Source organism: Pseudoalteromonas sp. P1-9 (assembly GCF_001399975.1).
GTDB lineage: Bacteria > Pseudomonadota > Gammaproteobacteria > Enterobacterales > Alteromonadaceae > Pseudoalteromonas.
Window position 1 is genome coordinate 57,672 of the sequence record NZ_LKBD01000006.1, and the last position, 57,671, is coordinate 115,342.

Below are 57,671 nucleotides of genomic sequence, written 5' to 3' on the forward strand. Positions count from 1 at the left end.
CCAAGGTTTTCTGGATTTTTGATGAACCACTGTCCGTCAAAACAGACGAAGCCAATGATGCCATTGCGGATGAGCTTTGTTTCTTATTAGTCATAATTGACTCCTTCATTTCATTTTAAAATCAAGCAACATGCTTGAATATGGTTTTAACAACTTCAACATTTTTTCCATCTTCATGCGGTATTTGAATGCCCCAAGGGTATCTAAAGGCTTGGTGTCGCTCATACTGATAAACTGAAACGCTTGGCAGATTGCGCTTGTCATAAGACTGGCCGAATCTGAAGGCAATACTATTTTGCGAGGCAATCACTAGGTGTATGTGCTCCACTCCCAGACCTAGTAGCTTCTTGCAATATTCCAAGAACTCACCGCTAAGGCGGTCTTGTTTTACTTTCGACCAGTGGTTGTTTCTGTCGAGTGTAGGCAATGATAAATAGTGGACTGGCAGCCCCGTGAAAATGGAGTCGATAGACTGTCTATCGACGGGATAGGAAACTGACACAGCAAGCACAACTGATTTACCGCATTCGGACGGTTGCTCAACTTTAAACTTTTCACCATCATCGTCTTCATCTAAAACACGCCAGTCGCTGACATCCCGGTCCCAGTCATACAGTGTGATTCGGCTTTCATCATCCAGCAGGTAACCTGTATAAAACGTAAAGGGGACAGGAAATACACCACCATAGGCAATAGAGATGTCAGAGGCTGCTGACTGCGCCGTTTTTTCAGCGAGGCTTACCTTTAAATTATTAACCTTGGCTAATGCCAAATCCGGTCTACTGATCACATTCTCGGTAACCCGTTCACGTATATCTTGGACGATTGGATCGACTTGCCAAGCGCATTTATTTTTGATGAATTCAAACAACGGAGAATCTGACGTATCGACCAATCCTCGTTGCTCAATAACGACAGTTTTCTTTTTGTCATTCCGTTTCCTTTCATCCCGGTAACGCTGGTACTCCCACACTGCTCCTAAGGCCGTTACCCAAATTCCGACAACAAAGCCGATGTTAAGAATGATTTGTGTCGTGCTCGATGATTGATAACCAAATACTAGCGTTCTCGCAGCATCTGAGTAGGAGAACGATACGGCCCAACTTCCTACCAAAGTAATAGCCAAAAGGGCAGCTCCGGTCCTGAAAACAATCAATGCAGACGACCGTCTTCTGAACAACCAATCTGCGGCTCTTTCAATAAAGTAACTAATAGATTTTTTCATCTTTCGCTCCCATCGTTCTCTTCATGTTCAACGCCGCCACCATCCCATTTGCCGCTGGCAAGCCAAAACTCGAAGTAAAGCAACCACATCGACGCCCACGGCAAAATAGTGTTTGCCAAGAACATAGTGGACTGCCATTCGCTAATTTTGTTTTTTTGTTTGACGACAGGTAAGTAGAGGCAAAGATGTGTCCCTCTGATACCCGTTTGGTTCTGGTAGATGTGCGGTATCTTCTGGCCTTCAGCCAAGGCAGTGAGATCCGGTGACTTTACAACGCAAATAGGTGGACGACTGAGAGTGTACCTAATGACCACTTGATATTCCCTTGAAACCGGAGTCGGCTGTAGTGTCCCTTCCCACTGCACCGTTTTATCATTGTCTAGAATCTCAACTGTTCCCGGACAATATTGCTTTAAAGCCAAATATTGTTCGCGTATCCCAATTACGGGATTTTCCAAACGCTTTAATAATGCTCTGTCAGTCGCCATAGAAACGGTTTCCTTTCACTGGAACCACAGGGGTGACGACGCGTGAAGCGGCGTTTGCCTTTTCAGTTACAACAGTAGTTATAACACCTGTACCAAGTGCAACACCTAAATTTCCGTTGGTTCTATTTGTATTAACCGTTTCGATGATCCGGTCTTTCGCGGCAGTAACAGGCTGTTCACCGAACGCCCCCGATAAAGCAGTGAACACATTGTCAATACCTTGGTTGTTGGCACTCGCTAAGCGCTCAAAAGTATCAACGGCTGCTCGATGCCAAGCATAAAAGGCGGTACGATATTTTTGTCCCTCTTGCCTTTCAGCACGATTCCATTTCTCAGCGTAGTTTTCAGGTTTCATCGTCGGGTTTGTGATGAGAACTTCATCAAAATTGGTTTCAATGTGGTGCGGCATTAGCTCAATAACGTCTAAGATCAGGTCAAACTCGTTGTCGTACTCCTTCCCGGACTTTACAACCTCGACATAAGCCAGACTGGCGAGCATTGTAATAACCACAGATATAGGGCGGAAATCAGCGTGAGTATTGCCTTCCTGTTGAGACCAAACATCGCGATGACGTTTTAAAACTTGAGTAATTCGATTAAGCGGTTTCTTTTTTGACTGGTCAGGTAATTCCGTTACAGAGCGATTGGTCAAAGCCTCCATGAACACGTGCGCTTTGCGTATCACGGGTAACATGGAACAGACTTTATCAAACCCCTGAGCCATACCCTCAGGATTCGACTCTTTAAAACCAGTATGCTTATCGACAACCCATAAAGGGTGACCCTGCAATCCCGACAAGTCATACGCTTTTGCAGGCGTGATATCTAAGTGATAATCGCCTTTGTAGTTGATCCGAAGCCCTCTAGGCAGATCTTCTACCAAATCTTTATATACATCGTTGTCCACCAGATGCTGCTTGACCACTCTAACGATTTCGTCCCGTGTTGCATAAGTTGCGTGGGGCAAAAACAGGATAAGATCGACATCAAATTCTTCTTGGCCCAAAGGCTTGTTTGTAGTCCGAAGCCGCATAGACCCCTGAGGATATATAAGCGCCCCTTCCAGCAACGGATGTTCACAACTCGCTAAGTAATTTCCAACCGCTTTGTAGGCCGTTTCAATACGCTCTCGTTGGGTTTTAGTCAGGTCGAGGTTATCGAACACTGAGTCTAACATCTCCATCAACATAGACTTCTTCTGCTCACTTAGAGCACGGGCATTACTAAATAGAGAACTCAAAACTTACCTCCACTATAACTTTCCGACCAAAGGCAGGCCCTTTGGTGTTGATGCATCACAAATTAAATGGCTAAGGTAAGCTCCCCCGCCAATTAACATCAGTCCTCTGAGAAACTTTTCAAATGGCTCATCTGGCGACCACTGATACGCTTTTAGAAATCCAGCAGAAAGCAACGTCATCACAGTCATTCCGTGAAAAAACTGCCGATGATTTGGATGTAATGCAGGCTCTAATATATCTGGTAACCTTCCCATAAAGGTTCCCACAGCAGGAGCAACTACAACATTGTGACTGGCTGGATGCTTGTTTTTATCAAGTAATGCAGCAGTTAAGCCTACTCCAGCACCAACCAACATATGCGTCTTCGCGTTCGGCATATTTTTTTATCCTCATTAATTCGTTAATATCTAATTATTCAATTCGGCCTTATTATTTAAGGCCGAGCGTTAGTCAGAAACTGGACATTGTTGAAAAATTACTTTTGCACTATTTAATTTGGTAACATCCAAACACGCAGTTTTGCCCCATGTCTAATAAGGCGGAACTCAGTTTAAAAACTGGACAATGTCCAGAAATTATTTTTTATCCGTCTAAGGGAGTAGCAAATGAAGGACTACGACTACTACACGGTCGAAGAGGTTTTGCAGGCACTGGATTCAAATACTGACGATGTACTTACAAAAGCAGTTATCTGGTCGAAGCGCATCGTAGGAAAATCTGGACTCGCCGTTGAAGCTGAAGAAGTGTTTAACGAAGCATTGTTGCGAATTCTTGAAGATGATCGGCATGTTCCAAAAGATATCCCCCTTACAGTTACCATTTGTAATGTGATTCGGAGTATCTGCAACGGAATGGCTGAACGGAACCAAGAAAAGATTTTCAAACACGCCGAGTCAATCGATGAGTATGAAGAGGCAGGCAATGTTCAAAATATCGAGGGTGACGGCACTGCTGACCCACGATGGACTGTTTTGATAAATAACTTCAGTCAGGATGATGTTGCCATGCGTTTTTTGGCTGCCACGCAAGAAGGCCAAAATAAATCAGAAATCGTAGAGTCAGTTTTTGCTGGTGATGAAACAGCCTATAACACAACACGTAGGCGCATCGTAAGAAACGGACAAAAATACCTTAAGGAGGCAGGATGATGGCTAACAAAGAGATGAACAATTTGCTCGATGACATCATGATCGAGAAAATTGCCACTACATCCGTTAGTGAGCTTATGGCTGAATACAATATAACGGCTGATGAAATCCAAACCACTCAATCTCGATTTCTAGACAGTGTGAAGAAGCACAAACAACAACTAAAAAAGAATAGGTTGAAAGATGCCAGAGCACAATTAGAAGCGGAAAAGGAAAAGCACGATGCTGTGGACGTTGCAGCGTTTTTAGCAAAGAAAGGGAAAGACGCAAAAGCAATCTTGATTGATTTACTTCTACAGCAAAAGTTACCAGAAAACCTCACTGTCGCACATAGAGAAGGTAAAGAATTTACGGATGAAGATGCGAATCAAATAATCGCAAACCTAATAGCTATGGGAGTGATCGACGTTGACGATAAAGGTGATTAAGGATTTTGTCGAATCGTTATATATCGACGAATTCGCTATATCAGATGCAAGAGAAATAGACATAGAAGCAATAGCCTTTGAACAGCAAGCTATTGTTCTAGAAAAGCCCCTCAACGGCTGTGAAGCAATGATTATTGGTGCAGGTGATAGAGCGACAATTACTGTCAACTCTGAAAGCGACACACCAAGAAAACGGTTTTCTGTCGGTCATGAGCTGGGCCATTGGTTTAAAGATCGCGGGAAAGTAGGCAACTTGTGTACCCACAAAGATATGGAGAATCCCAGTGGAGCGTCACGTAGCCGAGAAAATGTGGCCAATAGCTATGCTTCTGAGCTATTGGTTCCTTCCTACTTGTTAAAGGAGCATCTGACAGGGAGTCGTTTCGATCTAGATTTGATGAGTTCAGTCAAAACCACCTTCGATACTAGTTTCATGATGACCTTGCGCCGGGTGGTCAAAAGTGACCACCACATGGGATTTTTTGTCATTTATCGCAAAGACGGCAGCAGGTATCTTTTTGATAAAAACAATCAATTGCCCGGATGCTTTTATCCAAGAGATAGAGTGCCTGAGGGTTCAAAAATTTATGATCTGATTGTCAACGGTGTCAGTTCTGGCCCCGGAGAAGTAGATGGCAGTGTATGGTGCCGCGAAGGTTGGGCAGATGATGCGACGGTTTACGAACATGCCTTTCATTACCATGACGACCAGTTTTTGAGTTTGGTATGGTGGGAAGATGAAGAGCCGATTTGGCAATGTATAAACAATAAAGAAAAATATGAATAACACTGTGGGACCCAACACTTTCAGTCCGACAAGTGTGGTTCTGCTTTCCCAATTTCAATCATATAAATTGTAGTTGTAACCCCCAAAAAAGTAGTCAGCAGGTGGTTACTTTTCACTTAGAGCGCCTAAATCTAACATTTTTGAATCAAAGCGAGAATGATATTAAATAAAGCGACATAGAAATAAACACATGTGCATCGGGGCATAACCCTGAAATTGTTACTCATGTGGTAGTGGAAATAAAGAAGAAAACGACTGAAATTACAGTTCGTGAAAGGAGCCTGCCAACTCAGTTTGCCAGCAAAACAGAAGCTATAAAAATTGGAGCTTAAACTTATAGCGTCAAACAAACGCTGATTTTAAGTTTGGTAGAGAGATCATAGTGAAGAAAAACAAAGCCCCGGCTAGCGAGGCTTTGGATTCAAACTTAACCGCCTATGTTGCTCGAAGTTACATGATTAATTAGTGCTTTATAGCCTACTGCCAGTAATGCAATAACACTTACCACAAATGCCCATTGTTGTAGAGAAAGAGAAAAACCAAGTGGTATTTGATACATATCTTCCAAGTGATCATATATTGGCATTGAGTATATATCAGCATAATTAACTGATGAGACTTTATCTTTAATTACACATACACCGTTTAAAGTAGAGTCTATGCAATGTTTTGGTACTTCTGAAAGTTGGCCCAATCTAAAATAAACTGAAGTTAAACCTGTTAGATTTATAGTAGCTGCAATTAATGACACTATCAGGCATTCAATAGCTACTATGGCAGAAAACGATATAGGAATTTTTTTAAAGGAAATTGATGATACCAGTGCAGCAAATACCGTAAGTTGAGCTGTTGCCATCCAAATAGTCGTATCCTTCATTAGCTCCAGTGCTTTTTTAGCATATTCTATTTCTGCCGGATTAGGTGAATTCTCTGTAACTTTCCAGATGCAAAAAAGAACAACGCTTACGAATATTGCAAAAGTTACAATAACGACTTCAAGCTTAGTGCTAGAAACCTTGTCCAGTTCATTTCCATAGGAGACTTTACTTAACAAACCCTTGTTCATTTTTTACCTTTATGTTCTTGCATAACTCACTTTCAATAAAGTACTGTTTTAAATATAAAAATCAAGACTTAAACTTGAGGAAACAAAAAAGCCCCGGCTAGCGAGGCTTTGGATTCAAAATTAAATAAGGCACACAGGATAATACTTAGTTTTTGCAACCATTCTTATCGCAAGTGATTTTTTGGTGTGAATCAACCCAATGACTAGAGTGCTTCTTAGTATCAACGCCACATCCAGTTGTGCCACCTTTTTTACCTTGGTGAACTACCCCTGTAGGGTTATGTCTAACAGCCATGTTGTTCTCCTTTTAAAATACTAATTGAAATGTTTCTATTAAATTTTTTAACTACATTAATAACCTACCACTAAAATCGAACAAATAATATACTAAAAAATGACTTAGCTCTTTGGCTTAAAAAATAGCCAAAAATAAAGCCCCTTGCGGAATTTTAGGTTAGAAATAACACTATCATGTAGCTTTATATAATAGGACTCACTTATTAATGATAGAGAAATCAAGGAAAGTTTAGGAAATAGCCAATTGGTTTTGCTAAGGCTAGCGCTTCTTTATCACCAGAAACATCTAACCGATTAAGCTTCTTATGAGGGCCATACAGATCCCAGTTTCCTTGATGCATACCAACCACAATATTCAAGGGGTGTACTTTCTGTATCGCAGATATCATTTTCAAATGCATGGCTTGAGCACTACCGCCAACAAACATTGTTGGGGCTAAGTGCAAGCCTGTATCATTCAATGTTACGCCACAAGTATGATCCGTATGCCAAGAATGCGCAGTTACAAACATCCCGATAAAGGAAACCATCAATTCAGGGAATGGAGGAAGGGACTTGCACTCATGGGCTGCTATTACATCTTTGCTAGAAACCCGATAAAACGAGCGCTTACCGTTCGCATAATCGTCGTCTTTAACTTTCTCAATAGGAGTATTTTTTTTAACAACTGAAAGATCAGGAGCAAAGGAAATGTATTCATCTAGCTCAGAATAAATTTTTAATTGTTGCCTTATTTCATAGGCTCGATCACCAATCGATGCTATAACATAGGAGAAGTTATTTGGGTTACCGCTTGGCGAAGTAAGATAACGAAATTCACCATCCTTAGTAAGATTTTCAACCGAGATATCAAATTGCATTTGTTCATAATAGTCGAGTAACGCGTGAAAGCACCCAATTTCAAATGAAGCGGAGAGTTCTCTTTGTTTTTTGCTATACACTAACGAATGGGCATCAACAAATTCAGTTACCATCTTTTCAACATCAGACAACCAATTACTACTCGTCTTCATAGAGATCCTTTGCAAGATTGAAAACGATATCGTTGGCTGAATTCAGCCCCATCACGAAGCTATTTATCTCTAATTTCACGATAATGTTGTTAAAACTTTCTACCGTTTTATTAATTTTGCGACTTCTGGAAACGTTGAATTTGATACTTGAGCCGTAACTTATTGGAATATCTGAACCAAGTCCGCATAAAGTTGAGCTTCGAGCGGAACTATCCAATGGACCAAGTACAAGCTGATAAAATGAATTTAGTACAAACACGACCTTAAGCATTTCGTCGTTCCAATTGTTGGAGTATAGCTTGAGCAAGTGCGAGTTATTCTTTGTTTTTATGTATTCTAATTGTCTCTTAAATGCGGAAACTCGTTTATCGATAAGCTGCCGCAAGTCGTACTCAAGATATTCCGAAAGCTGTTTTTGAATTTTCTCGTGTGCCACTCAATGCGTCCTGCTAATTATATTGAATATTGAATTATAAAAATAAGCTCAATTAATATGTTCAACGTAAGATTATTCAACTTCTTCTTTAAGGAATATTTCAGCCCAGTGCTTTTCCCAGCAATCAGTCAATCCAAACATTTTATTTTTTACATGCATGTCTGCTCTACAATCTAGCCAGTTTTGTGATTGAAGTTTTGCTGACCGTAGCGCTCTTGATACATTGTTTGTTTGAGAAACATATTTTATTAATAATTATCTAACAACTATTTGTTATATATCATATTTATAACTAAAAAGTAAAAAGCCCCGGCTAGCGAGGCTTTGGATTCAAATTGCGTAGAACTATTTTTTTAAACTTAAGAGCTTCAAATTGGACAAAAAATACCAAAAGAACCCCAGTAGAAATGCCAACTTAAGTAAAAAAATAAGAGAAAACATAACAGTGTCAGTTTCAAAATATAAATAATCTGAAACTCTCAACTGCATTATTTTTCCTTCTGTCAGTGCAGTAAAAATATCAATCGACAACCACGGAATGAAAAACAATGATAGAACAAACCATAGCCAATTTACTTTCTTTAATGATTTCATATCGCTCCTACTGACTTTCACAACCGCAATCTTGAGAGTTATTATTTGAATTTCTATTAAATAAATCCACCCATGAATCAACACCAGATCCCGCTACAAACGTCAAGGCCACTTCGTTTCTTGCATTGGAATAGTCACCTGCATTTTTAATTTTCTTAGCTCTCGTCTTTCTAGATGTTTTACTGTTAGCTCTCCATGACTTTGCTTTTTTCAATTTGTTATAGGTTACTAAAGACATCCGTCCAGCGTTCAATAACCCAAATGCGACACCAGAGTTTTGCCCATTTGAGTATGATGATGAGCAGTAGTTTACACTATTAATATCTTGCCAATTTCTGAAGTGCTTAGTTGCATTCATAGAAATAGCATCTCCAAAACCAGCATAAAAATTTACTGTACTTTGATCAGGACTCCAGCCGCCTGTAACCCAATAAATACTTCCCCATACATCATCCATACCATAAAGCCCATAAGGGTCATAATACATAATGGGGTTTCCGTACACATAATTATATGTGTTAACACCATCGTATAATCCTAAAGGATCAGACTGGATGTAGCGTCCCAATTCAGGATCGTAATCCCTAAAGTAGTTGTAAAATAGGCCTGTTTCAGAATCTGCATATTGCCCTGGAAAACGAGCGGTAAACGTATCAGGTAAATTATCAAGTGTTACATCAATGCTACCAAACGGAGTGTAGTTAGCTTTCCACATCGTTGTACCTTGTTGGTCCGTGAGCGCAAGTGGAGCATCTAAGTGGTTAGTATGAACATAATAAATTTGGTCTGTAATAAAAGCGATCCGTTGGCCATTTACATAGATGTATTCCACAAGCGTGTTGCCAGAAGCATCTAATTCAGCCAGTAACAAACCCGATAAATCATAATGGTAGTGTCTAATTTGTGAGTCAGTTTGTTTCTTAACTCGCTGACCTAAGTAGTTATAGGTGTAATTATAGTTACTGCCAGCGACGGTCGCTTTCGTTAGCCTTCCTGCATTATTATAGGCGTACGTTGCATTACCATCGGTCAACGTGTTACCTGTCTTATCATAAGTTCTTGCAACTCCATCAACACTCTTCAATACCCCGTTTTCATAAACGTAAGGCGTATCTATATCTGAAACTGTTTTACTCGTCCGGTTTCCGATTGAGTCATAAGAAAATGCTCGCTGGTCGTAGCTTCCGGTTGCTGACGTGAGTCTGCTAGCGGCGTCATAAGCGTAGGTTTGTGAAGTTGTCGGAGCTAGTAATTCATCTATGGTTGAAATGTTGTTAATTGCATCATAAGTGTAATTTGAATCATAAATGCCTGTAACAGCTTTACGCGTCATTTTGTAGGTTGTATCAAACTCTTGTGTAAGCTGTAATGCATTTCCGTAATCAAGCCCAGTAAGAGGCCCAAATGGTAAGTAAGTGATATTAGATGCAAGAGTTTGCGTAACGTCATCTTTGGTTGTTGTAACTGTTGAGATGTTTCCAATTTCATCGTAGCTATAGGTAACTACGCGACCACTAGGATAGGCAATACTCGTTAGGTTACCAGCATTGTTATATGTATAGCTTGTGCTTATTTTTGTACTTGTCCCTGTAGGAGTAAACTCAAGTTTAGTTACTTCTCCATACGCATTATAGTAGTACTCTCGGATACCAGATTGGTCAGTTACTTTGCTTAATCGACCGATTGCAAAACGTACTTCAGTTGCATCATCGTATTCCAAAGTCACATTTTCTGTTGCATCTGGGTAACTAATCAGTGTGACACGGTTTAATGCATCATAGGTGTACGTTGTTTTAACGTTACGCGCATCTTGTTGCCATTTTAGATTGCCAGCTTCATCATAGCCATAAGTCGTTGTGCCTGTATCTGGGCTGATGCGTTTTACTACTTCGCCGAAACCGTTGTATTCAAACTGCGTCGTTCGCCCTAGAGCATCAGTTATTTCTGTAGGCTGGCCTGTTTTAGCATATTTGAAACTCGTACTGTGAGACAGTTGATCAGTGTTAGAGGTTGGCCTATTAAAACTATCATATTTAAATGACATACTACTGTTAGACGGGTCGATAATCTCTGTAATATCATCGTTTAAGTTGTATTTATATTGCCACGGTTGATTAGCCCCCGAAGTCACTTGTTTGACTCTATCCAATGCATCATATGTTTTGGATAGCGAAAATATCGTCTCTCCGTTTCCTTGAATGTAACGTTTTGCAATATTACCCCTACTATCTCTTTCAAAAGAAATTGTATTGTTTTGATTGTCACGGATTGAAATCAGGTGTTCATGTGAATCGTAAGCGTAATTAATGGTTTGATTGCCATTTGAAACGGATAATAAATTACCATCACTGTTATAAGTATATAGATTAGTGCGGTTGCCAGTACTACCTGATGTAATACTTCCGTTTGCGTTATAGTTCAATAGCGTGGTGACACCATTAGGATCGGTTATCTTGGTAGCTAACCCTTGCGAATTATAATCTGTATACGAAGTGGAATGCGAAAGTGGGTTTATAATTTTTGAAATGTGATTGCTGGCATCGTATTCAAATGAGGTGTTGTCGGCAACATCAGTGCGTGGACCATCGATACTACTTATTAAATTACTCTGTGTTGAATAAGCATAAACTTGTTTTCTATTAAGAGCCCCATGAGTAAGCCCGATACTTTGTATTTGTCCATTATCGGTATATTCATAGGTTTGTATTAAACCATTAGGTAATTCTACGCTTTTTAATCTGTGATCAGGGTTTCTATAGGCAGTGTAATATTTGTATGATGTTTTTTGTTCCTGTAGTGTGCCAGCATTTTTAGTTATACTTGAGAGAAGCTTATAACCATCATAGTTATAAACTGTTTTATTTCCGTGACTATCAGTGATACTTGATAATTTATTAAACCATGTATATTCGTAATGTTTTGTTTCTACGCCACTAGTTGAGTCACACGTTCCACCAGAGCTGCTAATTAAACGCTCATTTAAGTACGTTAGTATGGTATTAACTCCACTATCACTGGTTACGGTAACCTTATTATCACCGTACACAATCGTCCCTGAGTCTCCTTTAGTACTTGTAGCAGAAATAGCGCGTCCAAGCGTATCATAAGTCCAAGAAGCGATATGTTCACCATTTTGCTTTTTAAGGTTAGTGAGTGCGTATGGGTACTGCTCATTGTTGTATTCTAAAGTTCGGCTTGTTCCACCGTCGGCATGATAAGATATTAAGTTGTGAAGGTCATCGTACTCTAATTTAATTTCTGTATTATCAGGCAGCATAATACTGCTTAGTACTTGGTCGCTATAAATGAATTTAGCAACACCATGTAAGGAGTGTTCCACCTCAGAAACTTTGCCGTTTGTTCCATATCTAACATAGTGCATCTCGCCACTAGGGTGGAAGACAGTATGCAGTACACCACCTTGGCTAAACTGATATTTTATATTGTTTGCTGTTATGTAGTCCCAGCCTGCATTGGTTTTCTTTAACTGTTCGCCATTTGGCGCTCTTTCATTACCATTTCGAAACGTGACTGTTTTATTATTGCCTTTATATATATCAATAAAATCATCGTCTTTAATGATGAGTTTCAATTGATATTGATGATACCATTGGTAGTTACCAATTTTGGCGTTGTCGTTTATATACGCTAACTTCGTCCAAACTTGATATTTTGGGGTTGTGTATCCGTGAGGTTGATACACTTTAGTCCAGCCCTCCATTTTATTTAGCTTTTCAGCTTGCTTGCGTTTTTCTTGTAATACTTGATGCTTGGTCCTTGCATCATTTTGAGAGCTGTAGGTGAAATCTAAATTCAAAGGAAAACGACCCGGAAAGTTTAAGTTGGATTGTAGAAATTCTATTTTTTCACCGGTGCGCGCATTGATAGGGTTTAGGACTTTTTCAACACATTGAGTATTATCAAAATGATCCATTGCAGGTTTACACTGTCCGTACTCTGGATCAAAGGGTTGCCCTGTAGGGCAATAAGTAGCGCAGTATGTATTAGTTATATAGCCCTCAGAATCACGTTCAATTTCAGGCTCAAATGGGTAGTTACATTGAAGAGGGGCTGCACACATCAGCCCCTCTGGTGTATCAATTTTAACTGTATGGTGTTCAAAAGGTGCAGCGGCGGGGCACGTCATTATAGCATTAACGGTGTAGTTTGTTCGAGCCTTAGAGCCTATCCTGTCGGAGTAACCCCATAGTATACAACCTTGTGGACGCTCTATTTTACATGTTCTCCCCCTAGGGTAAATTACGCCACCAAAACCTGTATTACCGAAACCTGGGCAATCATAGTAATCAGTCTCATCAACATAACTATAATTATCTCTTTCATTTAAGTACTTAATAATACCACTTTGAAAATCTGCGAGCATGCGATCATACAACTCACATTGGTCTAACCCTTTATAGCTATCTTCTTTTTCTAGCATAAATGGTGGTGCCCATAAAGGGAACTTGAGTTCATAAGATTCAGGTGTAATCGGTCGTCTTAAATTTCTTGCGTCGGGAATAGTTTGTGCGTTGAGAGAAAGCACAGCAAATAAAAGTATAGTTAAGGTAGCTGGCTTAAACATAAAATTAACTCCATTTTGTTCCATTGCAAAGTGCTTTAATTCATATTTTTGCATCAATCTAATAAAAGCGATGTTATTTTCTAAAGGATGAAAGAAATGATAAAAAGGGGAGGAGGAACTATGTCCTTTGTCTACATTCCTTGTAAATCCAAATATGATTTCAACAAAATTACCAATTAAAGCATAGTTTTGCAATAAAGAGTTCGTAGCCTATCTTCAATTAATCTTACCCCGACATTAAAACTAGAGCATCACTCACCAGTTGAAAGCTTATGGATTGAAATAATATTTGTACTCCATTACTACATCTGTTCATACTCGGTGAAATATGAACAATATGAAATTTTTACGGGAAGATCATTTGCTGTCTTAAGCGATTATTTTTTAACCCTGATAAACTTATACCCATTTTTGTTTTTCATTGTTATTTTTTCTCTAACTGTAAAAGAGGTTATAAACCCACTAAGTCCTGTTCGCAGGGCGTATAGCACCATGTTCATTTTTCTTGCTGATTATATTCATATCTATTTAACACGAATTACTTTATCCATTGCTGTGGCAGCATTAACTTACTTACTAGAGATTACACTAACTATCTTTTGAATATCATTTGGCCAGTTCTAGGTCATTAAACTGGCCAAATAATGACTGCTCGGATTGTGATTCCGGTTGTCGCGAGTTCAAGTCTCGTCAGTCGCCCCACTTCTTCTTAAAAATTCCTTTTTAAAAATTCAAAAACTTAACATCTAGCTAATTAAAATGCATGTATTTTGCAAGTCACTTTCCTTCGTTTCTAATTAAATCCGTTAATACACCATAAGTTTTTCTCGAGCGTTCACTTTTACAACCTAACGCCAACCTCATTAGCATTATAAAGATTCATACCTTAAGCATAGAACAAGAATATTTGCTCATTGTCTATTAGCTGCTTTTAACAAATTAAAGGTGTTTAGCATACTAGAGCGCACACACATGACGACACTAGAAAACATTATTTTAAGCAATAAAAAACGCGACTTAAGTCGCGTTTTTTAATTTGATTAATTTTGAAAAACTAAGCAGTTGCGGTTTCTAAACCTGGTGCAGCCATAGTAACTGACTCTTCAAATGTTGCCCATTCCCAAGCTGATTCAGTCGCCATCAACTTACGAAGTAGCTTATTATTCAGATCATGGCCTGATTTATACGCAGTTACCTTACCAAGTAAGTTATGACCTGTCATAAACAAATCACCAACACAATCTAAAATCTTGTGTTTTACAAACTCATCAGGGTAGCGTAATCCATCTGGGTTAAGTACTTTAAAGTCATCAAGTACAACTGCATTATCCATGCTGCCGCCAAGTGCTAAATTGTTAGCGTGCATGTATTCAATATCACGCATAAAGCCAAATGTACGCGCTCGGCTAATTTGCTCGATAAAGTTCTTAGCTGTGATGTCTAACCCAATACGTTGGCGACTTTCGTTAATTGCTGGGTGGTTAAACGCAATTTCAAAGTCGATATGAAAACCATCATATGGTTCAATCTCAGCCCACTTATCGCCGTCTTCAACACGCACCGTTTCGGTAATGCGAATAAAACGTTTAGCTGCATTTTGCTCTTCGATGCAAGCCTTTTGGATAAGGTAAATAAACGGTAATGAACTACCATCCATAATTGGCACTTCAGGGCTATCTAATTCAACAATCAGATTGTCCAAGCCTAATGCTGCAATTGCAGCAATTAAATGCTCAGTAGTCGATAAGCGAACGCCATCTTTATTGATTAAGCATGTACATAATTGAGTATCGCCCACGGCCTCAGGTGTTGTTTCAAAATCAACAACAGGATCAAGGTCTACCCGGCGAAATACAATACCCGTATTCGCACTAGCAGGTCGGAGAGTGATAGAAACCTTTTCACCCTTATGTAATCCAACACCTACGGCACTGACTTTTTCAGTTATGGTACGCTGCTTAATCATAGGCTATCCACTTATTCGTTAAAATCGGCCGGCTATCTTACCACAGATAAGACCAGCTTGCCAAATTATGGTTGTTTTTTAAACAATCTTATTAATCAGCTTGATTACGTAAGAAAGTTGGTACGTCAAAATAATCTGCTTTGTCTTGCTTTTTGTCTAATGGCGCGCTTTCTTTGACTTCGTTTTGAACACTTGGTTCAACCGTCTCAGGCGTTTCTACACTGCCCGACTGTGCAAAACTTGGTACAAACACACCTGGTGTTGCAGTTGCGTTGCTCGGAGCGCTTGTTGCTTGCGCTGTATCAGAACCAGACACTTTTTTGATATCCGCACCCACAATACCAAACTGTGGTTTGCGTTCACCGCCAAGGCCAGTCGCAACAACAGTCACACGTAACTCTTCAGACATATCAGGGTCGATAACCGCACCTACAACAACCGTTGCATTTTCTGATGCTAGTGCCTTAACGTGGTTACCAACTGTTTCAAATTCTTCAATCGCAATGTCCATACCCGCGGTAATATTAACAAGAATGCCTTTCGCACCTGTTAAATCAACGTCTTCAAGTAACGGGCTAGAAATTGCTGCTTCTGCAGCTTCTTGTGCACGATCAGGACCTTTCGCTGACGCTGTGCCCATCATTGCGGTTCCCATTGCAGACATAACTGTACGTACGTCGGCGAAATCCACATTGATCAGACCTGAGCGAGTAATTAACTCAGCGATACCTTGTACAGCACCAAATAACACATCATTCGCTTTAGCGAATGCATCTAATAATGTCGTACCTTTGCCTAAAACTTTAAGCAATTTATTGTTAGGAATTGTAATAAGCGAATCAACGTGTTGAGACAACTCATTAATGCCATCTTCTGCTGCCGATGCACGCTTTTTACCTTCAAATTCAAAAGGTCGTGTTACTACTGCAACAGTTAAAATGCCCATTTCTTTAGCGATACGCGCCACAACAGGTGCAGCACCCGTACCTGTACCACCGCCCATACCAGCAGCAATAAAGATCATATCTGCGCCTTCAAGGCTGTTACGAATCGTTTCTGCATCTTCTTCAGCAGAATCACGACCCACTTCAGGGTTTGCACCAGCACCTAAACCTTGCGTAATTTGCGTACCTAGCTGCACTGTTACATCAGCTGATGACTTACGCAGTGCTTGCGCATCGGTATTGGCCGCAATAAATTTTACGCCTTCAATTTGCTTTTTAACCATGTGCTCAACAGCGTTACCACCGCCACCGCCGACACCGATTACTTTAATTACGGCTTCTTCACCGTGCTGTTCCATTAAATCAAACATGTTTAACTCTCCGACTAACTACCTTATGAAAATTCACAAGGCAAAAGCTTAAAACTCCCCTTGAAACCATTTTGTTAAACGGTTCCACCAATTTCCATTACCAGATTCTGTGGTGCGGCTGCTCTGGCTATGCTGCATAGTTCGACCATACTGCAACAACCCAACTGACGTTGCGAACGACGGATCATTCACATAATCAGTAAGTCCAGCTATCCCTACTGGTTGACCAACGCGCACTGGCATTTGGAAAATTTCTTCTGCTACTTCAACAACACCTTGCATCTTGGCGGTACCGCCTGTCAGCACAATGCCTGCAGCTATTTGTTCTTCTAAACCTGAGCGACGAATCTCTTTCATCGCCAACTCAAAAATCTCTCTCATGCGCGGCTCAACAACTTCAGAAAGTGTATGGCGCGACATAATGCGTGCAGGTCTACCACCTACACTTGGTACTTCAATACTGTCTTCTTGACTTGCTAAGCGACTTAGTGCGCTGGCATATTGTACTTTAATTGCTTCAGCATGCGAGATAGGCGTGCGAAATATTTTCGCAATATCGCCAGTTACTTGATTTCCCGCAACTGGTAGCACCGCCGAGTGGCGCAAAGAGCCTTGCGTGTATATGGTAATATCCATAGTGCCACCACCAATATCAACCACTGCAACACCAAGCTCACGCTCATCTTCGGTCAAAACTGAATCGCCCGACGCCAGCGCCGAGAAAATAAATTGGTCAACACGTAGGCCACAGCGCTCAACACATTTTTCAATGTTTTTAGCCATATCGTTTGAACACGTAATAATATGTGCTCGCGCTTCCATACGTACGCCACTCATACCGAGTGGATTACGAATGCCTTCTTGCATATCAACGGTGTATTCTTGTGGTAACGCGTGCAACATCTTGCGTTCAGCTGAAATAGGAACTGATTTAGCGATATGAATAACATTATCGATGTCGTCATGGGTGATTTCAGCGTTGTTAATCGCCACTACACCATTTTCATTTTGACACTGAATATGTTTTCCAGATATGCCTAGGTAAACCGAGCTAATGCGACAATCCGCCATTAATTCAGCTTCATCTAACGCGCGCTGAATCGACTCAGACACTAAATTAAGATCGTTAACACCACCTTTATCCATGCCTTTCGCGTTTTGACTGCCAACGCCTACAATGCTCAGCTGATTATCAGGTGTTACCTCACCGACAACAGCAACAACTTTAGACGTTCCTACGTCTAAGCCGATAATGAGATTACGTTCAACTGCCTTGGTCATACCCTAGTTATACCTTATTATTTTTAGTTTGCTCTTGCACTGGCTGAAGCCAGCTCACAGCTAATCCCGTATCATACCTTAAATCTATCGACTCTACCTCTTTATCCGACGAGTTTTTTATCTCCGGATATAAATCGATAAACCGCTGCACTCTAAGCGCAATATCTTTGCGTCCTAGATTTAATTTAACACCGCTATTGAGCCATAATTTCCAGGAAAAACGCTCAGACAGTGCAAGGCTGCTTAACCCGATCTCATGTAGCGCTAATAACTCTTTAAATGTTTTAAAAGTTCTCCACGCTTCATTTTCACTGCCTTCAGGCCCATACAACATAGGTAACTTGTTAAAAAACTGCTCTGCCGGTGCCTGAAAGATGTCGCCATGGGTATTTAACAGTAAATCTTGATTCCAAATTGCCACAGCCTGATGCTCAGTAACATAAACACGTAGTGTGTCTGGCCACTGTTTGCGTACCGATACACTAGCTACCCAAGGCAATTCCAGCAATTTCTCTTGCACTTGGTTTACATCTACATCAAAAAACGTTTTAACTTTTAATGACTTAATCTTATCAACAATTGCCTGTTCACTTGTATATACAGGGTCGCCATGTACCAATACTTTGCTCAACTTACTATTTTGTTCCGTTGCTAAGTAATCAGTTAAGGCATTCACCCCTTGCCACGTAATAAACAAGGTCAAAACAAAAAAACTTACTCCCATTAGCAAAGACCAATTAGTTGCAGCAACTAATCGCTTTGTTAAATTTGCTAATGTAAGTAGTGTTTCTTTCATTTACAGTGTCGAATCTAAAATTTCTAAAACTAACTGAGCAAAATCTCTACCTGAGTCTTTTGCAGCCATAGGTACCAATGACTTTTCTGTCATGCCCGGTACAGTATTCACTTCCAACAAATAGAATTCACCGCTTTGGTCACGCATCGCGTCCACTCGCCCCCAATCTTTAGCACCAACAAGCGCAAATGCCTGCGTTGCGATCATTTGTAAATATGCAGTATCGGCGTTTGATAAATCAGCTGGGCAATGATAACTCGTAGTAGATGACTTATATTTCGCCTCGTAGTCATAAAAACCACGTGGTGTTTTCATTTCAATCACCGATAGCGGCTGGTTGTTAAGCATGCTAACGGTATATTCGGTGCCTGTGATCCACTGCTCAAGCAATACTTCATCATCAAATTTGAAGGCATTTTCAAGCGCACTTTTTAACTCTTCACTCGTGCTTGCTTTAGCCATACCGATACTCGAACCTTCATGGCTAGGCTTAACCATTACCGCGCCAAATTCGTTAATAATCGATTCAATACTAAAGCCTTCACCTTTTTTAACCGTGGTAAATTTAGCGGTTGGTAAGTTGCTGGCAACAAATAACTGTTTACAACGTACTTTATCCATAGCTAACGCACTGCCTAACACGCCGCTACCGGTATATGGCAAGCCCATAAATTCAAGTGCACCTTGAATCGTACCATCTTCACCGCCACGGCCATGCAACGCGATAAACACGCGATCGATTCCTAATGTTTTAAGCTCAGCAAGCTCTCGTTCTTTTGGATCAAATGCAATCGCATCAACACCATTGGTAATCAGGGCGTTTAATATGGCACTTCCCGAATTGAGTGACACCTCACGCTCAGCCGAATTACCACCTAATAAAACGGCGACTTTACCATACTGCTTTTGGCTCATTGTGCTACCTGCTTTAGCTTAGTTACTTTCATTTCTGTTTCAGCAATTTGTTTTACCAATTGACCTATATTGCCCGCACCTTGCGTTAACACTAAGTCATTGTCTTTTACCGCGTCAGCCAATGCTGTGAATAACTCATTCGGCGTGGCGATATATCTAGGCTCTTTACCACGTTGTCTTAAGCTGCGACATAAACTCTTGCTGTCTGCACCAACGATAGGTTCTTCACTAGCTGCGTATACTTCCAACAACAATAATTCGTCTACCTGACTTAACACATCTACAAATTCTTCATAAAGGTCACGCGTGCGCGTAAAGCGATGGGGTTGATACGCCATTACTAAACGCTTATCAGGCCAACCTTGCTTTGCCGCTTTAATTGTTGCGGCGACTTCAGATGGGTGATGACCATAATCATCTACCAACATCACGTTGCCCACTTCGTTATTGAACTCGCCATAATGTTGAAAACGACGACCAATACCTTCAAATTCTTTTAGTGCTGCTTTTATTGCGCTTTCACTTACGCCTTCCTCAAACGCTACCGCAATTGCCGCTGTTGCATTTAAGGCATTGTGCTTGCCCGGTAAATTCAGGGTGATCGCAAGTGTTTCACCATTTGGCAACACAACTTCAAAGGCACTGCAGCTAGCTGATTGTGAGAAGTTAATGAGACGGTAATCTGCATCTTGCGATTCACCATAAGACACGTATTTACGGCTAAAGCGCGGTAATAACTCGCGAACCACTGAGTCGTCTATACAAGCTACGGCTAACCCATAAAACGGGAGGTTATGGATAAATTCAATATAGGTGTCTTTCATATTTTCAAAGTCACCTTGATACGTATCCATATGATCCGCTTCAATATTTGTGATAATGCTGATCATTGGGCTCAAGTGTAAAAAGCTTGCATCACTTTCATCTGCTTCAGCAATAAGGTATTGACCGCTGCCTAACTTTGCATTGGTACCCGCACTATTTAATAAGCCACCAATCACAAAGGTGGGATCAAGTTCGGCTTTGGCAAAAATACTTGCTACTAAACTCGTCGTTGTGGTTTTACCATGCGTACCAGCAACTGCAATACCCTGCCTAAAGCGCATTAACTCCGCCAGCATTTCCGCACGGCGTACAATTGGAATGTGTTTTTCTTTCGCGCAAATGATTTCAGGGTTACTTTCATCAATGGCACTTGAAACAACTACCACGTCTGCTTGCTCAACATTTTCTTCTCGGTGCCCGATAAAAACGTTCGCGCCCGCTTTACTCAAACGTTCTGTCATTGCGCCTTTGTTTATATCTGAGCCGGTAATTTGATAGCCTAAATGTAATAGTACTTCTGCAATTCCGCCCATACCTGCACCACCAATACCAATAAAGTGGATAGTGTTGATTCGTCTCATTGCAGGTAAATTATCTTTTTTCAATGTTCTACTCTTACTTACTAAATTCGATACATAAATTTGCAACATCGCGTGTTGCATCTAATTTGGCTGCCGCTTTTGCTTTTTCAGCCATTTTTAATACCCGTGACTTATCTTGAACATAGGGTTTTAACAAGGCGACTAGGTCGTCTTGCGTCATATCTTTTTGCTGAATGAGTAACGCAGCTTGTTGCGCCACAAGGTAATTGGCGTTTGCAGTTTGATGGTCATCTACGGCGTACGGAAATGGTACAAACACGGCCATTTTTCCCGCGGCAGCAACTTCGCTTACCGTTAACGCGCCAGCGCGACACACAACAATATCGGCCCACGCATAAGCTTTATCCATATCATGAATAAATTCGTTCACCTGCGCGTTAAGCGCCATTTTTTCATAACGTTTGGTTACTTCCGCCAAGTGACCTTTACCGGTTTGATGGAAAATAGCCAATTTACTTTCTTGCGCCAGCGTTTTAAACACATTTGGTAATTGGTCGTTAAATACTTTTGCACCTAATGAGCCGCCAACCACCAAAATATTGCAGCATTCGCTGTCCTTCTCTACTTGAGCTGTTGCAACACTGCTGCGAACCGGATTACCGATAATTTTGCATTTTGCGCTATCAAATGCCGAAGGAAACGCCGCCATCACTTGATTTGCAATTTTGGCAAGCAACTTATTACTAAGCCCAGCAACCGCATTTTGCTCATGAATTAGCACCGGAATGCCTAGTAACTTTGCCGCTACACCAGCAGGTCCGGTTACATACCCCCCCATGCCAAGCAATACATTTGGCTTTTCTTGTTTCATCACTTTACGTGCTTGCAATATCGCTTTAACCACCATAAAAGGTGCTTTTAGCAAACGCATAATGCCATTTCCACGCACTCCTTTGACATCAATGTAGCGAATATCAATACCGTGACGCGGTACAACATCCGCTTCCATTCGGTCGGAGGTGCCTAACCACATTACTTGCCAACCTTGCTCTTGCAGATAATTTGCTACGGCGATCCCGGGGAAAATATGCCCCCCTGTGCCACCAGCGACAATCATTATTTTCTTACTCATGATTTTCGCCCTCTTACAGTGGCTTGTTTCGTCGCCATTTTCACCTCAAAATCAACACGCAATAAAATGCCGGCTGCAACCGTCATTACTAATAAACTTGAACCACCATACGATACAAAAGGCAAAGTCAAGCCTTTGGTAGGTAAAATACCCGCACTCGCCCCAACGTTAACCATACTTTGAAAGGCAAACCAAATTGCGATACCTAGCGCCAAATAACCTTCGTAGTCTTTACCTGCTTTAAGGGCATTAAAGCCAATATTTAGCGCTCTAAAAATCAGCACAAATAACACAGTTAAAACACTTAATACGCCGATAAATCCGGTCTCTTCGGCTAAAATCGCAAAAATAAAGTCGGTGTGCGCTTCAGGCAGATATTGTAGTTTTTGCACACTATTACCCAACCCTTGGCCAAACCAATCACCACGGCTATATGCCATTAACGACTGAACCAATTGATAACCCTTGCCAAACGGGTCATCCCAAGGATCCATAAAACCTGTAATACGTGCGCGACGATAAGGAGAACTGGCGATCAGCAACACTACGAGGCCAACACCTGCCATCATCAAAGCAAAGAATTGCCACAAACGTGCGCCCGCTAAGAACAGCAAGCCCACAGTTGTAACAAACATTACTACTACCGTACCTAAGTCGGGCTGCATCAAAATCAAAAACGCATAAACCGTAAAAACAGCCAACGGTTTAATAAAGCCTTTTAAGTTTTCTTGCACTTCAGATTTTTTGCGAACCAAGTAGCCAGCGAGATAACAAAAGAAAAATAACTTTGCAACTTCAGATACTTGAATATTAATCGGCCCTAAACCAATCCAGCGCGTTGAACCGTTTACTTCACGACCGATAACCAGTACCGCGATTAACATAGGCACACCCGCCAGCAAGAGCGGTAAATTGGCCTTTTTCCAAAAACTCATCGGTAAACTAGTTGAGATCATCAACAAACTCATACTCAACACTAAATACACCACATGGCGAATGGTGAAATGGAAGGGGTTATCAAACATACGAATTGCAGTTGGCATCGACGCGCTGGTTACCATAATAAAACCAACACCAACCAAAATAACCATGCAATAAATAAGTGGAATATCGTAAAGTGTATTTGAGCGCACATGAAATTGCGCTTTTAAAAACTCAAGCACCTTCATGATTTCACCGCCTTATTAACCAGCTCAACAAATACATCGCCGCGATGTTCAAAGCTGTTAAACATATCAAAACTCGCGCACGCCGGCGCAAGCAATACGATATCGTCCGAAACAGCGATGGCCTTCGCCTGTAATACGGCATCTTCAAGTGAATTTGTCTGAATTGCGCTTTCACATAACGCTGCAATCTGAGCTTTATCTTTACCAAACGTAATAAGCTGTTTAACGGTCGTTTCAATATCAACTTTTAACGGTGAAAAATCGGCACCTTTGCCAACACCACCCGCTAATAAAATTATATTTTTACCTTTAGCTAAGCTTGTTAATGCAGCTTGAGTTGCACCAACATTCGTCGCTTTGGAATCATTAACATAAAGTACGCCGTTATCTTCACATACTAACTGGCAGCGATGAGCAAGCCCTGAAAACTGATTAAACGCCGTTTTAAACACATCAACTGGCAGTTTAAGATTTTCTAACAGCGCCATAACTGCGAGTGCGTTTAACTGGTTGTGTAATCCAATCACTTTTAGCTCGTCAGTACTCAACATTTGTTTGCCGTATACATTAAAGTATTGCTGCGAAATCGTGTAATCACCTTGTTGCGCACCAAAACTAACACCTGGCGTTTGCTCACAATGAGTTAATGCATCATCAAAATTAACAACCACATGTTTACTGTGTAAATGAATGCGCTGTTTAGCGTGAGCATAATCACCAAGGCTGTCGTAACGATCCATATGGTCTTCACTAATGTTTAGCACGCAACTTGCTTCGCACACTAACGAATGCGTTGTCTCTAATTGGAAGCTCGATAGCTCCAATACATAGCAATCGTAATCTTGGTCAATAACATCCAGTACCGGTGTACCAATGTTGCCCGCAAGCGCCACTTTATAACCCGCTTGCTTTAATACATCGCGCGTTAGTGTAACCACAGACGACTTGCCATTAGAGCCTGTTACCGCATACACAGCTTTGGTATTGATCCGAGCAAATAGCTCTACATCGCCAATCACTTCTACACCACGGGTTATTGCATCTTGTATATACATGTTAAAAAGCGCAATACCTGGGCTAATAACGATTAAATCAACGTTTTTAAACAACGTATCATTAAGGGCACCAAAATGTGTATCTGTTGCAAGCTGTGTAGCGATATCAGCGTTAGGTGGCATATCACGACTATCCACAACGCTAAACGCAATATTTTTACGAGCGAAAAAACGCATTGTGCTCAGACCAGATACACCCAGCCCAAGCACAATAATTTTTTTGTTTTTAAGTTCGTCTAAATAATTCATTTATCTCAGCTTTAATGTTGCTAATCCGGCTAAAACCAAGACCACCGAAATAATCCAAAAACGCACAATAACGCGTGGCTCTGGCCAACCTTTTAATTCATAGTGATGGTGTATGGGTGCCATGCGAAATATACGTTGGCCGCGTAACTTGTATGAACCCACCTGTAAAATAACCGATAGTGCTTCCATTACAAAAACACCACCCATAATCACGAGTACCAATTCTTGTCGCACTAATACCGCGATAATGCCAAGTGCACCACCTAGCGCAAGTGAACCTACATCGCCCATAAATACTTGCGCAGGATATGTGTTAAACCATAAGAAACCTAAACCCGCCCCCACAATCGCAGTACACAGAACAACAAGTTCACTCGCCTCAGGGATATAAGGAATATGCAGGTAGTTGGCAAAATTAACGTTACTGGTTACGTACGCAATAAATGCAAATGCGCCCGCAACTAAAATCGTAGGTACAATAGCTAGTCCGTCTAATCCATCGGTTAAGTTAACGGCGTTTGATGTACCAACAATTACAAAGTAAGCCATTACAATGTAAAACAAGCCAAGCTGTGGCATTACTTCTTTAAAGAAAGGCACAACAAGCGCAGTTTCTTGTGGTAACGCAGCACTGTAAAACAAAAATGCCCCGGCAGTTAAGGCGATTACTGACTGCCAAAAGTATTTCCAACGCGCAATCAGGCCGTCAGTGTTTTTGCGTACCACTTTACGGTAGTCATCAATAAAACCCACAACACCAAGTGAGCCGATAACAAATAATGTGACTAATACATAACGGTTGCTTAAATCAGCCCATAACAATGTACTGGCAAAAATAGAACCTAAAATCAAAATGCCACCCATTGTTGGCGTGCCTGATTTAGATAAATGCGATTCTGGACCGTCATCACGTACAGTTTGGCCAATTTGCATTAGCTGTAAACGACGAATCAATTTTGGACCAAAATAAAGCGACAGCATAAGTGCGGTTAACACACCTAAAATAGAGCGAAACGTTAAGTACGAAAAAACGTTAAAGCCTGAGTAAAATTGTGTTAAATATTCAGCCAACCACATTAACATGACTGTTCACCTTTCTTATTATTGAGCTCGTCTACAAGTAGTTCCATTCGAGAACTACGCGAACCCTTTATCAAAATTGTTGTACGTTCATTGCCGCTAGCTGCATCGTTAAGTAACGCCTGCTTTAACGCATCGACAAGTTTTTCGCGGGTTGAGAAGTGGCGGCCAGGTTGTTCAAACACATCACTCGCCGATTGACTAAGCACACCTAATGTATATACATGATCTATGCCTTTGTCTCTGGCGTATTCGCCTACTTCTTGGTGATAGACACGTGCATCTTCACCAAGTTCAGCCATATCACCTAAAACCAGTATTTTTTTGCCGTTAATACCGCTTAATAGGTCAATTGCTGCACGAACCGAGCCTGGATTAGCATTGTAGCTATCATCGATAAGAGTCAGTTTTTGCGAGACCTCAATAATATTCACGCGCCCTTTTACCTGCGGCATATTACTTAAGCCAGATGCGACTTGTTTTAAACTAACGCCCAGCGGAAGTACCAGCGCTGAAGCAACTAAGCTGTTAGTGACATTGTGTGAACCAGGGATCGGCAAATCAACTCGCACCGCTTCACCTTTATAAACAAGGTCAAAGCTTGCACGACCAAAATCATCTAATATTATGTTTTCAGCCCAAATATCTTTGTGCTGTATTGCTGAGAACTGAGTTACCTGTTTGTCTTCAAGGCGTGCTAACCAATAGTCAATAAATTCGCTATCGGCATTAACCACTGCCACACCGTTTTCAGGTAAGCCTAAGAAAATTTCGCCTTTTGCACGCGCTACACCAAATAGGTCGCCAAAACCTTCTAAATGCGCTTCCGCCACATTGGTAATCGCCGCTACATGTGGTTTTACTAAATCAGTGGTATAGGCAATTTCACCTAAATGATTTGCACCCAGTTCAATCACCGCATACTGGTGCTTTTCTTCTAATCGCAACAGCGTAAGAGGTACACCAATATCGTTATTAAAATTACCATCGGTCGCCAGTACTTCACCGAGCTGCGATAAAATCGCCGCGGTCATTTCTTTTACTGTGGTTTTACCTACACTTCCCGTCATCGCGACAGTTTTAGGGCTTACTTTAGCCATCACAGCTGCGCCTAACTTACCTAATGCAAGACGAGAGTTTTCAACGATAAACTGAGGGATATCGACATCTTGCTCTACTTCAACAATCAGCGCTTTAGCACCTAATTCTTGTGCTGTTTGGGCGAATTTATGGCCATCAAAGTTTGGTCCTTTAAGTGCTAAAAACACTTCGCCTGCTTGTAACTTTCTTGAATCGGTTACAATTGTTGAAAATGCTTCATTTTCGCCGCGGTATGACACACCTAAGACGTCTGCAATCCAGTTTAGATCAGCCGTAATCATGCGCTTTCCCCTTTTAAAATCTGCTGTGCAGCTAAGCTGTCACTAAAGTGCAGCGTGTTAGTGCTTATTATTTGGTAGTCTTCGTGGCCTTTGCCAGCAATTAAAATAATGCCATCAGCAGAGGTGGTGGCAATCGCATGCGCGATAGCTTGGTAGCGATCATGCTCAACCACAGCTCGTTCAGCAGCTGCAAATCCAGCTAAAATGTCTGCGGTAATTGCTTCTTCATCCTCTGTACGCGGATTATCGTTAGTAACAATTACTTTATTTGCATACTTTTCAGCTATTTGCGCCATTAGTGGGCGTTTACCTTTGTCTCTGTCACCACCACAGCCAAACACACACGTGATATTGCTGCCAACATGTTCCGACAATGCAATCAATGCTTGTTCAAGGGCATCTGGTGTATGGGCGTAATCGACAATACAGGTAGGTTTATTATCTGCGCTGAAAGCTTGCATTCTTCCGACTACCGCATCTAATTGGGCAATTTTATCAATTAACCAATTAAAGTCATATGTTAAATTCAGTAATGTCGCGAGTGCAGCGGTTAAGTTATATAAATTAAACTTACCAAACAAAGGTACGGTAACTTTTTGACTTCCCCAGCTTGAGCGAATATCACAACATAAGCCTTGTTTTGAATACTTTGCATTATCAAATGATACAAATGGATAGCTAATATCGGTTGGCAGGTTTTCACCAAATAGAACTGGGTTAGGAATACGATCTTCTGCGAGCCATTGCTTTACTTGTGCATCGTCAAAATTAACGACATTACATTTCGTAGAGAAATTTGTTAGTAATGATAATTTTGCCTCGCCATAAGCGAGCATAGTGCCATGATAATCAAGATGGTCACGACTTAAATTAGTAAACACCGCAATATCAAATGCACTATGCGCCACGCGCTGTTGCACTAAACCATGAGACGATACTTCCATTGCCACTAATTCATAATCGCGCATTTGCCAAAATAAATCTTGTAGGTCAATGGCTGAAGGTGTGGTGTTTGCAAGTGGCGTAAGCTTTTCGGTTTGACCCCAGCCGAGAGTACCAATAACACCTGTTTTAGCATCGTCTGCGCTGGCGAGGTTTGCGATCATGCTCGTTACGGTAGATTTACCATTAGTACCTGTAACACCAACTAACTTAAATTGTGTACTCGGCTCGCCGTAAAAAGCACTCGCAAAAAGGCTCAGCTTATTCGCTAAGCCATCAATAACCTGTACATTCGCTAGATTTGGTTGATATTGACACTCGCTATCAACAAGCACTAGCGCAGCACCTGCCGCCAAAGCGTTATCGATAAAGCGTGAACCATCGAGTTGATGACCTTTAATCGCAATAAACGCAGTACCGGGCGCTATGGCCCGGCTGTCTAAAGTCAGTTTATGTGTTTCTATGCCGCAGCTAGGTTCACCTATTGCGAGCAATGCGCGATCAATAGGTAACATAGTCCTGCCGTTGAGTTAGTTGCGCAACTGCCTCAAGATCCGGTGCAACATTTAAAATTCGCAGCGATCCAGACATAATTTCAGAAAATGCTGGGCCGGCAACATCACCACCATAATAAACGTCACCGCCAGGTTCATTAATCATCACAACAACCGCTAAACGCGGGTCAGATACTGGGGCAATTCCAGCAAAGTAACCTACATATTCATCACCATAGCCGCCAAATGCTGCTTTTTTCGACGTACCAGTTTTAGCTCCAACGCGATAGCCATCAAGCTTTACACGCCTAGCAGTTCCGCCACGTTCAAACACGCTTTCCATCATTTCAAGCACCGCATACGCATTTCGCTGTTCAAACACGCGGTCGCCATGCACTTCGCCTTCTTGTTTTAAAATCGTCAGAGGACGGTTAATGCCACCGGAACCGATAGCTGCATAGGCACGCGCCATTTGCGCGGTACTTACTGAAATTCGGTAACCATATGCTAATGTTGCCACCTCAAAATCAGACCAACGACCATGCGGTGTAAATAAGCCATCGCTTTCACCAACCATACCCGTGCCAGTTTCCTCGCCAAAACCTAAACGTTGGAAGAAACCAATAAAGTCTTGTTTAGGCATAGTTTGTGCTATTTTCGATACACCCACATTTGACGATTTTTGTAAAATTGTACGCAGATCCATTGAGCCATTGTTCTTACCATCGGTAACAATACTGCCGCCAACACGCATCCACCCTTTTGTATTAATCACGGTATCAAAATCGATGGTGCCATACTCTAGTCCAGCTAAAACCGAAATAGGCTTTAACGTTGAGCCAGGCTCAAATAAGTCAGTAATTGCGCGGTTACGGCGTTTATGCGGCGCCGCATCTTTTAAATTATTTGGATTGAATGACGGGCTATTCACCATAGCTAGCACTTCGCCAGTCGTCACATCAACAACCATAGCGCTACCCGACGTTGCTTTATAACTCAGAACTGCTGATTTTAAAGAACGGTAAGCCAGTGATTGAATGCGCTGATCAATGCTCAATTGGATATTTTCAGGTTCAATACGCGCACGCTCGTCAAGAATTTCTATTTCTCGACCTTGCGCGTCTTTACGAATGGTACGTTTACCCGCTTCTCCGGTTAACGCTTCATTGTAAAGTTTTTCAATACCTTCGATGCCTTCGCCATCGATATTAGTAAAGCCAAGTACGTGCGCAGTGACTTCACCCGCTGGGTAAAAGCGTTTTGATTCGTCGAGTAGGTAAATTCCAGGCAGTTTTAATTCTGAAATATAGAGTGCTACCGGTGGAGTTACCTGACGCTTTAAATACACAAAGCGGCGGGTGTTATCGCTTGTTAGTTTTCCATCAATTAACGGCTTTTGCAGGCGTAATACTTCAGCGAGATCCTGCCAGCGCGAATCGCTGTTATAGATTTCAATTTTTTCTTTTGCAACACGTGCGGGATCATCATCTAATGCTTTGACCGCTTGTTTAATATCGAGCTGATTTTCTCTCGCATGCTTGCGCGCAAGACTATAAACCTTGGCTGTTAAGGCCTTATCAAGTTGTTTTGGGTCACCGTATACACTTACAACCGGTACGCTAATTGCCAGTTCGTTACCATGGCGATCTAAAATTAAACCACGCTGTACATTAACCTTTTCCACGCGTACCGTGCGTTTATCATTTTCAGACACGGCAAAATCAGGTTCGATAACCTGAATATAAGCGGCGCGTGCAACCAGTGTTGCAAATACGGCAAAAATCGTGGCACATACCAATAAGTATCGCCAGCGAATTAAGCTGCCTTGTTTTGGTTTAGTAGTATGTCGTTTCATGGTAATACCACCAGCTTTTCATCCTTGCGTTCTGGTCGTTTCATATTAAGTTTTTTCTTGGCGATATCTTCCACTCGAGCATGCTGTGCGTAGAATTCACTTTCTACAACTAAATAGCCCCATGCCAAATCTAATTCATCTTTTTGTTGTAACAACGTGTCTTGTTTGATCACTTCCGCGCGTGACGCATCGGTAACCATCACTACGGCAAATGCCGAAGCAAAAATAGAAAAAAGCAGCCCCAAAGTGACTTTCTCCCTAAAAAGTCCCTTAGTGATCTCGATAAACAGGTTTGGCTGACGTGTATTATTTTTACTAGCCACTACAACCTCTTAGCGATCCTAAGTACGGAGCTGCGCGCACGGCTATTGCGAGCTATTTCTTGCTCGCTCGGTTTAATAGCCTTACCTATCGCTTTTAACGTTAGGTTTTGTTTTAACTGTTCATCAGTAAGCGGAAGGCCTCGCGGTACTGCTTCGCCTTTGCTTTGCTTTTTAATAAATTGCTTAACAATGCGATCTTCGAGCGAATGGAACGAAATTACCGCTAAACGGCCATCTTGCTTAAGTACATCAAGCGAACCTTGTAATGCAGTGGTGATTTCTTCAAGCTCACTGTTGATATAAATTCGAATTGCTTGAAACGTACGGGTTGCTGGATGCTTGTGCTTATCTTTTACTGGTACTGCTTCATCAACTAACTTTGCTAATTGCTTAGTCGTTGTGATTGGATGCTCATCGCGCGTTTCAATAATTTTGGTCGCAATTCGGCGACCGAATTTTTCTTCACCATATTTCTTAATCACGAAAGTGATGTCTTCCAGCTCCGCTTCTGCCAACCACTGCGCTGCACTGCGGCCAGAACTAGGGTCCATACGCATATCCAGTGGACCATCGTGCATAAAGCTAAAACCACGGTCTGCTTCATCAAGCTGCGGGCTAGAAACACCAATATCTAGCAAAATACCATCAACCTGATTTAACAAATTAAGGTTTTCAGCAACCTGACGGATATTTGAAAAGCGATCATGCACAATCTGAAAGCGCGCATCATCGGCAAACTTTTTCGCCGCTTCAATTGCCGTTGGGTCGCGATCTATCGCAACTAGTCGTCCTTGCTCACCTAGGCGTTTTAAAATTTCACCCGAATGGCCGCCACGACCAAAGGTACCATCGATGTAAATACCGTTTGGCTTAATATCTAAAGCCTCGATCGTTTCGTCGAGTAACACGGAGATATGCTGTTGGCTTTGAGACATAGGGCGCCTATTATTAAAAATTGAAATCTTGTAGTCGTTCGCTAACGGTCAGATCTTTTTGCTGTTCTTGGGCGATATCTTGTTGTAACTTTTCATTCCAAGTATCTTCATCCCAAAGCTCAAACTTATTGAGTTGACCAACTAACATTAATTTTTTATTGAGCCCTGCATGCGCTCGAAGTGGAGATGACAATAAAATTCTGCCGTTTTTATCAAGCTGACATTCCATCGCACTACCAAGTAAAATACGTTTAACGCGACGTTCCGCTTCAACCATATTCGATAATTGACTCAGTTTTTGCTCAACTTCTTGCCATTCACTTAGCGGATACAACAAAAGACAGGGATCTTTTAAATCAATCGTGCACACTAACTGGCCTTCGCAATCTGCCTGCAATAAAGCACGAAACTTGGTTGGTATTGCCAAGCGTCCTTTATCGTCGAGGTTAATTGCATGTGCGCCACGAAACATATAAGCGTTCCCATTTTGTTATTAGTGCCGATCCACTGAGATCCATTTTTTACCACTTTTCTCCACAACGTTAGAGTCTAGGGCTTGACACAGGTATTTGTCAAGAATTGTAACAATAATATTTTTCTCGCAAGCCCTTTATTGATAAGGGCTAGAGCAAAGTTAATGAATTTAGTGGAAAAATGTGGAGAGAGATCTTAGATCAAGCCTTTACTAGCCTAGCATTGAAACTTTTTGCACAAAAAGCGATCGAATATTTATGGTTTAAGAAATAAAGCATACGCATAACAGATCGTGCTTTTACAAACTTTAACTGTAAACAGTTGTTGTTATTTTGACCCTCTGATATTTTGTGACGATAAATTGCGATCTTATTTAAGGAAATATTTATGAAGTTCAGCAAACTGCAAAAAGGAATTACCTTAGCGTTATCAATGTCGATGTTAGTAGCCTGTAATGGTGATTCAGACTCAGATAATGATATTGGTGGTGGCGATAATTCATGGGTTGCCGGTGAGTTTAAAGCAAAAGAGATATTTGCAAATAAATGTGCCGTTGTTCGTACGGGGTCTGATCCTTACACCAATGAAGTATATAAGGATCGTGCTGGTACACTCACAGATGAAAAAATGTGGTTGCGTTCATGGAATCATGAATCATACCTCTGGTTCGATGAAGTTGAAGATGTCGACCCTGTCAATTACAGTACACCACAAGCTTATTTCGAGGTACTTAAAACGTTTGCCAAAACCAGCTCAGGTGCAGATAAAGATAACTTCCACTTCGCGCAAGATACCGCGGAGTACCGTAAGCGCACGCAAGGCAGCGCATCTTCAGGATACGGCATTCGCTGGCAAGCGCGTAACCTCGATGCAGAAGGTCGTTTCACGCTTCCACGCACATTGTATGTGGCAACTATTGAACCAGGTTCACCTGCAGATACAGCAGGCTTTATGCGTGGTGATCAGATCATCAAAGTGGATGGTGCTGATTTCTTAAATGGCAATGATGTTGAAACACTTAATGCTGGTTTATTTCCAACAAATAATGGTCAAAGTCACGACATCACAGTAAAAGATGTATTTGGCGCAGAAAGAACCATTACAGTTACATCTGGCAGTTATGATCTTTCGCCAGTTAAAGCGACCAATACCTTTGTTCATGCAGGTAAAACAGTTGGCTATATTCAATTCGATACATTTAATATCAGCGACGCGCAAGATGACCTAATCAACAAGTTCACCCAGTTTAGGAACCAAAATGTTAGCGAGCTGGTAGTTGATTTAAGATACAACGGCGGTGGTTTGCTCGCGCTTTCGTCACAGCTAGCTTATATGATTGCCGGTGATGTGAATACGCAAAACCGAGATTATTATACGCTTAAGTACAATGGCAAATGGTCTAACGATGAAACTATCGGCTTCTACAATAAAAAAATTGATTGGCAAAACGGTAATTTAACTAACATCGATTTACCTACCGTAGGCCTAAATAAGGTTTACGTGCTATCGAGTGATTCAACTTGTTCAGCGAGTGAAGCACTAATTAACGGCTTAAAAGGTATTGATTTAGATGTTGTGTTAATTGGTGGCCAAACATGTGGTAAGCCTTATGGCTTTGTTCCAACCGATAATTGCAGCACAACCTATTTCACAATTCAGTTTAGCGGTGTAAATGATAAAGGTTTTGGTGAGTACTCTGATGGACTAATCCCTAAGCAAAACCCTAACTTCCAAAACGAAGTACGTGGTTGTACGGTAAGTGATGACTTAACTCGTCCACTCGGTGATATTTCAGAAGGCATGCTATCAGCTGCGCTTTACCACATCGAACGAGGCAGCTGCCCACCAATTGCTGCAAGCTATGCACCAAAGACATCAACAACGGCTAAACAAGTTGTTGGTGAGCCACTTAAAATGCCACAAGATCGTACGCAACAAATGATTGAAAATAATGCGATCTTTACACCTCTTAAAACTACCAATAAATAAACGGCGGTTTATTTATTAATCCTAAAAAAGGTGGCCTTGCCACCTTTTTTATTAACACATCGTATTTATTGCATTTGTTTTCACATCAATACTGTTAAGTATGTGATCAGCAATAGCGCTGGATAAATGAAATGGTATCAATTACCGGAAAATAAAAAACAACGAGATCCCGCCGACTGCAAGCACAGTGCCAAACAGCGTTTTTCCAGAAGGGATTTGCCCTTTTAAAATTGAAAACAACAAAATAAATAAAGGTGATGTGGCAATTAACGTTTGCGCTACAGCCGGATTCGCATATTTAAGTGCAATTTGCTGCAACCAAAGGGTTAAGAAAGTGCCCACCACAATGGCAAGTAAAAGTAATACAAACTCACGCTGCGCCATTTTTGAAAAGCCAGTAACAAGTTGGGCCAACTGTCGTCGTTTAAATAGTAAAAGTGTTACAAGCAGTGCACCCACACCTGCAAGTAGTCTAAGTACTGCACCTAGTAACGGCTCAATATCGCCAGCGACAAGCGCATAATGAGAAATCACCACGCCCGAAGCTTGGCAAACACTGGCTAATAGACCAAACCCTATGCCAGCTGCATTCACTTTTTGAGTATGGGTTTCAGGCTGCATTACGACTAAAGCTACCGCAAAAGTCGTGACTAACACTCCTAACCAACTCTGCCAAGTTAATAAGCTACCAAGTATTAATACCGCTAAAATACCGGAAAGTGGCGGAGCTATTGATTCAAGCAATAGAGTTTTATTTACGCCTATGCGCTTTAATGACGCAAAATAAGCACTATCACCAATAGCAATACCTATCACACCTGAAAATAACAAAATCCCTATATGCTCAGGCGATAAAGAAAATTCAACATTTGGCAGTAAAGGCAGCGTAAGCAACATTAGTGACGCAGCAATAACACCTTTAACCAAATTAAGCTGCAAGGCACTAAAGTGATGACTAAAGCGACCATACAAAAGGCTTGCTAAAGCCCAAAAAAAAGCCGCTGCTAACGCAGCCACTTCACCTAACATACTATTTCCTCAATAAAATTCTTTCCACCAGATTGAAATTCTCAGCGCAGCTGCCACAGTTAAAGTAGCCCCAAATAAACGTTGAGAGCAAATTATGGCAAATTGGATTGATGGACAAGTTACTCATATCAAGTGGTGGAACGACAAGCTATTTAGTTTAACCGTGTCTGCATCATTACCAAGTTATAAAGCAGGGCAATTTACTAAACTTGCAATGACAATTGAAGATAAAAAGATCGCCCGTGCATATTCTTTCGTCAATACACCCTCAAACAATAACCTTCACGAGTTTTTACTGGTGACTGTGGAAGACGGATTACTTTCACCGCCGCTTTCTGATTTAAAAAAAGGAGATACATTGCAAATTGTTGAGCAAGCCTCTGGTTTTTTTACGTTAGATGAAGTACCAGAATCTGATACATTATGGCTCTTAGCAACAGGCACGGCGATTGGGCCTTTTTTATCTATGCTAGGTGATGATGTGATTTGGCAAAAGTATAAACATGTTGTGCTTGTTCACGGAGTACGTAAACACACTGACTTAGTTTATGAGCAGCTAATTCGCGAGCTGTGTAGCAATCATCCTCTGACGTTTGTGCCCGTTGTCAGTCAAGAAGAATGGCCCGACGGGCTGCAAGGTCGCATTACTAATGCGATAACCTCAGGTGAGTTGTTTAGCCATGTTGAAATAACGCCAACGCCACAAAACAGTCAATTTATGCTTTGTGGTAATCCAGAAATGGTCAAAGAAACAACGCAATTACTATTAGATTTAGGCTTTACGCGAAATCGCCGCGCAAAGCCTGGAAATATTACCGTGGAGCAATATTGGTAAGGTGTCGTAGTTAAGGCCGACTACTCACCGGCAATAGACATACTCTCAATCAAAATTGAGCCTGTTTGAATGCTGCCACGCACATCAACATCACCGCCAATTGCCGCCACTTTTAAGAACATGTCTTTTAGGTTTCCGGCAATGGTAACTTCGCTTACCGGGTATTGAATTTCACCATTTTCTACCCAAAAACCAGCTGCACCGCGCGAATAGTCACCAGTAACAATATTAACACCTTGCCCCATCACTTCAGTTACTAACAAGCCTGTGCCCATTTCATTAAGCACATTTTTTAAATCTTGATGCGAGGCTTCAACTAACCAGTTATGAATGCCACCAGCATGACCTGTTGCCTGCATACCAAGTTTGCGTGATGCATAACTTGCTAATAAGTAAGTTTGTAACTCACCACCTTTAATGATTTCACGATCTATGGTTTTAACCCCTTCACTGTCTACAGCTGAAGATGCTAGGCCACCTAAAATGTGCGGACGCTCTTGAATATTCACTTTATCGCTAAATACTTGGCTACCTAAGCTATCGAGCAAGAAACTCGATTTGCGATAAAGTGCACCACCACCAATGGCTGACACTAAATGACCAAATAGCGAGCTGGCGATATCGGCGCGAAACACAACCGGATACTTACCCGTTGGAATACGGCGACAATTTAAACGTGCGATTGTTTCTTCTGCCGCTTCAATACCAACACTTTCAGCGCTACTTAACCCTTCTTGCTTACGAGCGATGGTATAGGCTGAATCGCGTTGCATCATGCCATTTTCTTCGCCAATCACCATACAGCTAATACTATGACGACTGCGCGGAAATCCCACTAATTGACCGTAGCTATTACCATAAACACGCAGGCCGTTGTGGCTAGAAAAGCTAGCGCCATCTGAATTACTAATACGACTATCAAACTGCATTGCCGCCGCTTCAGCTTGTTTACACAAGTCAATTCCTTGTTCAGCAGATACTTGCCATGGGTGATACAAATCAAGATCTTGCGGAGCAAAATCAAGCAACTCTTTATCAGCGATGCCATTACATAGATCTTCTGAAGTATATTTAGCAATTTCAACAGCTTTCGATACAACTGTTTTTAGTGCCTCGGGGCTTAAATCTGCGGTTGACGCTGAGCCTTTTTTATTTCCTACGTAAACACTAATGCCAAGTGCACCGTCTTGGTTATATTCAATCGTTTCAAGTTCGCCTAAACGGGTTGAAACAGATAAACCTGAGGTACTCGACATTGCCGCTTCAGCAGAGCTTGCGCCTAACTGTTTTGCGTAATCGAGCGCTTCGCTCACCGCTTGCTTAACTTCATTAAGGCGCTGAAAAATTGGATCGTTAGAGTCTGCTTGCATAGGAAAATGAGTTTAAATTTAAATATTTTTTTAAGCATATCAAAAATACCGTCATAAGGCAGAGCATCGAAACAGATTTTTCACGTATAATATAAAGAAATTACGCAATTAGACTTGGGTAGATTTACTCAAAACAGACTAACAATGCGTGACATTACTAATTTGTGGAGAAACCATGGCCAAAAAGAACAAAGTTGATTTCGATACGCCAGAGGAAGAAATTATTTACGTATCACGTGCAGAACTTAAGCGTGATGCCAAAGAGTTACATGGACTTGGTGCCGATATTGCTGGACTAAGCAAAAAGCAACGTAAAACAATTCCATTAAACGATGAATTGATTGAAGCGATGGAGCTTGCAGATCGCCTTAAAGAAAAAACGGAAGCTTACCGCAGACATTTAAACTACATTGCAAAATGTTTACGCTTGGCGGCAAATATTGAAGAGATCACTAAAGCGGTAGATATTTTGAAAAACAAGCATGCTCAAGGTAATGTGTTGTTTCATAAACTTGAACATATTCGCGATGAGTTAATTGAAGTTGGCGACAATAAGATCAATGAGTTAGTATCAGAATATCCCGAACTTGATAGACAGCGATTACGTCAATTAACACGCCAAGCAAAAAAAGAAAAAGAAGCAAATAAGCCAGCTAAAGCTTATCGTGAAATTTTTCAGTGTTTAAAACAAGTAATCACGCACTAATAAAACAAACAGCAACGGTTAAGGATAAGCATGAGAACAATAAGGCAACTTGGTATTTTACTCACTGCATCTGCGCTTGCAGCGTGTAATGGCTCATCAGGTAAAAACGATGAAGTGACACCGCCAGATCCAAATGCGCCAACGCTATTGACGCTTTCGGTACTTGATGAAAATTGCCAAGCACTTACCACACCTTCTCTCGTTGCTGGATCAACATTTTGTGTACAGGCTTTTCTAAGTAAAAATAGCGAAGCCGTAAGCAATACCAGTGTTAGTTTTGAAACAGCGCTAGGCACATTGTCGCCAAGTAGTAAATTAACCAATATTGATGGCATTGCACAGGTATTACTCAGCAGTACCCCTTCTGATATTGGCGCAGCGGACATCACAGCAACATCGCAAGATGCGAGCGCTAGCACAAGCTTTGAGTTTTTACGTGACACTAGTCAAACAACGCTACTGCCTGTTGTAACACTCACCAGCTTAGTTGGCGATTTAGCGGTAAACAATGCTAAGCAAGGCGAAGTTATCACCTTAAAAGCCAACTTGCTCGACAACCTCAACAACCCAATTAGCCAAGTACCGATTAGTTTTACTGCTGAGATTGGTGAACTTAATGCCGCATCTTGGTTAACCGACGCAAATGGTAATGCCAGTGTACAGCTAACGCTCACTTCCGACAGTCCTATCGGCGCAGCCACAGCCGTAGCAACGTACCAAATTGATGAAAGTAATAGCGTAAGTTCGCAAATAAACTATCAAGTATTAAGTGCCGATGATATTGATACACCAGTTGTACAAGCCGGTTACTTTGATAGCAATGGTAATTTTGTTGCTAACCAATTGAAACTAAGCGTTGCGCGCCAAGGCGATGACTCGGTAGATTTAGCGGCAGGCGGTACTCTCGGCCTATCACTAGTATTAGTAGACGAAAACCAGCAAGTAATCACTACGCCAACTGCTGTTAATTTTAGCTCCAGCTGTGTAATTAATGGCACAGCTAGCATTGACCAGCAAGTTCTCACAATAAACGGTGAAGCTAATTCAACGTACAGAGATATTAACTGCGCTGGGGCCAATGGTAATCAAGATCAAATAATCGCAAGCGTTACCGTAAACGGCGAGAACATTATTTTAACGCAAGATGTAAACCTCTCTGGCGAAGCTCTCGGTGCCATTGAATTTGTATCAGCAGATCCGACGTCAATCGTGATTAAAGGTACTGGCGGCGTAGGCAAGCAAGAAATTTCAACTATCACTTTTCGCGTTAAAGGCAAACAGGGTAATTTACTGGCTCAACAGTTAGTTAATTTTAGCGCAAGTACCGATGTTGGCGGTCTAGAAATATCTCCTACTTCCGCAATTACTAACTCACAAGGTGAAGTGAGTACCAAAGTAATCTCGGGTACTGTGCCAACACCTGTTCGCGTTACAGCAAGTGCCACAACGACTAACGATGCAGGCGAAAGCGTCGAGATTATCAGTCAATCTGATTTGCTCTCGGTTAATACCGGTCTTGCCGACCAAAACAGTATTTCTTTATCCGCAGAAATTCTTAACCCTGAAAGTCACAATACAAATGGCGTAACCAGTGAGATTACCGCATGGCTAGCAGACAGTTTTAATAACCCCGTGCCCGATGGCACTACGGTTAACTTTACCACTGAAGGCGGTCAAATAGAGCCAAGCTGTCAAACTACCAATGGTTCATGTTCAGTCACCTGGCAAAGTAGCAACCCTCGCGTGTTTAACCACAGATCAACCATTCTCGCTACCGCCATTGGCCATGAAACCTTTTTCGATACCAATGGTAATAATCTATTTGATAACCAAGATGGCAACGCCGTAACAGATGCAGCTGTATCAAGCGGGTTTGGTCGTGCTGAATATTTACCTTCAGGTTTTATCGATATGTCTGAAGCATGGCGCGATGACAACGAAAACGACCAATACGACCAAGGCGAAACTTTTATCGACTTTGATAACAATAAAACATTTGCCAGCGCCGATGGTATGTTTAACGGCCCACAATGTTCTGGCGATTTATGCGCAACAAAAAGCTTAATTAATGTGCGTAAGTCATTGGTGCTGATTATGGCAAGTGGCAGTAGCTATTGGTCATTATATGAAACAGTGGAAACCACACCGGGTGAATTTAGCGAAACTATAGTCGCGAGTAATCGTGATAACGTAAGTATCTTTAGAACACCCATTGTACGCGGTGCTAGTCAATCTTATTCACTAAGCTTTGCAGATACTTCATTACAAACCTTACCCCAAGGCAGCACAGTAAGTGTAAGTACTGATGTTGGTGAACTAGTTGGTCAAACAAGTTTTACGGTAGGTAATACCAATGGAACAGCAAATGCGATTAGTCAAACTGACTTAAATACTAATATTACTATCTCAAGTGCAAAGAGTAAGAATGTATTTGGCGGCGATACGATAGGTTTTACGCTAAAAAACACGCTCGCTGAAGGTGATGATGCTACTACCGCGAACTTAACGATTGAAATAACAAGTTCCGGTGGCGTGGTCACATCACAGTTTATTACTGTCGACTTACAATAAAGTACATATAAAAACGCTGCAATTGCAGCGTTTTTTGTCTTCTCAAATCAGTGTAACAATTTAAGCAGCTGTACCACCAACTGTAAGTTCGTCAATTTTAAGGCTTGGCTGACCCACGCCAACTGGCACACTTTGACCATCTTTGCCACACACGCCCACGCCATTATCAAGTGACAAGTCATTACCTACCATTGAAATTTTGTGCATTACGTCTGGGCCGTTACCAATTAGGGTAGCCCCTTTAATTGGTTGCGTTACTTTACCATCTTTAATCAAATACGCTTCTGATGCCGAGAACACAAACTTGCCTGATGTAATATCAACTTGACCACCTGCAAAGTTCGTCGCGAAAATACCGTTTTCAACACTTTCTAAAATTTCTTGTTGCGTACTTTCACCCGCTAGCATGTACGTGTTTGTCATACGCGGCATAGGTAAATGGGCATATGATTCGCGGCGACCGTTACCTGTAGGCGCTACGCCCATTAAACGCGCATTAAGCTTATCTTGCATATACCCTTTCAGCACACCGTTTTCAATGAGCACGTTATAACCCGCAGTAACACCTTCATCGTCAACGTTTAATGAGCCTCGACGGTTGTCCAGCGTACCATCATCAACCACAGTACATAAGCTAGAAGCAACTTGCTGTCCTACTTTACCACTGAATGCCGATGAACCTTTGCGGTTAAAATCACCCTCAAGGCCATGGCCTACAGCTTCGTGTAGCAGCACACCAGGCCACCCTCCACCGAGTACCACAGGCATAGTGCCTGCAGGCGCTTCAATTGCGGCTAGGTTAACATTTGCTAATCGCACTGCTTCGTCGGCATAAGTCATCCAACGTGGTTTGCCATCAACCATTTCATAAAAATAACCATAGTCTAAACGCGCACCGCCACCAGCACTGCCACGCTCACGCTTGCCATCTTGCTCAAGCAGTACCGATGCGTTTAAACGAATAAGCGGGCGTACATCTGTCGCAAATGTGCCGTCACTCGCGGCAATAAGCACTTCTTCATAAACCGCTGCCATTGAACACACAACTTGCGATGCATTTGGCGCAATTTTGCGAATATACGCATCAATTTGTTTTAACAAATCAATCTTTTCGCCATCCGTTAAGCTACTAATTGGCATAATCGGCTGAATAATATGCTTATCAAGCTCCACTACCTGAATTTTGCTGGTGCTTAGCGTTGCACTATTTTTGTCAGCAACACTTCGTGCTGCCAAAGCCGCCTGAGTAATAGCATTTTTATTAATTGCGTCAGAATACGAGAAGCCGGTCTTTTCACCAGATACAGCTCTAACACCAACGCCACGCTCAATGTTGTAGCTGCCATCTTTTACAATGCCGTCTTCGAGCACCCAAGACTCATGATGACTTGATTGAAAATACAGATCAGCATAATCAATTTGGTGTTCTTGAATTAAAGACAAACTATCGAGCAAATCTTGGCGTGAAAGGCCACTTTGCGCTAGTAAATGCTGTTCTACGTTATTGCTCATGTTTAAACTCATAATTAAATTGGTTATGTGACAACAGCGGCATTTTTTGCCTTACGTCTGTCAATTTATCCATATTGGGTAAGTATACGATATTGTGAGCTTCATCACCTAACATCGCCTCTATCTCACCCCAAGGTGAAATAATCACACTATGACCATACGTTTGTCTGCCATTGTCATGTGTGCCTGTGGTAGCAGCAGCAACCAGGTATACTTGACTCTCAATCGCTCGCGCTTGTAGCAATGGCAACCAATGTGCCTTGCCAGTAGGTAAGGTAAATGCCGATGGCACTAAAATAATCTCCGCTCCTAAAGCTCTAAGTGCACCAAACAAGCCCGGAAAGCGCATATCATAACAAACCGTTAAGCCTATTTTACCAAACGGTGTGTCAACTACGACTAAGTCTTTGCCGGCGATAGTGGTATTGGATTCACGATAATTTTGTTTTGCATCGTCAACATCCACATCGAATAAATGAATTTTGTTATAGCGTGCAACCACTTCACCTAACTGATTAACCATTAAAGAGGCTGCGTAATATTTTGTCCCTTCTGCGATTGGGATAGTGCCGGCACTTATCCAGACGTTAAACTGTTTTGCCAACTGACATACTTCATCAATAAATGGCGCACTATTATTGGCAAATGCCATTAAGTCGTGGGCTTTGGCATCAAAACAAGCAAACCCTTCTGGCAAACAAACCAGCAAAGGATCATTTACATGCAGGTCGCGCAAGGCAATTAACTGTTGGCGTAAATAATCCAAGTTGCTACTTGGTTTAGCGCTTACCGTCCATTGCAAAACAACAATCATTGATTTTGACCTTCTGTTTTATCAACTTTAGATTGCTCATTTGGCATAGTTGCATCACTTAGCGGCACTATTTTCTTCTCAGCTGGCAACACATCTTGTTTTGGTGTACCAGGCAAGGTCGATTGTGGAATTTCAATTTCACGGCTCTTCTTACCTTTTTCTGTAACAACTGGTTGCTCAAAGGTACCGGTAATGGTGTATTCAATTTCAGAAATAACGCGCGCTGAATGCAGCACTTTATCTATCGCGAGTGCCGCTAAACCTGTTACAGGGTTTACCATCCAAGCAACAATTACTGGAATGCTTGAAGTCACCTCTGGCGCAACCCACATGGTATAATCAATTTTTTGCGTATTGAGGTCTGCATAACCTTTAATGGTTAAATCTGCAGGCACACCATTTAGCTCAGTATCCTTGGTATACGCCACGCCCTTATCAACCTGCATACTGCCCTGCATGCTGTTGTAAAAAAATCCTTTGGCAAATACATCTCGAAAATCCAGTTTAAGCTTGCGCACTAACGAATCTAAGCTTAACAATGAAAATACACGTGCACCGCCGTCGCTAATATCGGTAATATAGCCATCGCCTAAACGCCATTTTAAATCGCCAGAAAGCGACTGTGTATTAAACTGATAAGGCGTACCATACCAGTACAAATCAATATCGATTTCGGCGTTAGATTCTTTAATTGAGCTGGTGAGGTCAAATTCGTCGGTTAGCTCACCGATATCTTTACTTACTAGTTTGCCGCTTAAGTTAGTTTTTTGTTTTTGCCAGCTGCCTTCGCCGATAAATAAGTGCTTGCCTTTATCCACAGTCAGCTTACTGATCAGCAAACCGTTATCAGCCGGATCTAAATCAAGGGCGAGCTTATCTAGCTGATAGCTATCCACTTTACAATCGGCACAGTTAAATCGAATCGCCGGTAAATGGGTTAACCATTCATTGTCTTGTGGGCTACCAAAGTCATCAATTGGCTTTAAACCGACACTAGGCTGTGGCTCGGTTTCTTCAGGTTTAAAGTTAAGCCGTAAATAATCCGCTTCAATAAACACAGGTCGCTGCGCCAGAATACGTGGAATACTCACTTCTGCGCGCACTTCTTTACCATTTATTTTCAGCTGGGTAGATTGCGCTAATGCACTAAGATTTATCTCAAGATCATGAAACTCAATTTCCGATAGTGTCGCATAATCGATATTGACATTTACCTCTTTTAACTTAGGAAATACGTGATTATCTGAAGTCGACTCGGTTGGTGTAGCGACTAAGTGGTCTATAAACGGGATCCACTCCACGATATCGGCTTTTGCAAGGGCTACCGTCACATCAAAGCCACTAGCATTAATACCAAAATCGTTTTCACCGACGATTAAGTGTGCATTACTTACCTTACCTAAGCGATTATCAACAATACTATTAAAATAGAGTTGCTGATTAATATTTGCTGTGATCAAGTTCGAGATTTCATCGCCTCTTACATTTAAGGTAAAGGGCCATACTTGATCACGTTTTTTACTATATGGCGCTGGTAATGCAGTACTTAAGCCTATTAAATCTGACGATGCACTGGCAGTATAATTAAACCCTTGTGGCTTTAACTGCATATTAAACGCAATATCAAACGGCACAGCACCACTCATGTAACCACTCATAATGCCTTGCGTATGCTTAACAATGTCACTCACTTGCCAGCTGGCATCGCCAGTCACTGACAGGTCGTAGTTTTCGCCTTGTTGCTTGCCTTGTAAATTAAACTTAAACGGCATATTGAGCCAACTAGCCGTCGCATTGCTTAGCTGAATATCGCTATTGTTAAAGGTTAAAGTACCGGTAACCTTATCAAAAGGAATACCCGGCTTTGCAATAAAAATCGGGGTATTGTTAAGGTCAACAGAACCACGAACACTTACTTCGCCCTTACTACTGCTTTTACTTAACGGTACTTGAATACGTGTTTTACCAAGTACCTTACCCTGCCCTTGCACGGTTTCAAGTACCGCACCAATAGAGTTTTTTAGTGGTGTGGCTGCAAAGAAAGGCTGTAATTCTTGTGCTTTTTGCTGTGTTTCAATATCAACATTTAGCGTACTTGCATGTGATAAGTCGTCAATACTAACAACAACGCCATTACCTAACTGTAATCCAGCAAGTACTCCCTGCTGCGACACAATGTCCATGCGTTCATTTGAAAAAATTAAGTCAGCTTCAAGGTTAGTAATATCTGGCCACGATTGATTAAAATTAAATGTTGCGTCGGTCACTTTTGCGTCAACTAAAAAACGGCCATTGTGCTCTTGATATGGGAAGCCGCTTAACTTGCCTTGCCACAACACTTTTGCCACATCTATTTTACCGCCTTGCAGTGAACGATTGAGGTAATCAATTGTGCCCTGCGGCATATAACCTCGTGGAAAGTAATGACGCGCTTTAAGTACTTCTGGACCCTGCATCTCTGCATATAAACTAAGTTCACTTTGCTCAAATAAATTAAGAGCAAACTCTGCGGCGAAGGTCAGCTCATCATTATCTAACCAAATAGTGTCACTTTCGAGTGTCCAGCCTTGCGCTTGTTTTAGAAAATCAAGGTTAATGGTTAATTGCTTGTACGGAATAGCACGCGTAAACAGTTCGCCTGTCATGATGTAGTCTTCATTACCTTGAACTGACAACTTAGCTGCTGACTGATCGCCTACCAGCGTGAGCGATAAGTTTTGCACCCCAGGAATGCCGTTATAGTGCTGCCATGACAAATCGCGCACTGATGTAGTAAAGAAATAATCTTCTGGGTTGTGATACTGCACATAAAAGTCAGAGACCGAGCCTTTTAGCAATAGCTGCTCAACAATCTTAGTTTGTTCAAAGGGCAGTAAAGGCGCTACATCACTTAATAATGCCAGTGGAAAGTCACGCCATTGCGTCGTAATACGGCCATTGTTGTAGTCAATTTTACCACCAAAGCTTGGCCATTGATTTTGATTAGCACCAATATCAAGTTCAGACGTTTCAAGTCGCCAACCATCGTTGTGCGGTCGTACTCTTAGCGTACCTGCGTTGATTTGTAACGACTCCCTTTCGCTTTGTTGTTGCCAGCTAATCTCGCTTGGCTGCCAATCTAATTGAATGTTTTCAACTTTAAACTCTTTAAATCGCGCCCACGCTTTAAAGTTAATATCGCTTTTAACTTGGGTAACGTCATCCGAAAGTACATCGCGCAACCAACTGCTGGCATTTAGCTGCTTACTTTCAACAAATAAAGTACCAAAAGATTCAGAGAAATGTTCACCGTATAAATCGAGAATAATCTCTAATCGATTATCAGAAATACCCGGCAACGTGATGTAGCCAACGCCCTGATGCTGATTGTTACGGTTTTGCCAAGTGACACGCTCAATAGCAATAACGCGCTTTTCATTGCGCTTGGTGTTAACTAAAAATTGGCTATTTTCTACAGCAAAGTGACCACTTTGCGCTAAAAATAGGGTTTCGAGTACATCAATTAAATTAGCACCGTCGGTGCTTTCACCACTGCTTGGAAAAGGCTGGGTTAAATCAACTTTGGCGTTAAGCCCTGACAACACAAAATAATTTGATACTAACCTGCGCTGCAGCACAGATTGCCACACATTAACATGCAAACGCGATTGTTCAACATAGAGTCCAAGAGCTAGTGGCTGGTTTTTGCCGAACGATACCTGATTAAGTACCAATGCGGGGCCTGTGTGCTCCCAACCAGCAGAAATCGAACCAATAGCGATGTTAGTGCCAACTTGTTCGGTAATTAGTGCTTCAATTTCGGCTTTATAATCATTGGCATAGGGCAAGCTATATTTTAGCAACGACACAAGCACAGCGACCAGCACAAGGCTGATCGCGAATATTTGCCAAACTTTACGTAAACACCAAAAACAGGTGTGCCTTACTTTTTGCACTACATCATCACCACATCAAACTGCTCTTGATTATACAAGCTTTCCGTTTGAATACTGACTTGTTTCTTAATAAAAAGTTCAAGTTCAGCTAAGTTGTGATACTCATCATTAATCAGTGCTTCGCTAACTGCTGGCGAAGCGTAAACAACAAATTTAGTCGCATCGTAAGCACGATTAACACGCACAATTTCACGTAAAATTTCGTAGCAAACAGTTTCAACTGTTTTAAGTGCGCCTCGCCCTTTACACACTGGACACTCGCCACACAAAATATGCTCTAGACTTTCGCGCGTACGCTTACGCGTCATTTCGACTAAGCCTAGCGCTGAAAAACCGTTGATATTGGTTTTGGCACGATCTGGCGCCATAGCAACTTCTAAGCAATGAAGTACACGACGCTTATGCTCAGCACTGGCCATATCAATAAAGTCGATAATGATAATGCCGCCTAAATTACGCAAACGCAACTGACGAGCAATCGCTTGAGTTGCCTCAATATTAGTATTAAAGATGGTTTCTTCAAGGTTACGATGGCCAACAAACGCACCGGTGTTTACATCTACCGTTGTCATTGCTTCGGTCTGGTCAAATATTAAATAACCACCCGATTTAAGCTCCACCTTACGTTCAAGTGCTCGTTGGATTTCATGTTCAACACTGAATAAATCAAAAATTGGACGTTCACCCGGATAATATTCCAGTGCTTTGGCAAGCTCTGGTACAAACTCTTCGGTAAACGCTGTGAGCTGCTGATAAGTGAGCTTTGAATCAACACGAATACGCTCCATGTCTTCACCGACATAATCACGCAGTGTGCGAAAAGCAAGGGTCAAGTCTTCGTGCAGAATCGATTCTTTACGCGTTTTTTTGCGTTTTTTTGCTATTTTATGCCACAGCTTTTTTAAGAATTTTGCATCGTGCTCTAATTCAGCTTCAGTTGCGCCTTCAGCTGCAGTGCGCACAATAAAGCCACCTTCCTGATCATGAAATGGCGCAACAACCTTTTTTAAACGCTCGCGCTCTTCTTCACTCTCAATACGCTGCGATACACCCACATGAGTAGCATCCGGCATAAACACTAAATAACGCGATGGAATAGTGATATCTGTTGTTAAGCGCGCACCTTTAGTGCCAAGTGGATCTTTAACCACTTGCACCATAATAAACTGACCCTGCCTCACTAGTTCACGAATATCCTGAACTTTTTTGATTGGCTGATCATCCACGCCTTCGGCAATTGAGGTGCTATTTACAATATCAGATGCGTGTAAAAATGCGGCTTTTTCAAGGCCTATATCAACAAACGCTGCTTGCATACCTGGTAACACGCGGCTCACTTTACCAAGGTAAATATTGCCAACAATACCAAGATTACCTTCACGCTCTAACTGTACTTCTTGCAGCACGCCGTTTTCAATTAATGCGACGCGACTTTCACTAGGGGTGACGTTAATTAATAACTCTGAGCTCATGCAAATTCCTTTAAAAATTGCGCCAATAATTGCTCGGTTTCATACAATGGCAACCCCATAACGGCAAAGTAACTGCCATTAAGCTTAGTAACAAATCTACCTGCTCCACCTTGAATACCGTAGCTTCCTGCTTTATCAAATGGCTCGTTTGTTGCGCAATAATCGTTAACTTCTTGTTGTGACAACTTTTTAAATGTAACGTCAGTCACAACTAACTGCGACATTACCCCTTGCTGATTGGCAAATGCAATGGCGGTCATCACTTGATGGGTTTGACCTGACAATGACGAAAGGGTAGCAATTGCATCAGCCAAATCGGCTGGTTTACCTAACACCGTATCGTTTAATACCACCACAGTGTCAGAACCCAGTACAGGACAATTGTGAGCAGCTAATTTTACACCTGCTAACGCTTTTTCTTCTGCAAGGCGACAAACAAACTGCTCAGCTGATTCGCCTGTTTGTTGTGTTTCATCAATATCTGTTGCGAACTGCTCAAACTCAACATGCAGTTGAGCAAGCAATTGTTTGCGTCTGGGAGAAGCAGACGCTAAATAAATTTTAGTCAAAATTAGCGTATCCTAAAGTGACGTCGATATTTTCTTAGCAGTAAAAACAACCACGGCCACGCCAATGCCCCCGTTAAAACCGGCCATAAATATTGTGGTAAAAAATAAATATCGAGTAAAAAGTGATTCAGCCAAAACACCAAAAGATAATAAAGCGCCAAAAATAACGCCACTAACATCGCTTGCTGCCAAACACTAAAATTACGAATTTTCTGGTAATTACTTGCCGTAATATAAATCACAATTGAGTAAGTAAGTGATCGCACACCGAGTGGAGAACCTAGCGCTAAGTCAATAATCAGGCCGGCCATCCAAGCAAAGCCTATGTTTACCCTATGAGGTAAGGCGATAGACCAATACATAATTACCAACAACACTAAGTCAGGGCGATACATTTCAAATGCAATTGGCAATGGCATTAATGCAACTACTAAAGAAACAAATACCGAAAGTAAAATAAATCCTAAATGCCTAGTCATTGGCCACCTCGTTACGCCAAAGCAAAATCAGCAAACGAATGCGGTCGAGCTCGGCAATTGGACTGGCATAGACTTCAGAAAAAGGCCTACCCTCGTTACGATTAATACTGGTTACAGTGGCGACCGGATAGCCTTCAGGAAACACGCCACCCAAACCTGAACTCACCAGCACATCACCAATACGAATATCCATGCTATGTGGCACATGAGATAATTTAAGCTGGTCAATTTTACCAATACCTTCCACCACAGTACGCACATTATTGCGTAATACACGCACAGGCGTAGCGTGTTGCGTATCGGTGATTAATAACACTCGACTCGTCGTGCTGCCAACCTGAGTCACTTGACCAACAATACCTTTGTCATCAATCACAGCGAGGCTTTCTTTAACATCATCAAGTAAACCGCGATTAATCAACACCTGATGACTGTATGGGTTGGAATGAACTGATAAAACCTGAGCAACCAGCTTACGCTCTTCAAGTTTATTTGAAGAGCCGAGCAAGGCTCTTAGCTTTTGGTTTTCGAGCTGTAAGAACTCATATTGCTGCAATTTTTGATTTTGCACCAATTGCGCTTCGCGTAGGGCATCGTTCTCAACCATTAAACGCTGGTGAGAAGAAAGGTTTTTACTGCCTTCGCGGAACATTTCATAAGGGAGGTTTGCAAGGTAAAACAAAGGGCTAACTATGGTGTTTAAGCTAGCCCTTACTTTGGAACCGCCATCGGTGTAGCGATCGCCGATAATCAGCACCACACTCAATACGATGGCAATTACCAAACGTAATTGCAACGAGGTATTTCTACCAAAAATTAAATTCATTGCGCCCTCAAAGAGCAGTAAAACAAGTGTATTTAGCTACTTAATCGTAGCTAAATACATCACCACCATGCATATCAATCATTTCAAGTGCTTTACCACCGCCACGCGCTACGCAGGTTAATGGATCTTCCGCAACAACAACTGGAATACCCGTCTCTTCCATTAATAAACGGTCAAGATCTTTTAGCAATGCACCACCACCAGTTAATACCATACCGTGTGCCGAAATATCAGAAGCAAGTTCAGGTGGAGATTGCTCTAGCGCAACCATTACCGCACTGACAATACCTTGTAACGGTTCTTGTAGCGCTTCTAGAATTTCACTTGAATTTAGCGTGAATGAGCGCGGCACACCTTCAGCAAGATTGCGACCACGCACTTCAATTTCTTTTACTTCTTCGCCATTAAATGCAGAGCCAATTTCATGTTTAATGCGCTCAGCGGTTGCTTCACCAATTAAACTACCGAAATTACGACGTACATAGTTAATAATTGCTTCATCGAACTTATCACCACCAATGCGAACTGATGATGAGTAAACAATACCGTTTAAAGAGATAATAGCGACTTCAGTTGTACCACCACCGATATCAACAACCATCGAACCTGTTGCTTCAGATACCGGTAAACCAGCACCAATAGCAGCGGCCATTGGTTCTTCAATTAGGTAAACTTCGCGCGCACCTGCACCCATTGCTGACTCACGAATCGCACGTTTTTCAACTTGTGTTGCACCACACGGTACACACACTAAAACACGTGGACTTGGACGTAAGAAGTTATTGTTGTGCACTTGTTTAATAAAGTGCTGTAACATTTTTTCGGTTACGTAAAAGTCGGCAATAACGCCGTCTTTCATTGGGCGAATTGCTTTGATATTACCAGGTGTACGGCCAAGCATTTGTTTTGCTTCTTGACCTACTGATGCAACACTTTTAGGGCCACCTGGTTTGTCGTGACGAATTGCCACAACCGATGGTTCATTTAAAACAATGCCCTGATCTTTCACATAGATAAGTGTATTGGCAGTTCCGAGATCGATTGATAAATCGTTAGAAAAAAGACCACGTAATTTTTTAAACATGGAACTGGGGTATCCTTGTAACGTATGAGGCTCAGTTTTATTTTTAATCGAATAACTAAACGCTCAAATAATAAATATAAAGTGTCTAGCGCTCGCGCACTAGACGAAAACCGATGTAATTAGCACGAAAATCCGTTGCTAAAATTAGGCGTGTCGACGCACGCGCTAAGGTAGGTGCAAAATTCCATGCACCGCCACGAATCGCAACATCAGAACGACCTGCCGTTTTTTGGGTCCACTCCCACACATTACCAACGGTGTCATAAACGCCAAAACGGTTAGCGCTAAACGACCCTACAGGTGCTGGGCTCTGATTTGACCACTCACTACCACACCAACCACAATTAGCTAAGTTATTGCCAATATCATTACCCCAAGGGTAATCGGTTTTAGTGCCGGCACGTGCCGCATATTCCCACTCCACCTCAGTTGGCAGGCGATATTCGTTGCCTGTTCTTTCACTTAACCAATCAGCATACGCTTTGGCATCTGAGTAAGTTAAGCACACAACTGGAAAATTATCTTTTTGCTCGTAGCCTGGGTTTTGCCAATTAAGCGACGCTTCCCACACTGGCTCACCATTTAAATAGTAAGCACAGCCTTGGCCACTTTCTGCTTCTGTTTTATAAGCAGTATCGGCAACAAATTCGTTGTATTCGCCTACTGTTACTTCTTTCTCGTTCATCGCGTACGAATCACTCAGAATCTTTTTAACAATAGGTTGCTCGTTTGTTAAACCGTTACCGGTTAAATCACCCATTTCAAACTCGCCTGCTGGGATCACAATCATGCCAGCTGAATTTGCAATCGTGCTGCGAGTTGAAAGGCTTGGTGTAGTCGTTGTTTGGCGAGTGCGCGTTTGATTATAGTTAGACTGGGTAATCGTCTCTTTTCTTAAATTTGCGCGTAATGTTTGCGAGCGTTTTAAATTAATATTTCGCGTATAGGTTTGATAACCTTGTTTGCGAATTTCAATGTCATAGCTACCTGATGGCAATGACACATCTAAACGAGTTGAGCCGTAGCTTACACCATTAATAAACACTTCATCATCGCGCACGTTAGAACGCAATGTGAGCTGGAACAATCGCTCCTTTTTTGGCGTATTTACCTCTACCGTATCACGGTTAGTTACCATGCTTGCTGATGAGGGCGCGCTTTTATTATCTTTAAAACGCACTACTGGTTCATCGTAGCTTGCACTTATAACTGGCTGATAAACATTAGGAATTGCTGAACCATAATCAGAACAGAAGCTGTTATCTAGATTAAGCAAGTTACATAAACGGCTGGCGTTTACTTCGCCGCGCATGGTTACGCTTAGGTTGGTATTATAATTACCTTGCCCGCTAAATGAGCTGTTAACCACATGACTGCTTAATACTTGAACCTGTGCACCTGACATATTGCGTTTTGGTTCAACCACTCTCTGCTCGGTAATATTGGCAAAAATTTGGTCCATAAAGCGTTTTGTGGCTTTTTGTAAACCTTGTGATTGACCACGTTGCTCACACGCCGCCAGCGTTTCAGTGCGCTTACAGTTTACTGTGTGATTCACTTCAACAGTGCCTTCACGGGTAAACTCATTACGTAAACGCTCAACACGTGCTGTATTTTTTTGCTGCTTTAAGCTTTCGAGGGTGTTAACTAAGGTATGTTTTGAAACGCGGATTGCTTCAATATCTTTGCGATGAGATGAAATCGCTACAAGCTGTAGGTCTATATCATCTTTATTTTGCTTTAGATCCGCAATCGCTTTTTGGTAGCGCGTTTGCGCCGCACTAATATCCAATGTTGGGTCTTCAATTAAACGGCGATACAAATCATTCATCGCGTCTAATGATTGGTTGCGTTCTTTCTCTAAAGAAATAGAACGTGAACGAAGTAATTCCAATTGCTCTTGCAATTGTTTTTCTTGTTTTAGATGTTTATCTAAAACACCAGATAACTCTTTGAATTCAGACTGCTTAATATCTATTTCAGCTTGAATGCTTGATACTGTATTAGTGTCTTGTCCATGCGCTTGCCAAGTAAATAGGCTAAGCGAGATCACCAATGACAAAGGTGCTAGTCGCATATAATTATTCCCAAAACGGCCGATTTTTGGTTTTCTTGTTTTCGTTTTTATCGTAAGGGCACTTGCCCTAATGCTTTATGCTATTTTTTTGTCATGCAAAACACAAGCTTTGTCTTATCTTAAATGGCAAATTTTCAATTAAATAGTAAAACTAAAGGTTGTTGTTGTTTGTTAAATAATTCAGCTGAGCAATTGAACCACTTTAAATAAGGCGAAAATAATGAAATTTAGTTATCCAAAGAAAGTTGTTTTGTACGCAAGAAAGAAGCGGCTTTAATCAGAGTCCAAAGGACCTAAAAATTTATTTCACTCCAACATTTCATGCACTTGAAACAAAAATAGCGTTGCAACGCTCAAAAGATGTTAGTTTTCTCGCCAGTAAATTACGCGGTCATTTCCTCTAAAACGACCAAACTGCAGCACTGCATTAGGGTTATCGTTGACATCGTTATAGTTACCATCGTTGTTCCAATCAAACTGTAACCACTTTTCTGGGCTTACGTAATCAACATTATAAGTACGCTGTATCGGCGGTTCGTCAGGACTTGGACGAGGTGGCGCAGTCAAAAATAACTCTCGACCCGATTTATAGATACCTGCGGCAAAACTATCACTCAAATTGCCTTCGAGTGGTTGGTTATCTTCAATCACTAAATTAGCAAAACTATATGCGCTACAAGAATCTGACGTATTAACTACAAAGTTAGTGCCATCCCAATACTCAACTTTCATTGGAATTTGTAGCGGTTCATATTCACTGCCATAGTTATTGCTGACTGTGAGCCGGCCATAACGCATTTCCATCGGCGCAATAGTTTCAACACCACCAATCACATTAGTGTTAATAGCGCGACTATCGGCTGTACCAGCAAGTTGGTTAGCATTTTGATTTAAATTGTTAAGTACTTTGCCATCCGAGTCGGTTAAACGCACTAATGGAATCACTTGCGTCATTGGAATTGAAGGAGAATTATCACGCTCTAACGTTGCATTGTTTACATTTACTACATACAAACCTTGCTGCCAGTCGACACCATCATCGGCACTCAAACTATAGCGCGGCGCGAGTTGTGTTGCCGATTTATAATTTGCCGCATCATCATTTTCAATTAAGTTTTCAATGCTCGCTTTGACAAAGTTAAGCGTACTATTTGCATTGTAAGTGTAATTGTACAAGCGGTTACCTAATACATCTTGCGCTGCAATGGTGTAACTCAATTCATCAAACGGCTGGCTGTAATAGGTAAAACTATTGCAAGCACTTGTCAGTGTTTGCTCTGTCATTTCAAATTGCGCAGGGATAAAGCGCCCTACGTTGGCTTTACTGCCAGAGATAGCTCCGCCATCACTATGATTCAAGTAATTACTGCTCGAAAGGTTAGCAAGCAGCTCAATAATCCCCACTTCATTAAATTTTGCATCAGTGATCGTCGCAACACCCGATACAAAACCATTAGCCGGCACAGCATTAGGCGATAACACACCGTCAATACCCGCTTGCGGCGCCTGTAAGTTATGCGTTAACGCGACTGTACCTGTGATATCAGCGCTTCGAAAATTACGAGTTATCGCCCCATTGGCATTGTGAGCCTCGACTTGAATATTGAAATCTTCCGACGCCATTTTAAATACAGGATATTCCGCATCAAACGCGTTCGGATCGCTGGCTACAGTGATGTTAAACCTTTCGGGACGCACCACATAATTATTACTGGTGTCAGTTAAACTCGCTCCATTAGGTGCTGATGCAAATGCCGAAAAACTAATTCTACCGGCATCAAGATAATTTAACGCCAAATTCGCTTTGTAGTTATTAGTTGGATCAAAATTAACGGTTACAGATGTGTTGTTTGTTACTGGCGTATTATTTACAGTAAACGCCATCGATGATGGGTTACTTGGTTGTACAAAATTATTGGTAAAGTTGACTGTTTGTGGGCCACTAAAAATGTTTTCACACGCGCCTGTATTATCGTTTTTTCTTACCGCCATTAATTCCGCGCTATATGGCACACCAGATATTTGATCGCTAATGGCACTGATTTTAAATCCCGTATCCACAAATTGGGTATAACAATTAGCAAGCGACACTTCGTTTGCAACGACAAAACATCTAAACCCTGAACTTGGATTCGTTACATTAGTGTTTAACGCGTAATTAATGGTACTTGCTTGGGTGTTATTTAAGCTAATATTTGCTCGACCATTTACCGTAAATGGGTTACTTGGCGACCAACTTAACGCGCCACCACCTGAGGTGGAAAGCGATACAGTAGCTGGGTTTGGATAATAACTACTGCAAGTATCGTCAGCACATGCCTCAATTGTCATGGTTTCAGCTTCGCACGTTAACCCCGTATTATCACTTAGCGTAAGGCGATAATGGTCAACACTTGGCGCATTGTCACACGTGCGTACCGTATTCATATCACTCAAAATTTCAGACTGTTGTAACGCACGTGAGTAAATTCTTACTTCATCAAGCTTACCTTTAAAATAACGATCGCTACGAATGCCGCCACACTGTGTTGAAGTATTCGTGCCTACATCAACGCCAATAAAAAACTTACATGGTGAATCAGCTAACCCATCGCTGTAACTACGCGAAGCATCGGCAATTCCATTAATGTACATAGTTTGCGAACCAGATCTGTACACAACAGCAACATGAGTCCATTGATTCAGCGGTATAGTGCGCGAGCTAGTAAATGAACGCGTTTGTCGAGCGGCATTTTGCCACCACCAGAATAGTCGATTATTTGAATCTAAATGGAATTCAAAGTGCTCATCTTTAGACACTAAACTACGCAGGCCACCGCGATTTTCGGTGGGGTAAACCCAGGTACTTACTGTTAGTTCTTGATAATTAAAATCACCACTGTCATCAACTGATGCGTAGTTGGTTCCATCAAATTCTGCATATTCACATGTGCTTTGGCTGCCTATGGTGTTTGCTGGGCCAGGTGAGCTTATTGAAAACGAAGGACTTCCCGAAGGGGTTAAATCATGAGGGTCATTTAAATTAGCATCTACAAAATCACGATCAAGTTGCCACCACCCATTGGCATCGCAATATTGTTCGCGCGCAGCCCCATCCCAGCCTAAACCTTGGTTTTGATTTTGATAGATGGTTTGAATTTGTGTATCACCAATCGCTTTATCAAAAATCAGAAGTTCATCAACTAAGCCACGAAAGCGCTGGCTAGCATCAAAGCCGCCACCTAAATTATCTTGTTCTTGCCCTAACATTAGGTAGTTAATGTTCAATGAGCCATTACTGTGATTTGATACACAGCCTTGTTGTTGCCCATTAACAAAGAAGCACGACGTTGAACCATCACGACGCCAAACAAAATGTCGCCAAGCATTATCTGAAAAGTTTGGAATACTAATGCGAGAGGCGCGATCTTGTTTAATCCAAGGCTCAAATAATGTACTGCTTGGATGCCACCAAATTAATTCATTTGCGTTATTATTATTACGCGCACCAGAAACTAATACTTGGCTACCTGAAAAACTACTTTTAACCCAAGCCGAAATAGTAAACTCTCTGCCACTGAGTAAATCCTCATCAATATCAATTCGCCCATTGCTAATACGGTCATCAAAAAATGCGGCATTACAAATTTTGCCTTCTGCGGGTTGAATATTGAAAGGCGTACCATGTTCACTGTTAATTGATTCTATAACTTGGCTGTTTACACCGCTTAACCATGAAAATTCATCAAAACGAAATTCCGCGATAGGCGACGCATTTGGGTCAACGATTGTCGCGCCACAAATACCGGTAAAGTTATTTAATATACTTGGTGCAACGTAGTCTACTTCAGCACTGTTGCCTACACTAACCGACGCGCCTGATGTAAGCGCGCCTTCAAATTCGGCTCCAAATGCAAGATCTATCTGGCTGTTTGAATAGATAAATCCGCCAAACTCAATATAACTCGCTGTCGAAACACTGCCAGCCACGTAAATGATTAAATCATCGGGACGTGTAATTTGAATATCACTAAAAATTGATAACGAGCCTCTTACAACTATTCGTGTCGGCCCAGTAACACGTAGATTTGGACGGTTAAGTGATAAAGAACCAGTAAATAAATAATCACCAGAAAGTTTACCGTTTCTTGGAATGCTTGTTTGAGGGTTAAATAAACTTGGTTCTTGAATGGTTTCAGCATTCGTGCCCGAAGCGACACACTTTGAACCGCACGCATCGGGGTTACTATCTATCAGATTGGTCGTAACAATTACACTATTTGCTTGGCCACTAATCTCTGCACCATTCCTAATAATTGCACTGCCGTTATTAAACGTTGCAATTCCTGAAGGAAATACATCTTCACAGGCAGGCAAATTTGCCCA

General features: G+C 41.6%; 45 protein-coding genes (2 of these 45 cut by a window edge). 7 read left to right on the top strand and 38 right to left on the bottom strand.

Annotation, left to right across the window (positions count from 1 at the left end; translation table 11 throughout):
- The 5 genes in view from AN214_RS06105 to AN214_RS06125 are tightly spaced (at most 27 nt apart) and all read right to left on the bottom strand, a layout consistent with a single transcriptional unit that may run on beyond the window.
- Positions 1 to 94: the 5' end (the start) of a hypothetical protein gene (locus AN214_RS06105; RefSeq protein ID WP_235576714.1), read on the bottom strand. Its footprint begins 152 nt before the window's first position; 94 of the gene's 246 nt are visible here — the first part of the coding sequence; the start codon lies at positions 92 to 94; its stop codon lies beyond the left edge, outside the window.
- 27 nt (positions 95 to 121) lie between these two features.
- On the bottom strand, positions 122 to 1,225 hold the full coding sequence (locus tag AN214_RS06110; RefSeq protein WP_054978903.1) for an SAVED domain-containing protein: 1,104 nt from the start codon (positions 1,223 to 1,225) through the stop codon (positions 122 to 124).
- Positions 1,222 to 1,713 (bottom strand): hypothetical protein, encoded by a 492-nt coding sequence (locus AN214_RS06115; protein WP_054978904.1) that lies wholly within the window; start codon positions 1,711 to 1,713, stop codon positions 1,222 to 1,224. Before AN214_RS06115 ends, AN214_RS06110 begins: the two co-directional genes overlap by 4 nt.
- Positions 1,703 to 2,953: a nucleotidyltransferase gene (locus AN214_RS06120; RefSeq protein WP_054978905.1), complete on the bottom strand. Its 1,251-nt coding sequence runs from the start codon at positions 2,951 to 2,953 to the stop codon at positions 1,703 to 1,705. The genes AN214_RS06115 and AN214_RS06120 overlap by 11 nt, the downstream gene beginning before the upstream one ends.
- Before the next feature lie 12 nt (positions 2,954 to 2,965).
- Complete coding sequence (locus AN214_RS06125) at positions 2,966 to 3,331, bottom strand: metal-dependent hydrolase (protein ID WP_054978906.1); 366 nt, start codon at positions 3,329 to 3,331, stop codon at positions 2,966 to 2,968.
- 228 nt (positions 3,332 to 3,559) lie between these two features.
- On the opposite strand from AN214_RS06125, the gene AN214_RS06130 reads away from it, so the two are divergent.
- Genes AN214_RS06130 through AN214_RS06140 form a run of 3 tightly spaced genes read left to right on the top strand, consistent with a single transcriptional unit; the run spans position 3,560 to position 5,317 of the window.
- Positions 3,560 to 4,102, top strand: a complete 543-nt coding sequence (locus AN214_RS06130; RefSeq protein ID WP_054978907.1) for a hypothetical protein — start codon at positions 3,560 to 3,562, stop codon at positions 4,100 to 4,102.
- On the top strand, positions 4,099 to 4,530 hold the full coding sequence (locus AN214_RS06135; protein ID WP_054978908.1) for a hypothetical protein: 432 nt from the start codon (positions 4,099 to 4,101) through the stop codon (positions 4,528 to 4,530). The genes AN214_RS06130 and AN214_RS06135 overlap by 4 nt, the downstream gene beginning before the upstream one ends.
- Complete coding sequence (locus AN214_RS06140) at positions 4,511 to 5,317, top strand: ImmA/IrrE family metallo-endopeptidase (RefSeq protein WP_054978909.1); 807 nt, start codon at positions 4,511 to 4,513, stop codon at positions 5,315 to 5,317. Before AN214_RS06135 ends, AN214_RS06140 begins: the two co-directional genes overlap by 20 nt.
- Before the next feature lie 427 nt (positions 5,318 to 5,744).
- Here the strand turns inward: AN214_RS06140 and AN214_RS06145 are convergent, their stop codons facing one another.
- The 21 genes from AN214_RS06145 to mraZ form a co-directional block, all read right to left on the bottom strand.
- Complete coding sequence (locus tag AN214_RS06145) at positions 5,745 to 6,383, bottom strand: hypothetical protein (protein WP_054978910.1); 639 nt, start codon at positions 6,381 to 6,383, stop codon at positions 5,745 to 5,747.
- Positions 6,384 to 6,528: 145 nt separating this feature from the next.
- The gene (locus tag AN214_RS22855; RefSeq protein WP_152960725.1) at positions 6,529 to 6,678 is read right to left on the bottom strand and encodes a hypothetical protein; all 150 of its coding nucleotides are present in this window, start codon (positions 6,676 to 6,678) and stop codon (positions 6,529 to 6,531) included.
- Between the two features lie 220 nt (positions 6,679 to 6,898).
- Entirely contained in the window at positions 6,899 to 7,693 is a 795-nt protein-coding gene (locus AN214_RS06150; RefSeq protein ID WP_054978911.1) for a hypothetical protein, read from the bottom strand.
- Positions 7,680 to 8,129, bottom strand: a complete 450-nt coding sequence (locus AN214_RS06155; protein ID WP_054978912.1) for a hypothetical protein — start codon at positions 8,127 to 8,129, stop codon at positions 7,680 to 7,682. The genes AN214_RS06150 and AN214_RS06155 overlap by 14 nt, the downstream gene beginning before the upstream one ends.
- A 601-nt stretch (positions 8,130 to 8,730) precedes the next feature.
- A complete protein-coding gene (locus tag AN214_RS06165; protein ID WP_152960726.1) occupies positions 8,731 to 13,503 on the bottom strand; it encodes an RHS repeat domain-containing protein in 4,773 nt (1,590 codons plus the stop codon).
- Positions 13,504 to 14,362: 859 nt separating this feature from the next.
- Positions 14,363 to 15,274: a UDP-3-O-acyl-N-acetylglucosamine deacetylase gene (gene lpxC / locus AN214_RS06170; RefSeq protein ID WP_054978915.1), complete on the bottom strand. Its 912-nt coding sequence runs from the start codon at positions 15,272 to 15,274 to the stop codon at positions 14,363 to 14,365.
- A 91-nt stretch (positions 15,275 to 15,365) separates the two neighbouring features.
- On the bottom strand, positions 15,366 to 16,589 hold the full coding sequence (ftsZ, locus tag AN214_RS06175) for a cell division protein FtsZ (RefSeq protein WP_054978916.1): 1,224 nt from the start codon (positions 16,587 to 16,589) through the stop codon (positions 15,366 to 15,368).
- A gap of 48 nt (positions 16,590 to 16,637) precedes the next feature.
- A complete protein-coding gene (ftsA, locus tag AN214_RS06180) occupies positions 16,638 to 17,870 on the bottom strand; it encodes a cell division protein FtsA (protein ID WP_010561164.1) in 1,233 nt (410 codons plus the stop codon).
- Between the two features lie 7 nt (positions 17,871 to 17,877).
- Positions 17,878 to 18,666, bottom strand: coding sequence for a cell division protein FtsQ/DivIB (locus AN214_RS06185; RefSeq protein ID WP_054978917.1), 789 nt, complete (start codon positions 18,664 to 18,666; stop codon positions 17,878 to 17,880).
- Positions 18,667 to 19,581: a D-alanine--D-alanine ligase gene (locus tag AN214_RS06190; protein WP_054978918.1), complete on the bottom strand. Its 915-nt coding sequence runs from the start codon at positions 19,579 to 19,581 to the stop codon at positions 18,667 to 18,669.
- Positions 19,578 to 20,987: a UDP-N-acetylmuramate--L-alanine ligase gene (gene murC, locus AN214_RS06195; protein ID WP_235576717.1), complete on the bottom strand. Its 1,410-nt coding sequence runs from the start codon at positions 20,985 to 20,987 to the stop codon at positions 19,578 to 19,580. Before murC ends, AN214_RS06190 begins: the two co-directional genes overlap by 4 nt.
- 34 nt (positions 20,988 to 21,021) lie before the next feature.
- Positions 21,022 to 22,080, bottom strand: a complete 1,059-nt coding sequence (gene murG / locus AN214_RS06200) for an undecaprenyldiphospho-muramoylpentapeptide beta-N-acetylglucosaminyltransferase (RefSeq protein ID WP_054978919.1) — start codon at positions 22,078 to 22,080, stop codon at positions 21,022 to 21,024.
- Positions 22,077 to 23,249 carry a cell division protein FtsW gene (gene ftsW, locus AN214_RS06205; protein WP_054978920.1) on the bottom strand — a complete coding sequence of 391 codons (1,173 nt, stop codon included), beginning with the start codon at positions 23,247 to 23,249 and terminating at the stop codon, positions 22,077 to 22,079. Before ftsW ends, murG begins: the two co-directional genes overlap by 4 nt.
- Positions 23,246 to 24,553 carry a UDP-N-acetylmuramoyl-L-alanine--D-glutamate ligase gene (murD, locus tag AN214_RS06210; RefSeq protein WP_054978921.1) on the bottom strand — a complete coding sequence of 436 codons (1,308 nt, stop codon included), beginning with the start codon at positions 24,551 to 24,553 and terminating at the stop codon, positions 23,246 to 23,248. The genes ftsW and murD overlap by 4 nt, the downstream gene beginning before the upstream one ends.
- On the bottom strand, positions 24,554 to 25,636 hold the full coding sequence (gene mraY / locus AN214_RS06215; RefSeq protein ID WP_010561171.1) for a phospho-N-acetylmuramoyl-pentapeptide-transferase: 1,083 nt from the start codon (positions 25,634 to 25,636) through the stop codon (positions 24,554 to 24,556).
- On the bottom strand, positions 25,630 to 27,015 hold the full coding sequence (gene murF, locus AN214_RS06220; RefSeq protein ID WP_054978922.1) for a UDP-N-acetylmuramoyl-tripeptide--D-alanyl-D-alanine ligase: 1,386 nt from the start codon (positions 27,013 to 27,015) through the stop codon (positions 25,630 to 25,632). The genes mraY and murF overlap by 7 nt, the downstream gene beginning before the upstream one ends.
- Positions 27,012 to 28,472: a UDP-N-acetylmuramoyl-L-alanyl-D-glutamate--2,6-diaminopimelate ligase gene (locus AN214_RS06225; protein ID WP_054978923.1), complete on the bottom strand. Its 1,461-nt coding sequence runs from the start codon at positions 28,470 to 28,472 to the stop codon at positions 27,012 to 27,014. Before AN214_RS06225 ends, murF begins: the two co-directional genes overlap by 4 nt.
- Entirely contained in the window at positions 28,459 to 30,306 is a 1,848-nt protein-coding gene (locus AN214_RS06230; protein ID WP_054978924.1) for a penicillin-binding protein 2, read from the bottom strand. The genes AN214_RS06225 and AN214_RS06230 overlap by 14 nt, the downstream gene beginning before the upstream one ends.
- Positions 30,303 to 30,629: a cell division protein FtsL gene (ftsL, locus tag AN214_RS06235; protein ID WP_054978925.1), complete on the bottom strand. Its 327-nt coding sequence runs from the start codon at positions 30,627 to 30,629 to the stop codon at positions 30,303 to 30,305. Before ftsL ends, AN214_RS06230 begins: the two co-directional genes overlap by 4 nt.
- A complete protein-coding gene (gene rsmH, locus AN214_RS06240; protein ID WP_054978926.1) occupies positions 30,629 to 31,564 on the bottom strand; it encodes a 16S rRNA (cytosine(1402)-N(4))-methyltransferase RsmH in 936 nt (311 codons plus the stop codon). Before rsmH ends, ftsL begins: the two co-directional genes overlap by 1 nt.
- Before the next feature lie 13 nt (positions 31,565 to 31,577).
- The gene (gene mraZ / locus AN214_RS06245; protein WP_010561177.1) at positions 31,578 to 32,036 is read right to left on the bottom strand and encodes a division/cell wall cluster transcriptional repressor MraZ; all 459 of its coding nucleotides are present in this window, start codon (positions 32,034 to 32,036) and stop codon (positions 31,578 to 31,580) included.
- Between the two features lie 389 nt (positions 32,037 to 32,425).
- Between mraZ and AN214_RS06250 the strand changes: the two genes are divergently transcribed.
- Positions 32,426 to 34,027: a S41 family peptidase gene (locus AN214_RS06250; protein WP_054978927.1), complete on the top strand. Its 1,602-nt coding sequence runs from the start codon at positions 32,426 to 32,428 to the stop codon at positions 34,025 to 34,027.
- Positions 34,028 to 34,168: 141 nt separating this feature from the next.
- On the opposite strand, the gene AN214_RS06255 is transcribed toward AN214_RS06250, so the two are convergent.
- Positions 34,169 to 35,056 carry a DMT family transporter gene (locus AN214_RS06255; protein WP_054978928.1) on the bottom strand — a complete coding sequence of 296 codons (888 nt, stop codon included), beginning with the start codon at positions 35,054 to 35,056 and terminating at the stop codon, positions 34,169 to 34,171.
- Positions 35,057 to 35,150: 94 nt separating this feature from the next.
- On the opposite strand from AN214_RS06255, the gene AN214_RS06260 reads away from it, so the two are divergent.
- Positions 35,151 to 35,891 carry a ferredoxin--NADP reductase gene (locus tag AN214_RS06260; RefSeq protein WP_054978929.1) on the top strand — a complete coding sequence of 247 codons (741 nt, stop codon included), beginning with the start codon at positions 35,151 to 35,153 and terminating at the stop codon, positions 35,889 to 35,891.
- 20 nt (positions 35,892 to 35,911) lie between these two features.
- On the opposite strand, the gene pmbA is transcribed toward AN214_RS06260, so the two are convergent.
- Positions 35,912 to 37,261: a metalloprotease PmbA gene (pmbA, locus tag AN214_RS06265; RefSeq protein WP_054978930.1), complete on the bottom strand. Its 1,350-nt coding sequence runs from the start codon at positions 37,259 to 37,261 to the stop codon at positions 35,912 to 35,914.
- 175 nt (positions 37,262 to 37,436) lie between these two features.
- On the opposite strand from pmbA, the gene yjgA reads away from it, so the two are divergent.
- On the top strand, positions 37,437 to 37,967 hold the full coding sequence (gene yjgA / locus AN214_RS06270; protein WP_010561182.1) for a ribosome biogenesis factor YjgA: 531 nt from the start codon (positions 37,437 to 37,439) through the stop codon (positions 37,965 to 37,967).
- Positions 37,968 to 37,997: 30 nt separating this feature from the next.
- Positions 37,998 to 40,538, top strand: a complete 2,541-nt coding sequence (locus AN214_RS06275; RefSeq protein ID WP_054978931.1) for an Ig-like domain-containing protein — start codon at positions 37,998 to 38,000, stop codon at positions 40,536 to 40,538.
- 60 nt (positions 40,539 to 40,598) lie between these two features.
- Here AN214_RS06275 and tldD read toward each other — a convergent pair whose 3' ends face one another.
- The 10 genes from tldD to AN214_RS06325 form a co-directional block, all read right to left on the bottom strand.
- A complete protein-coding gene (gene tldD, locus AN214_RS06280) occupies positions 40,599 to 42,050 on the bottom strand; it encodes a metalloprotease TldD (RefSeq protein WP_054979013.1) in 1,452 nt (483 codons plus the stop codon).
- A complete protein-coding gene (locus tag AN214_RS06285) occupies positions 42,040 to 42,864 on the bottom strand; it encodes a carbon-nitrogen hydrolase family protein (RefSeq protein ID WP_054978932.1) in 825 nt (274 codons plus the stop codon). The genes tldD and AN214_RS06285 overlap by 11 nt, the downstream gene beginning before the upstream one ends.
- Positions 42,861 to 46,799: a YhdP family protein gene (locus tag AN214_RS06290; RefSeq protein WP_054978933.1), complete on the bottom strand. Its 3,939-nt coding sequence runs from the start codon at positions 46,797 to 46,799 to the stop codon at positions 42,861 to 42,863. The genes AN214_RS06285 and AN214_RS06290 overlap by 4 nt, the downstream gene beginning before the upstream one ends.
- Positions 46,799 to 48,271: a ribonuclease G gene (gene rng, locus AN214_RS06295; RefSeq protein WP_054978934.1), complete on the bottom strand. Its 1,473-nt coding sequence runs from the start codon at positions 48,269 to 48,271 to the stop codon at positions 46,799 to 46,801. Before rng ends, AN214_RS06290 begins: the two co-directional genes overlap by 1 nt.
- On the bottom strand, positions 48,268 to 48,843 hold the full coding sequence (locus tag AN214_RS06300) for a Maf family protein (protein WP_327077684.1): 576 nt from the start codon (positions 48,841 to 48,843) through the stop codon (positions 48,268 to 48,270). The genes rng and AN214_RS06300 overlap by 4 nt, the downstream gene beginning before the upstream one ends.
- Positions 48,843 to 49,319, bottom strand: a complete 477-nt coding sequence (gene mreD / locus AN214_RS06305; RefSeq protein WP_054978936.1) for a rod shape-determining protein MreD — start codon at positions 49,317 to 49,319, stop codon at positions 48,843 to 48,845. The genes AN214_RS06300 and mreD overlap by 1 nt, the downstream gene beginning before the upstream one ends.
- Positions 49,312 to 50,145: a rod shape-determining protein MreC gene (gene mreC / locus AN214_RS06310; RefSeq protein WP_054978937.1), complete on the bottom strand. Its 834-nt coding sequence runs from the start codon at positions 50,143 to 50,145 to the stop codon at positions 49,312 to 49,314. The genes mreD and mreC overlap by 8 nt, the downstream gene beginning before the upstream one ends.
- 40 nt (positions 50,146 to 50,185) lie before the next feature.
- Positions 50,186 to 51,229 (bottom strand): rod shape-determining protein, encoded by a 1,044-nt coding sequence (locus AN214_RS06315; RefSeq protein WP_010561191.1) that lies wholly within the window; start codon positions 51,227 to 51,229, stop codon positions 50,186 to 50,188.
- Positions 51,230 to 51,314: 85 nt separating this feature from the next.
- The gene (locus AN214_RS06320) at positions 51,315 to 53,306 is read right to left on the bottom strand and encodes a formylglycine-generating enzyme family protein (RefSeq protein WP_054978938.1); all 1,992 of its coding nucleotides are present in this window, start codon (positions 53,304 to 53,306) and stop codon (positions 51,315 to 51,317) included.
- Positions 53,307 to 53,669: 363 nt separating this feature from the next.
- Positions 53,670 to 57,671 carry the 3' portion of a LamG domain-containing protein gene (locus AN214_RS06325; protein WP_054978939.1) on the bottom strand. It continues 63 nt past the right edge of the window, so only the last 4,002 of its 4,065 coding nucleotides appear in the window; its start codon lies off the right edge, out of view; it ends in the stop codon at positions 53,670 to 53,672.

Bases quoted from the DNA above. Each gene is read 5' to 3' on its own strand.
- AN214_RS06110 (WP_054978903.1), bottom strand. From the start codon at position 1,225: ATGAAAAAATCTATTAGTTACTTTATTGAAAGAGCCGCAGATTGGTTG.
- AN214_RS06115 (WP_054978904.1), bottom strand. From the start codon at position 1,713: ATGGCGACTGACAGAGCATTATTAAAGCGTTTGGAAAATCCCGTAATT.
- AN214_RS06125 (WP_054978906.1), bottom strand. From the start codon at position 3,331: ATGCCGAACGCGAAGACGCATATGTTGGTTGGTGCTGGAGTAGGCTTA.
- AN214_RS06130 (WP_054978907.1), top strand. From the start codon at position 3,560: ATGAAGGACTACGACTACTACACGGTCGAAGAGGTTTTGCAGGCACTG.
- AN214_RS06135 (WP_054978908.1), top strand. From the start codon at position 4,099: ATGATGGCTAACAAAGAGATGAACAATTTGCTCGATGACATCATGATC.
- AN214_RS06145 (WP_054978910.1), bottom strand. From the start codon at position 6,383: ATGAACAAGGGTTTGTTAAGTAAAGTCTCCTATGGAAATGAACTGGAC.
- AN214_RS22855 (WP_152960725.1), bottom strand. From the start codon at position 6,678: ATGGCTGTTAGACATAACCCTACAGGGGTAGTTCACCAAGGTAAAAAA.
- AN214_RS06150 (WP_054978911.1), bottom strand. From the start codon at position 7,693: ATGAAGACGAGTAGTAATTGGTTGTCTGATGTTGAAAAGATGGTAACT.
- lpxC (WP_054978915.1), bottom strand. From the start codon at position 15,274: ATGATTAAGCAGCGTACCATAACTGAAAAAGTCAGTGCCGTAGGTGTT.
- ftsZ (WP_054978916.1), bottom strand. From the start codon at position 16,589: ATGTTTGATTTAATGGAACAGCACGGTGAAGAAGCCGTAATTAAAGTA.
- ftsA (WP_010561164.1), bottom strand. From the start codon at position 17,870: ATGACCAAGGCAGTTGAACGTAATCTCATTATCGGCTTAGACGTAGGA.
- AN214_RS06185 (WP_054978917.1), bottom strand. From the start codon at position 18,666: ATGAAAGAAACACTACTTACATTAGCAAATTTAACAAAGCGATTAGTT.
- AN214_RS06190 (WP_054978918.1), bottom strand. From the start codon at position 19,581: ATGAGCCAAAAGCAGTATGGTAAAGTCGCCGTTTTATTAGGTGGTAAT.
- murC (WP_235576717.1), bottom strand. From the start codon at position 20,987: ATGAGACGAATCAACACTATCCACTTTATTGGTATTGGTGGTGCAGGT.
- murG (WP_054978919.1), bottom strand. From the start codon at position 22,080: ATGAGTAAGAAAATAATGATTGTCGCTGGTGGCACAGGGGGGCATATT.
- ftsW (WP_054978920.1), bottom strand. From the start codon at position 23,249: ATGAAGGTGCTTGAGTTTTTAAAAGCGCAATTTCATGTGCGCTCAAAT.
- murD (WP_054978921.1), bottom strand. From the start codon at position 24,553: ATGAATTATTTAGACGAACTTAAAAACAAAAAAATTATTGTGCTTGGG.
- mraY (WP_010561171.1), bottom strand. From the start codon at position 25,636: ATGTTAATGTGGTTGGCTGAATATTTAACACAATTTTACTCAGGCTTT.
- murF (WP_054978922.1), bottom strand. From the start codon at position 27,015: ATGATTACGGCTGATCTAAACTGGATTGCAGACGTCTTAGGTGTGTCA.
- AN214_RS06225 (WP_054978923.1), bottom strand. From the start codon at position 28,472: ATGTTACCTATTGATCGCGCATTGCTCGCAATAGGTGAACCTAGCTGC.
- AN214_RS06230 (WP_054978924.1), bottom strand. From the start codon at position 30,306: ATGAAACGACATACTACTAAACCAAAACAAGGCAGCTTAATTCGCTGG.
- rsmH (WP_054978926.1), bottom strand. From the start codon at position 31,564: ATGTCTCAAAGCCAACAGCATATCTCCGTGTTACTCGACGAAACGATC.
- mraZ (WP_010561177.1), bottom strand. From the start codon at position 32,036: ATGTTTCGTGGCGCACATGCAATTAACCTCGACGATAAAGGACGCTTG.
- AN214_RS06250 (WP_054978927.1), top strand. From the start codon at position 32,426: ATGAAGTTCAGCAAACTGCAAAAAGGAATTACCTTAGCGTTATCAATG.
- AN214_RS06255 (WP_054978928.1), bottom strand. From the start codon at position 35,056: ATGTTAGGTGAAGTGGCTGCGTTAGCAGCGGCTTTTTTTTGGGCTTTA.
- AN214_RS06260 (WP_054978929.1), top strand. From the start codon at position 35,151: ATGGCAAATTGGATTGATGGACAAGTTACTCATATCAAGTGGTGGAAC.
- pmbA (WP_054978930.1), bottom strand. From the start codon at position 37,261: ATGCAAGCAGACTCTAACGATCCAATTTTTCAGCGCCTTAATGAAGTT.
- yjgA (WP_010561182.1), top strand. From the start codon at position 37,437: ATGGCCAAAAAGAACAAAGTTGATTTCGATACGCCAGAGGAAGAAATT.
- AN214_RS06275 (WP_054978931.1), top strand. From the start codon at position 37,998: ATGAGAACAATAAGGCAACTTGGTATTTTACTCACTGCATCTGCGCTT.
- tldD (WP_054979013.1), bottom strand. From the start codon at position 42,050: ATGAGCAATAACGTAGAACAGCATTTACTAGCGCAAAGTGGCCTTTCA.
- AN214_RS06285 (WP_054978932.1), bottom strand. From the start codon at position 42,864: ATGATTGTTGTTTTGCAATGGACGGTAAGCGCTAAACCAAGTAGCAAC.
- rng (WP_054978934.1), bottom strand. From the start codon at position 48,271: ATGAGCTCAGAGTTATTAATTAACGTCACCCCTAGTGAAAGTCGCGTC.
- mreD (WP_054978936.1), bottom strand. From the start codon at position 49,319: ATGACTAGGCATTTAGGATTTATTTTACTTTCGGTATTTGTTTCTTTA.
- mreC (WP_054978937.1), bottom strand. From the start codon at position 50,145: ATGAATTTAATTTTTGGTAGAAATACCTCGTTGCAATTACGTTTGGTA.
- AN214_RS06315 (WP_010561191.1), bottom strand. From the start codon at position 51,229: ATGTTTAAAAAATTACGTGGTCTTTTTTCTAACGATTTATCAATCGAT.
- AN214_RS06320 (WP_054978938.1), bottom strand. From the start codon at position 53,306: ATGCGACTAGCACCTTTGTCATTGGTGATCTCGCTTAGCCTATTTACT.